Source organism: Paenibacillus sp. OK003 (assembly GCF_900109515.1).
Classification (GTDB): domain Bacteria; phylum Bacillota; class Bacilli; order Paenibacillales; family Paenibacillaceae; genus Paenibacillus; species Paenibacillus marchantiae.
Genome location: NZ_FOBD01000021.1, coordinates 1 through 57,671, shown reverse-complemented (window position 1 = coordinate 57,671; position 57,671 = coordinate 1). Strand labels below are relative to the sequence as shown.

General features: G+C 47.3%; 56 protein-coding genes (1 of these 56 running past the window's edge). 22 read left to right on the top strand and 34 right to left on the bottom strand.

Going from position 1 to position 57,671, the window contains the following annotated elements:
* Both icd and citZ read right to left on the bottom strand, forming a co-directional pair.
* Window positions 1–562, bottom strand: partial view of an NADP-dependent isocitrate dehydrogenase gene (gene icd, locus BMW94_RS25740; RefSeq protein WP_091001614.1) — the beginning only. 731 nt of this gene lie to the left of the window's left edge; the window shows 562 of its 1,293 coding nt (coding positions 1–562); its start codon is at window positions 560–562; the stop codon falls past the left edge of the window.
* A gap of 150 nt (window positions 563–712) precedes the next feature.
* Window positions 713–1,825: a citrate synthase gene (citZ, locus tag BMW94_RS25735; protein WP_076289785.1), complete on the bottom strand. Its 1,113-nt coding sequence runs from the start codon at window positions 1,823–1,825 to the stop codon at window positions 713–715.
* A gap of 486 nt (window positions 1,826–2,311) precedes the next feature.
* On the opposite strand from citZ, the gene ytvI reads away from it, so the two are divergent.
* Window positions 2,312–3,430 carry a sporulation integral membrane protein YtvI gene (ytvI, locus tag BMW94_RS25730; RefSeq protein WP_091001613.1) on the top strand — a complete coding sequence of 373 codons (1,119 nt, stop codon included), beginning with the start codon at window positions 2,312–2,314 and terminating at the stop codon, window positions 3,428–3,430.
* A gap of 110 nt (window positions 3,431–3,540) precedes the next feature.
* Here ytvI and BMW94_RS25725 read toward each other — a convergent pair whose 3' ends face one another.
* The 8 genes from BMW94_RS25725 to BMW94_RS25690 all read right to left on the bottom strand — a co-directional run bounded on the left by BMW94_RS25725 (window position 3,541) and on the right by BMW94_RS25690 (window position 14,077).
* Window positions 3,541–3,942 (bottom strand): FxsA family protein, encoded by a 402-nt coding sequence (locus BMW94_RS25725; RefSeq protein WP_091001612.1) that lies wholly within the window; start codon window positions 3,940–3,942, stop codon window positions 3,541–3,543.
* A 6-nt stretch (window positions 3,943–3,948) separates the two neighbouring features.
* Complete coding sequence (locus BMW94_RS25720) at window positions 3,949–4,455, bottom strand: acyl-CoA thioesterase (protein WP_091001611.1); 507 nt, start codon at window positions 4,453–4,455, stop codon at window positions 3,949–3,951.
* A 129-nt stretch (window positions 4,456–4,584) separates the two neighbouring features.
* Window positions 4,585–6,012, bottom strand: a complete 1,428-nt coding sequence (gene pyk / locus BMW94_RS25715) for a pyruvate kinase (protein ID WP_091001610.1) — start codon at window positions 6,010–6,012, stop codon at window positions 4,585–4,587.
* A 105-nt stretch (window positions 6,013–6,117) separates the two neighbouring features.
* A complete protein-coding gene (locus BMW94_RS25710; protein WP_091001609.1) occupies window positions 6,118–7,149 on the bottom strand; it encodes an acetyl-CoA carboxylase carboxyltransferase subunit alpha in 1,032 nt (343 codons plus the stop codon).
* Window positions 7,150–8,043 (bottom strand): acetyl-CoA carboxylase, carboxyltransferase subunit beta, encoded by an 894-nt coding sequence (gene accD, locus BMW94_RS25705; protein ID WP_091001608.1) that lies wholly within the window; start codon window positions 8,041–8,043, stop codon window positions 7,150–7,152.
* 412 nt (window positions 8,044–8,455) lie between these two features.
* On the bottom strand, window positions 8,456–8,644 hold the full coding sequence (locus BMW94_RS25700) for a hypothetical protein (RefSeq protein ID WP_017689496.1): 189 nt from the start codon (window positions 8,642–8,644) through the stop codon (window positions 8,456–8,458).
* Between the two features lie 285 nt (window positions 8,645–8,929).
* Window positions 8,930–9,421, bottom strand: a complete 492-nt coding sequence (locus tag BMW94_RS25695) for a phosphatidylglycerophosphatase A family protein (RefSeq protein ID WP_024629130.1) — start codon at window positions 9,419–9,421, stop codon at window positions 8,930–8,932.
* Between the two features lie 591 nt (window positions 9,422–10,012).
* Window positions 10,013–14,077: a DNA polymerase III subunit alpha gene (locus BMW94_RS25690; RefSeq protein ID WP_091001607.1), complete on the bottom strand. Its 4,065-nt coding sequence runs from the start codon at window positions 14,075–14,077 to the stop codon at window positions 10,013–10,015.
* A gap of 307 nt (window positions 14,078–14,384) precedes the next feature.
* Here BMW94_RS25690 and BMW94_RS25685 point away from each other — a divergent pair, with 307 nt between their 5' ends.
* The 3 genes from BMW94_RS25685 to BMW94_RS25675 all read left to right on the top strand — a co-directional run bounded on the left by BMW94_RS25685 (window position 14,385) and on the right by BMW94_RS25675 (window position 15,664).
* Window positions 14,385–14,714, top strand: coding sequence for a YtrH family sporulation protein (locus BMW94_RS25685; protein WP_024629128.1), 330 nt, complete (start codon window positions 14,385–14,387; stop codon window positions 14,712–14,714).
* 21 nt (window positions 14,715–14,735) lie between these two features.
* Entirely contained in the window at window positions 14,736–15,224 is a 489-nt protein-coding gene (locus BMW94_RS25680; protein ID WP_091001606.1) for a sporulation membrane protein YtrI, read from the top strand.
* 98 nt (window positions 15,225–15,322) lie between these two features.
* The gene (locus BMW94_RS25675) at window positions 15,323–15,664 is read left to right on the top strand and encodes a YtpI family protein (protein WP_175480853.1); all 342 of its coding nucleotides are present in this window, start codon (window positions 15,323–15,325) and stop codon (window positions 15,662–15,664) included.
* A gap of 166 nt (window positions 15,665–15,830) precedes the next feature.
* Here the strand turns inward: BMW94_RS25675 and BMW94_RS25670 are convergent, their stop codons facing one another.
* From BMW94_RS25670 to BMW94_RS25660, 3 genes are all read right to left on the bottom strand, one after another.
* The gene (locus BMW94_RS25670) at window positions 15,831–17,165 is read right to left on the bottom strand and encodes a DRTGG domain-containing protein (RefSeq protein WP_091001605.1); all 1,335 of its coding nucleotides are present in this window, start codon (window positions 17,163–17,165) and stop codon (window positions 15,831–15,833) included.
* 237 nt (window positions 17,166–17,402) lie between these two features.
* Window positions 17,403–17,687 (bottom strand): hypothetical protein, encoded by a 285-nt coding sequence (locus BMW94_RS25665; RefSeq protein ID WP_090808856.1) that lies wholly within the window; start codon window positions 17,685–17,687, stop codon window positions 17,403–17,405.
* A gap of 104 nt (window positions 17,688–17,791) precedes the next feature.
* On the bottom strand, window positions 17,792–18,139 hold the full coding sequence (locus tag BMW94_RS25660; protein WP_076289793.1) for a YlbF/YmcA family competence regulator: 348 nt from the start codon (window positions 18,137–18,139) through the stop codon (window positions 17,792–17,794).
* Between the two features lie 280 nt (window positions 18,140–18,419).
* On the opposite strand from BMW94_RS25660, the gene BMW94_RS25655 reads away from it, so the two are divergent.
* Genes BMW94_RS25655 through BMW94_RS25635 form a run of 5 tightly spaced genes read left to right on the top strand, consistent with a single transcriptional unit; the run spans window position 18,420 to window position 24,776 of the window.
* Window positions 18,420–19,787 carry a YheC/YheD family endospore coat-associated protein gene (locus tag BMW94_RS25655; protein ID WP_091001604.1) on the top strand — a complete coding sequence of 456 codons (1,368 nt, stop codon included), beginning with the start codon at window positions 18,420–18,422 and terminating at the stop codon, window positions 19,785–19,787.
* A gap of 30 nt (window positions 19,788–19,817) precedes the next feature.
* Complete coding sequence (locus BMW94_RS25650; protein WP_091001603.1) at window positions 19,818–21,008, top strand: YheC/YheD family endospore coat-associated protein; 1,191 nt, start codon at window positions 19,818–19,820, stop codon at window positions 21,006–21,008.
* Between the two features lie 59 nt (window positions 21,009–21,067).
* Complete coding sequence (locus BMW94_RS25645; protein WP_091001602.1) at window positions 21,068–22,441, top strand: YheC/YheD family endospore coat-associated protein; 1,374 nt, start codon at window positions 21,068–21,070, stop codon at window positions 22,439–22,441.
* A complete protein-coding gene (locus BMW94_RS25640) occupies window positions 22,441–23,547 on the top strand; it encodes a YheC/YheD family endospore coat-associated protein (protein ID WP_091001601.1) in 1,107 nt (368 codons plus the stop codon). The genes BMW94_RS25645 and BMW94_RS25640 overlap by 1 nt, the downstream gene beginning before the upstream one ends.
* A gap of 35 nt (window positions 23,548–23,582) precedes the next feature.
* Window positions 23,583–24,776: a YheC/YheD family endospore coat-associated protein gene (locus BMW94_RS25635; RefSeq protein ID WP_091001600.1), complete on the top strand. Its 1,194-nt coding sequence runs from the start codon at window positions 23,583–23,585 to the stop codon at window positions 24,774–24,776.
* A 95-nt stretch (window positions 24,777–24,871) separates the two neighbouring features.
* On the opposite strand, the gene BMW94_RS25630 is transcribed toward BMW94_RS25635, so the two are convergent.
* Window positions 24,872–25,558: an HAD hydrolase-like protein gene (locus BMW94_RS25630; protein WP_091001635.1), complete on the bottom strand. Its 687-nt coding sequence runs from the start codon at window positions 25,556–25,558 to the stop codon at window positions 24,872–24,874.
* Between the two features lie 286 nt (window positions 25,559–25,844).
* Between BMW94_RS25630 and BMW94_RS25625 the strand changes: the two genes are divergently transcribed.
* Window positions 25,845–27,563 carry a methyl-accepting chemotaxis protein gene (locus tag BMW94_RS25625; RefSeq protein ID WP_091001599.1) on the top strand — a complete coding sequence of 573 codons (1,719 nt, stop codon included), beginning with the start codon at window positions 25,845–25,847 and terminating at the stop codon, window positions 27,561–27,563.
* 124 nt (window positions 27,564–27,687) lie between these two features.
* On the opposite strand, the gene BMW94_RS25620 is transcribed toward BMW94_RS25625, so the two are convergent.
* Window positions 27,688–28,659, bottom strand: coding sequence for a Gfo/Idh/MocA family protein (locus tag BMW94_RS25620; protein WP_091001598.1), 972 nt, complete (start codon window positions 28,657–28,659; stop codon window positions 27,688–27,690).
* A 407-nt stretch (window positions 28,660–29,066) separates the two neighbouring features.
* Here BMW94_RS25620 and BMW94_RS25615 point away from each other — a divergent pair, with 407 nt between their 5' ends.
* The 4 genes from BMW94_RS25615 (at window position 29,067) to BMW94_RS25600 (ending at window position 32,662) form a co-directional block, all read left to right on the top strand.
* Complete coding sequence (locus tag BMW94_RS25615; protein ID WP_091001597.1) at window positions 29,067–30,698, top strand: thiamine pyrophosphate-binding protein; 1,632 nt, start codon at window positions 29,067–29,069, stop codon at window positions 30,696–30,698.
* An 11-nt stretch (window positions 30,699–30,709) separates the two neighbouring features.
* Window positions 30,710–31,078: a carboxymuconolactone decarboxylase family protein gene (locus tag BMW94_RS25610; protein ID WP_091001596.1), complete on the top strand. Its 369-nt coding sequence runs from the start codon at window positions 30,710–30,712 to the stop codon at window positions 31,076–31,078.
* Between the two features lie 186 nt (window positions 31,079–31,264).
* The gene (locus tag BMW94_RS25605) at window positions 31,265–31,615 is read left to right on the top strand and encodes a hypothetical protein (RefSeq protein WP_091001595.1); all 351 of its coding nucleotides are present in this window, start codon (window positions 31,265–31,267) and stop codon (window positions 31,613–31,615) included.
* 54 nt (window positions 31,616–31,669) lie between these two features.
* Complete coding sequence (locus BMW94_RS25600) at window positions 31,670–32,662, top strand: 3-oxoacyl-[acyl-carrier-protein] synthase III C-terminal domain-containing protein (RefSeq protein WP_091001594.1); 993 nt, start codon at window positions 31,670–31,672, stop codon at window positions 32,660–32,662.
* A gap of 97 nt (window positions 32,663–32,759) precedes the next feature.
* Here the strand turns inward: BMW94_RS25600 and BMW94_RS25595 are convergent, their stop codons facing one another.
* The 7 genes from BMW94_RS25595 to BMW94_RS25565 form a co-directional block, all read right to left on the bottom strand.
* A complete protein-coding gene (locus BMW94_RS25595) occupies window positions 32,760–33,329 on the bottom strand; it encodes a manganese catalase family protein (RefSeq protein WP_091001593.1) in 570 nt (189 codons plus the stop codon).
* A 92-nt stretch (window positions 33,330–33,421) separates the two neighbouring features.
* A complete protein-coding gene (locus BMW94_RS25590) occupies window positions 33,422–33,697 on the bottom strand; it encodes a spore coat protein CotJB (protein WP_063564297.1) in 276 nt (91 codons plus the stop codon).
* A complete protein-coding gene (locus BMW94_RS25585; RefSeq protein WP_091001592.1) occupies window positions 33,687–33,926 on the bottom strand; it encodes a spore coat associated protein CotJA in 240 nt (79 codons plus the stop codon). The genes BMW94_RS25590 and BMW94_RS25585 overlap by 11 nt, the downstream gene beginning before the upstream one ends.
* A 226-nt stretch (window positions 33,927–34,152) precedes the next feature.
* On the bottom strand, window positions 34,153–35,547 hold the full coding sequence (locus BMW94_RS25580; protein WP_254790365.1) for a hemolysin family protein: 1,395 nt from the start codon (window positions 35,545–35,547) through the stop codon (window positions 34,153–34,155).
* Between the two features lie 46 nt (window positions 35,548–35,593).
* Window positions 35,594–36,730 (bottom strand): radical SAM/CxCxxxxC motif protein YfkAB, encoded by a 1,137-nt coding sequence (gene yfkAB, locus BMW94_RS25575; RefSeq protein ID WP_091001591.1) that lies wholly within the window; start codon window positions 36,728–36,730, stop codon window positions 35,594–35,596.
* Window positions 36,731–36,954: 224 nt separating this feature from the next.
* Window positions 36,955–38,073 carry an HD-GYP domain-containing protein gene (locus BMW94_RS25570; RefSeq protein ID WP_091001590.1) on the bottom strand — a complete coding sequence of 373 codons (1,119 nt, stop codon included), beginning with the start codon at window positions 38,071–38,073 and terminating at the stop codon, window positions 36,955–36,957.
* A 69-nt stretch (window positions 38,074–38,142) separates the two neighbouring features.
* Window positions 38,143–39,573: a bifunctional metallophosphatase/5'-nucleotidase gene (locus BMW94_RS25565; RefSeq protein ID WP_091001589.1), complete on the bottom strand. Its 1,431-nt coding sequence runs from the start codon at window positions 39,571–39,573 to the stop codon at window positions 38,143–38,145.
* 120 nt (window positions 39,574–39,693) lie between these two features.
* Between BMW94_RS25565 and BMW94_RS31185 the strand changes: the two genes are divergently transcribed.
* Together BMW94_RS31185 and BMW94_RS25555 are read left to right on the top strand one after the other, a co-directional pair.
* Window positions 39,694–40,440: a molybdenum cofactor biosynthesis protein gene (locus tag BMW94_RS31185; RefSeq protein ID WP_091001588.1), complete on the top strand. Its 747-nt coding sequence runs from the start codon at window positions 39,694–39,696 to the stop codon at window positions 40,438–40,440.
* 124 nt (window positions 40,441–40,564) lie between these two features.
* Window positions 40,565–41,614 carry an HD-GYP domain-containing protein gene (locus BMW94_RS25555; RefSeq protein WP_091001587.1) on the top strand — a complete coding sequence of 350 codons (1,050 nt, stop codon included), beginning with the start codon at window positions 40,565–40,567 and terminating at the stop codon, window positions 41,612–41,614.
* 134 nt (window positions 41,615–41,748) lie between these two features.
* Here the strand turns inward: BMW94_RS25555 and BMW94_RS30775 are convergent, their stop codons facing one another.
* The 10 genes from BMW94_RS30775 to BMW94_RS25510 all read right to left on the bottom strand — a co-directional run bounded on the left by BMW94_RS30775 (window position 41,749) and on the right by BMW94_RS25510 (window position 51,236).
* The gene (locus tag BMW94_RS30775) at window positions 41,749–41,877 is read right to left on the bottom strand and encodes a YjcZ family sporulation protein (RefSeq protein WP_217648203.1); all 129 of its coding nucleotides are present in this window, start codon (window positions 41,875–41,877) and stop codon (window positions 41,749–41,751) included.
* A 142-nt stretch (window positions 41,878–42,019) separates the two neighbouring features.
* Window positions 42,020–42,739, bottom strand: a complete 720-nt coding sequence (locus BMW94_RS31180) for a M23 family metallopeptidase (RefSeq protein WP_091001586.1) — start codon at window positions 42,737–42,739, stop codon at window positions 42,020–42,022.
* A gap of 203 nt (window positions 42,740–42,942) precedes the next feature.
* Window positions 42,943–44,295 (bottom strand): jacalin-like lectin, encoded by a 1,353-nt coding sequence (locus tag BMW94_RS25545; protein ID WP_091001585.1) that lies wholly within the window; start codon window positions 44,293–44,295, stop codon window positions 42,943–42,945.
* Window positions 44,296–44,532: 237 nt separating this feature from the next.
* The gene (sufB, locus tag BMW94_RS25540; RefSeq protein ID WP_024629097.1) at window positions 44,533–45,930 is read right to left on the bottom strand and encodes a Fe-S cluster assembly protein SufB; all 1,398 of its coding nucleotides are present in this window, start codon (window positions 45,928–45,930) and stop codon (window positions 44,533–44,535) included.
* A 20-nt stretch (window positions 45,931–45,950) separates the two neighbouring features.
* On the bottom strand, window positions 45,951–46,382 hold the full coding sequence (gene sufU, locus BMW94_RS25535; protein WP_063564289.1) for a Fe-S cluster assembly sulfur transfer protein SufU: 432 nt from the start codon (window positions 46,380–46,382) through the stop codon (window positions 45,951–45,953).
* On the bottom strand, window positions 46,372–47,592 hold the full coding sequence (locus tag BMW94_RS25530) for a cysteine desulfurase (RefSeq protein ID WP_091001584.1): 1,221 nt from the start codon (window positions 47,590–47,592) through the stop codon (window positions 46,372–46,374). Before BMW94_RS25530 ends, sufU begins: the two co-directional genes overlap by 11 nt.
* Window positions 47,589–48,893, bottom strand: coding sequence for a Fe-S cluster assembly protein SufD (gene sufD / locus BMW94_RS25525; protein WP_091001583.1), 1,305 nt, complete (start codon window positions 48,891–48,893; stop codon window positions 47,589–47,591). The genes BMW94_RS25530 and sufD overlap by 4 nt, the downstream gene beginning before the upstream one ends.
* Before the next feature lie 24 nt (window positions 48,894–48,917).
* Window positions 48,918–49,700, bottom strand: coding sequence for a Fe-S cluster assembly ATPase SufC (sufC, locus tag BMW94_RS25520; RefSeq protein WP_090895331.1), 783 nt, complete (start codon window positions 49,698–49,700; stop codon window positions 48,918–48,920).
* 371 nt (window positions 49,701–50,071) lie between these two features.
* Window positions 50,072–50,647 (bottom strand): DUF1802 family protein, encoded by a 576-nt coding sequence (locus BMW94_RS25515; protein WP_091001582.1) that lies wholly within the window; start codon window positions 50,645–50,647, stop codon window positions 50,072–50,074.
* A gap of 127 nt (window positions 50,648–50,774) precedes the next feature.
* Window positions 50,775–51,236, bottom strand: a complete 462-nt coding sequence (locus BMW94_RS25510; RefSeq protein WP_053780517.1) for a Dps family protein — start codon at window positions 51,234–51,236, stop codon at window positions 50,775–50,777.
* A gap of 298 nt (window positions 51,237–51,534) precedes the next feature.
* On the opposite strand from BMW94_RS25510, the gene mtnK reads away from it, so the two are divergent.
* The gene (gene mtnK / locus BMW94_RS25505; RefSeq protein ID WP_091001581.1) at window positions 51,535–52,752 is read left to right on the top strand and encodes an S-methyl-5-thioribose kinase; all 1,218 of its coding nucleotides are present in this window, start codon (window positions 51,535–51,537) and stop codon (window positions 52,750–52,752) included.
* Between the two features lie 45 nt (window positions 52,753–52,797).
* Window positions 52,798–53,871, top strand: coding sequence for an S-methyl-5-thioribose-1-phosphate isomerase (gene mtnA, locus BMW94_RS25500; protein WP_091001580.1), 1,074 nt, complete (start codon window positions 52,798–52,800; stop codon window positions 53,869–53,871).
* A 106-nt stretch (window positions 53,872–53,977) separates the two neighbouring features.
* Here mtnA and BMW94_RS25495 read toward each other — a convergent pair whose 3' ends face one another.
* Window positions 53,978–54,280, bottom strand: coding sequence for a YunC family protein (locus BMW94_RS25495; RefSeq protein ID WP_017689545.1), 303 nt, complete (start codon window positions 54,278–54,280; stop codon window positions 53,978–53,980).
* A 231-nt stretch (window positions 54,281–54,511) separates the two neighbouring features.
* On the opposite strand from BMW94_RS25495, the gene BMW94_RS25490 reads away from it, so the two are divergent.
* Window positions 54,512–55,090 (top strand): hypothetical protein, encoded by a 579-nt coding sequence (locus BMW94_RS25490; protein ID WP_091001579.1) that lies wholly within the window; start codon window positions 54,512–54,514, stop codon window positions 55,088–55,090.
* Window positions 55,091–55,234: 144 nt separating this feature from the next.
* Here the strand turns inward: BMW94_RS25490 and BMW94_RS25485 are convergent, their stop codons facing one another.
* Complete coding sequence (locus BMW94_RS25485; RefSeq protein WP_091001578.1) at window positions 55,235–55,621, bottom strand: DUF423 domain-containing protein; 387 nt, start codon at window positions 55,619–55,621, stop codon at window positions 55,235–55,237.
* 280 nt (window positions 55,622–55,901) lie between these two features.
* Between BMW94_RS25485 and BMW94_RS25480 the strand changes: the two genes are divergently transcribed.
* From BMW94_RS25480 to BMW94_RS31395, 3 genes are all read left to right on the top strand, one after another.
* The gene (locus BMW94_RS25480; protein ID WP_091001577.1) at window positions 55,902–56,378 is read left to right on the top strand and encodes a hypothetical protein; all 477 of its coding nucleotides are present in this window, start codon (window positions 55,902–55,904) and stop codon (window positions 56,376–56,378) included.
* Between the two features lie 119 nt (window positions 56,379–56,497).
* Window positions 56,498–57,346, top strand: a complete 849-nt coding sequence (locus tag BMW94_RS25475) for a DegV family protein (protein WP_091001576.1) — start codon at window positions 56,498–56,500, stop codon at window positions 57,344–57,346.
* A gap of 163 nt (window positions 57,347–57,509) precedes the next feature.
* On the top strand, window positions 57,510–57,671 hold a 162-nt coding region (locus BMW94_RS31395), incomplete at its 3' end, for an HTH domain-containing protein (RefSeq protein WP_368086919.1).

Genomic DNA, 57,671 nt, shown 5'->3' with positions numbered 1-57,671 from the left:
GGATTTTGTTTACGCCCATTTCCTGTTGCAGGAACTGGATTACTTTTTTCACTTCTTCGGAACCTTCTGCGTACTCAATACCCGCATAGATATCTTCCGTATTCTCACGGAAAATGACCATGTCTACCAGCTCAGGACGTTTAACCGGAGAAGGTACACCATCGAAGTAGCGAACAGGACGCAAGCAAGTGTACAGATCCAGTTCTTGACGCAGCGCTACGTTCAGGGAACGAATACCGCCGCCGATTGGTGTAGTCAATGGTCCTTTGATCGCTACGATATACTCACGAATGGCTTCCAGTGTATCATTCGGCAGCCACTCACCGTATGTATCGAATGCTTTTTGTCCAGCAAACACTTCATACCATGCGATTTTTTTGTTGCCGTCATATGCTTTTTCAACAGCTGCATCCAATACACGTTTGGAAGCTTTCCAGATGTCACGGCCTGTTCCGTCACCTTCGATAAATGGAATGATCGGGTTATTAGGTACTTGCAGTGTACCGTTATCAATTTGAATTTTTTCGCCTTCAGTTGGGTGAGCAAATTTTTCTAATTTCATTCGTATAATTCCTCCTTGGGTTTCGTAGATGCAGTATGATAACACACCGCTTGTCTTATTGGAGGAAGGGTTATGAACGTGCTGCTAGTATTAGCCAACAGGTTACACCCCTTCACCCCGTCCTTGTTTATTATACTGGTTTTGATGCCATTAGCGAAGTTCAATTGAAACGTACTTCTGATCTGTTGGGCCTGTGTACTCGGCACGTGGACGAATAATACGGTTATCCGCAAGCTGTTCCAGAATATGGGCAGTCCAACCTGATACCCGGCTAATCGCAAAGATCGGTGTAAATAGTACCTCTTCAATACCCAATTGGGTATATACGGAAGCGGAATAGAAATCTACATTTGGTTTCAGACCTTTTTGTCCTGTCACCAGTTCTTCGATCTTCACTGACATTTCATACAGGCGTGTATCGTTGTTCATTTCGCCCAGTTCCTTGGACATCTTTTGCAGATGTTTCGCACGTGGGTCTCCATTTTTGTAGACACGGTGTCCAAAGCCCATGATCTTCTCACGGTTATTCAATTTTTCTTGAATAGCCGCTTCCAGACGATCAGGTGTACCAATCTCATTCAGCATTTTCATAACGGCTTCGTTCGCACCGCCATGCAATGGTCCCTTCAATGCGCCAATCGCAGAAGTTACTCCCGAATAGATGTCAGACAGTGTAGCTACGGTTACACGTGCTGCAAATGTAGAAGCGTTCAACTCATGATCCGCATGCAGGACGAGCGCCTGATCCAGGGCTTTAACAGCGGTCTCGGCTGGTTGTTCTCCAGTCATCATATATAAAAAGTTTTCTGCGATGGAAGCGCCTTCTTTTGGAGCCACAGGTTCTTTGCCCTGACGGATACGGGCTATGGCTGCCACAATGGTTGGCAACTGCGCTTGCAGCTTAACCGCTTTGTTCTCGTTCGCTTCCGCTGTCATCTCGTCAGCCTGCTCATCGTACAGAGCCAGTGCGGATACTGCGGAACGCAGTGCTGCCATGGTACTCATGTTTTTCGGATACAATTGGATTTGTGCAATCAACTCGCTCGGAATCGGCGCGTAATCGCTCAGGCTTTTGCGAAGGGATTTCAGTTCATCCGTAGTTGGCAATTTACCAAACCACAGTAAATAGGCAACTTCTTCAAAGCTTGCATGTTCTGCCAGATCGTCAATATCGTATCCACGGTATGTAAGCACACCGTCTACAATGGAGCTGATCGAAGAGGTTGTTGCAACGATGCCTTCCAGACCTTTGGTAGCTGTCATATTACATCTCTCCTTTAATAAACGAAATCAAGAACCCATCCAGAGTGTCATCTACGTGCTTAAACGCACTCGTCCTTCTTTTGTAACCATTTACATTTTAAAATTAATAAATACCTCAATATCCGGTTTTCATATCTGTCAATCGGCATTTCCTTCTCTCATCATACTGGATTTTGTCGTTTATGTGAACATGATGCGAGGTCATCCGCACATCAAACTTCTTTATCAGACCGATAAAGCATTTTTGAAAACCTTTACAAAAACAAGGTTGACATTTTATTCTTTTTATATAAATCCATGCTATTAATCAAGTTTTTATTGCTATATTTTGTGAACATGAGGCATACTCTAGGCAAAAGAAAAGATATAAATCCACGGCATCCTGGCGTTTCAAATCAGTGTATTTGCTCTATATTAACTAGATAGCTTCCTGTGTTTCCTTCATGGTTTATAGGTAGCTTGAAATGGAATAAGGAGAGTTGATGCTTGGATAGAATCATAATGAAACGTCTGCTGCGCGGCATATGGGTGATTATCGCAACCATACTCATAGCCGTTGCCATATATCTGCTGTTCCCGCTGTTATATCCTTTTGCCATCGCCTGGATTATCGCCTACGCGATGAACCCTCTGGTGAAGCTGCTTCAATACAAGGCCCGATTTCCTCGCTGGCTGGCTGTAACCTTATCACTAATCCTTTATTTCGGGGCCATTGTCGTCGTATTATCCGCTGCGGTAACCCGTATGGTAAAGGAAGTCATTTCACTAACGACGAGCTTCGACCTTCATGTCGATGAGATTAAAGCTACGTTCGTCCGTTGGACCCAGAATGATACGATTCAGAGTTTAATTGGACAGATTAATGAATTTTACAAGGAAAATCCCAACTATCAGGAGACCATTAACAGCAATATTAGCAAAACAACCGAAACGGTAGGTACTGCTGTAACGGATCTGGTCACCGGATTTTTCAACATGATTCTAAACCTGCTCACTTCTCTACCCAATATGGGAGCCGTATTAATCGTGGTTCTGCTCTCCGCTTTTTTTATCAGCAAAAGCTGGAACAGACACAGCATTACCGTATCGGGCTGGGTGCCCTCATCCATTCGCAAACCGATAACCGACATATGGAATGATCTGAAAAAAGCCCTGTTCGGTTATGCACGAGCCCAGTTGATTATGATCTCCATCACCGCATTATTTGTCATGATCGGATTGCTTGTGCTCCAGGTTAAGTCTGCCTTCACGATCGCTTTGCTCATCGGTCTGGTGGATCTGCTTCCTTATCTCGGTGTTGGTCTGGTGATGGTTCCCTGGGCCGCATACCTGCTTATGAACGGGGACCTGTACCTGGGTATTGGCATCAGTATTGTATATCTCATTGTGCTGATTGCCCGCCAAATCATTGAACCCAAAGTGCTGGCCAGCAGTGTCGGCCTGGACCCTCTCGCCACACTGGTTGGCATGTTTGTCGGATTGAAGCTGTTCGGTGTACTCGGTTTGATCATCGGCCCTGTCAGCCTCGTTATCCTTGATGCATTTAATCGAGCGAACGTGTTCCGTGATCTCCGAACATACATTATTAACGGACGTGTCCGGTAAAATCATGAGTTCTGTTTTCTGTCATCCGTATATAAACAAAATTAAAAAGGCACCGCTCATCAGACTGAATCTGGTGGTGGGTGCCTTTCTTTAACTGATGCTGGTATATCCTATTGTTTTGGACCACGGTAAAACTTAATACTTCCAGTTCTCATTTTCTTCTCCAACCAGCCCAGGAAGAATAGACGGTACACTGAACGTGTTACTGGAAACAACAGTGTAAATCCGATCAGATCTGTAATAAAACCCGGAATCAGCAGCAGGAAACCACCGACAAAAATAAATAGTCCATCTACCATTTTCCTTCCGGGCACTTTACCGCGCTCCATCTCGGATTTGGCATCGATAAGTACTTTTCGTCCTTCAAACTGCAACATGGCTATACCGATCAAGGACGTGAGAATCATGAGAAGCAATGTCTTTCCGGCTCCAATCCAGTCACTCATAAGAATGAAACCAAACAGTTCAATCACCGGAATGATTAATAGCAGGGCCCACATCCATCTTCGCATTACGTATTACCCCTTTCCTGAAAGCCACACTTTCTCAAGCGCGCTGTAGAGCTCAGAAGCTGCCTTATCCAGCCTGACTGGCTTCCAGTCCCCATTGACCCATACATGCTGGGTAGAGCCTGTAACCAATCGTTCACCAGGAAGGGACTCCTCAGATGACCATACTCGTTGCCCGTCGCCTATCTGCTCATTAAGGTCTGGAGTCATGCGCCTTATGTCATACTCATAGTTCAGTCGCAGACCACTAAATGCAGCAATACGGGTATAAATGATGATGTCATCATCATAACGGGCAGGTTTATGATATTTCACATCCAGTCCGGTTACCGGAAGCAGTAACCCCTGTTCCTCCATTTTACGATATGTATACCCCATTTGGCGAATCATCTCGGTTCGACCGATTTCAAACCAATTCAAATAGTTCGCGTGATAGACCACACCCATCTGATCACTTTCCTGATAACGCACGCGAAGGCGTGCCGTGTACCAACTGCCATTGCTTTGTTGTTGCATGTTACCGGCCTCCTTCGCTATACCAATTCTTACGTATCCAAGGCAATAAAGTGTCATAAAGATGGAAAAAAAGCAACGGGACGCAAACGCCCCATTGCTTCATTCCTGTTGCTTCTCGTCCAAACTCGATTATGCGTTGTTTGGAATTTGGCTTACTTTGATCAGGTTCGTGGAACCGGAACGACCCAAAGGTACACCTGCTGTAATAACAACAAGGTCTCCTTCTTTTACAAGTCCGGATTTCACGCCGCCTTCAATTGCATTTTCAAACAAATCGTCAGTGGAATCAACAAGTCTTCCTTTAACAGGTGTTACACCCCAAGCCAGTGCAAGACGACGGGAAGTTCTGTCTTCCGTTGTCACCGCGATGATTGGAGATTCTGGACGATATTTAGAAATCATACGTGCTGTATGACCGGATTCAGTCGAAGTAATGATCGCTTTAGCGTTCAGATCTTGAGCTGACAGTGCAACAGATTGGCTGATTGCTTCAGTAACTGTTGTTTGTTGAGCCACACGTTGTTTCAGATAGAGTTCTTGGTAAGGCAGAGCGGATTCTGCTTTTTCGGCAATACGGGACATGGTCAGAACGGATTCAACTGGGTATTTACCCGCAGCTGTTTCACCAGACAACATGATTGCATCTGTACCGTCGAAGATCGCATTAGCCACGTCACTTGCTTCTGCACGTGTTGGACGCGGGTTGCGCTGCATGGAATCCAGCATTTGTGTAGCTGTGATAACCGGTTTGCCTGCAACGTTACATTTTTCGATCATGCGTTTTTGTACCAATGGTACTTCTTCCGCAGGAATCTCAACACCCAGGTCTCCACGAGCAACCATCAGGCCGTCGGACACTTCAAGGATTTCATCCAGGTTGTCCACACCTTGTTGGTTCTCAATTTTGGAGATGATTTGGATATGTCCAGCATTGTGTTTTTCAAGCAATTCACGAATCTCAAGGACGTCGCTTGCTTTACGAACAAATGAAGCCGCGATGAAATCGACACCTTGCTCAATACCAAATACGATATCGTTGGCATCTTTTTCAGTAATACCCGGCAGAGAAATGGCAACGCCCGGAACGTTAACACCTTTTTTGCTTTTGATCGTACCACCGTTAACGATACGGCATTTGATCTCGGTGCCTTGCACTTCCACCACAGTCAGTCCGATCAGACCGTCGTCGATCAGAATTGTAGATCCCGGTTCAACATCACTCGGAAGATCTGCATACGTAATGGAGAGACGTTCTTTGGTGCCCAGAATTTCTTCTGTTGTCAAAGTGATGTACTCGTCTTGAACCAATTCGATTGGCTCCACTTCGAGTTTACCTGTCCGAATTTCCGGTCCTTTGGTGTCCAGCAAGATCGCTACTGTCTTGTTCAGCTCTTCGCATGCTTGGCGAATTGCTGTGATCCGTCCGCCGTGCTCATCGAAATCACCGTGGGAGAAGTTCAAACGGGCCACATTCATACCGGCCATAATCAATTTTTTGGTATTCTCCAATGATTCACTGGATGGACCAATCGTACATACAATCTTTGTTTTGCGCATTTTGGGTTTCCTCCGATTTTAAAGGTCTATCTTTTTATCTCTTTTTCTTTTTCCAACTATTAAATTTACTATACTTTTGCTCATTTGTATAGGAAATTCATCACATCATTCAGCATTTCCCGACAAATTACCCGCTGTATCGACTTCAACAGGCACTTGAGGGACTTCTATCTGCACTTCAGGTTCAAACGTGACTGATCCAATTTTACGGAATTTCTCATACCGATCCTGCTTCAATTGGTCACCACTCCAGCCTTTCATCTCGTCCAGATGACGAACCAAGGCCTCGCTGATCGCAGCCGCAGATTCTTCATAATCCCGATGAGCGCCGCCGCGTGGCTCAGGGATTATTTCTTCAATGACCTCCATCTCCAGAAGGTCTTTGGCCGTTATTTTCATCGCTTCGGCCGCCTGATCTGCCTTGGATGCATCTTTCCAAAGAATGGATGCAGCACCGTTCGGAGAGATCGCAGAGTAAATCGCATGCTCCAGCATCAACACACGATTACCCACAGCCATAGCGAGGGCCCCGCCGCTTCCGCCTTCGCCAATGACCACTATAATAACAGGCACCGAGAGCTTCGCCATTTCCAGCAGGTTACGGGCAATAGCTTCCGATTGACCTCTCTCTTCAGCAGTATTACCCGGATACGCCCCTTTAGTATCAACGAATGTAATAATTGGACGACCAAATTTGTTCGCTTGCTTCATCAACCGCAGCCCTTTTCGGAATCCTTCCGGATGTGCGCTCCCAAAAAAACGGGCGATATTATCCTTCGTATCTTTCCCCCGCTGTTGGCCGATGACCGTTACTGTTTTTCCGTTCAGCTTCGCTAGTCCGCCAACAACCGCAAGATCGTCTCCGAACATGCGGTCGCCGTGCAACTCAATGAAATCGGTAAATATCAACTGGATCAGATCCAGTGCTGTAGGACGCTGCTGATGCCGCGCCAGATGCATTTTCTGGGCAGCCGTTATGCCGGTATAAATCTCTTCTTCGAGTCTATGATAACGTTCTTCCAGGCGGGCAATTTCATCAGTGAAGTCGATGCCTTTTTCCTGTCCAAACTGTACGAGCTCTTCGATCTTTTTGCGCATCTCAACCAGAGGCGCTTCATATGGCAACTCACCCGCCATTTAGACCCCTCCTTTTTCACTATGCATGTCTAGAAGCTTGCCAAGGGTGGCTCGAAGCTCTTTACGATGGACCACCATGTCCAGCTGACCGTGCTGCAAATTAAATTCTGCTGTCTGGAAATCATCAGGCAGTTTCTGACGGATCGTCTGCTCAATGACGATTCTACCAGCGAAGCCAAATACAGCTCCCGGCTCGGCGATGATGATATCACCAAGGCTCGCAAAACTGGCGGAAACCCCACCTGTCGTAGGATCGGTGATGACCGAAATATACAACCCGCCCTGTTCATCCAAACGGGACAAAGCCGCGCTTGTTTTCGCCATTTGCATAAGGCTAAGAATACTCTCTTGCATCCGGGCACCCCCAGATGTGGAGAAAATGATCAAAGGCAAGCGTTTCTCTGTTGCATGCTCAATCGCACGGGTAATTTTCTCTCCTACAACCGAACCCATACTGCCGGTGAAGAAGTCGAAGCTCATGACAGCGACAACCACAGGCAAACCTTCTATGGTTCCCTCACCCGTAATAACAGCTTCCTTCAGTCCTGACTTCAGGCGCTGTTGTTCCAGTTTGTTGCTATATCCAGGGAAGTCAAGCGGATCAACCGATACCATATCAGCGTCATACTCCACAAACCCTTGCTCATCTAGAACCATGGCAATACGTTCCATTGCGTTCAAACGCATATGGTAACCGCAAGCCGGACATACTTTTAGATTTTTTTCCAATTCCTTGCTATATTGAATCGTGCCGCATTTGCTGCACTTGTTCATAAGCCCTTCAGGTATTTCCCGTTTTGGACGTTCTCCAGCTTCCTGACCTTCGCCACGAAGCGCACGCTCGGAAGGTATGGTGGCGTACTTCCGTTTTTTCTGGAATATATCTTTGAACACAACTACACCTCTCCAGCCGTTGATTTAATGGCCGCAACCTGCAGTCCGCTGCATGTAGCAACTTCTTCCGCGCGCTGCGGTAAACCGCTTACGACCCATAAGCTGTAAGCTACCATGGGCCTTGTCCAGCATTCACAACAAAAAATCCGCCGGTATAAGGCAAGGATCAGCGGCTTCTGTCAGCACGATTGATGTTACCTGCAATAACCGAAAGATTGTTGCGCTGATGTTTGAATCTGTCTTGGTAGGGTCTCTGGGAGCAATCTGGTCAGTCCTTGTCCTAACAAAAAAAGAAGGAAGGACAGCAGCATACAATACATGCAAGTCGATTCCTCTTTCCGCTTACGCGGTCAGTCCCTTATGTACCATTGGTACTTCTTCATCTGCCAAGGCACGTCTGATATCGAATGAATCAGGAATGCAGAATCGAATTCAGCACTTCCTGAACCTCTTCCAATTCCCCTGAAGGGACGCGAATCTCAAATTGCTGCTTGGATAAACTGATGGGACGGGTCTGTACCAGAAAACCTTCTTCCGAAAGCTTGGTCTTGATCTTGTCCGCAACCTTTGCTGTCGGTGCAATGTAAATCACCGTCCACATGCCATGTCCGCCCCCTAAGCTAATGTTCAGAGCCCGTATATTGGACTAATGATAACATACCTCACTTTTTTTCTGCAAGGAAGGGTTCGGGACCTTTGGGGAGAAAACGAGATCTAGAGGGACATTTGTCCCGCGAGGATAACCGATATGGTTGATGCAATGTTGCTAGGACTTTCCTTCTCAAAAAGCAATTCCAGGTCGCTCAGGGCAGCAAAAGCCGCCCTGGATGACCATCAATCGAATAAACAAAAGCTAGCAAATGAATGAAAACACAAATGAAGAAAATCAGATATCCGATGGATATTTCTTGGCTTTAATATTTTTGTGAGCAATTCGGGCAGAAGCAGCGGCGGCGAGCCCGGCAACCAGGTCGTCCAGAAAAACATGTATAGCTGGTCCTGCTTCGTTCAGATCATGAATGACACCAATCTTTTCTTTATCCAGATAACCAAAACTGGTTAAACCGATCATACCATATACATGGGTAATGCCAAGAGCAAGAGTCTCGTCCACTCCATACAGGGATTCATCCGCCTCCATAATCGCCTGCAAAGGTTGCGGCAAAAGGCGTTTCTCAGCAAGCTCGTCAAGGGCTATACCTGTGTACAGCGTATATTGCACCTCACGTTTCTGCAGTACTGATTTTACACTGGTGACACAGTCATCCATAGTCAGTTCCGGGTGGTACCCTTTTTGCAGACGATATACAATTTCCGCGATTGCATCAATCTGTACACCCCGCCGGGCCAGCATGGCTTCTACGATTTCATATGACATATCTTGACCTCCCGCATCGCTCCCCCGAGGACCCCCAGGTCCTTCGGTGTTCTCAAGTGTATGCGGCAAACTTCCAAAATGTTCATAAAAAATGCGGAATGCACATCCGCTTTGATCGTCAGCTCATCCTATAAATTATGTAAAAAGATTCACATATTACATGCTTGCATGCGTTCCATATCACTTCGCCTGCATACCTTATGGAATTGGTAAAATAAATACGAAAAACCTGCTCGGCAGTTGGCCGAACAGGTTTCATCATGGGGAATACGAGGGCTGTCCCAAAGTCATGAGCATGGCCTGAGATACCTTTTTAGTTTTATTCGATTCGGACCTAACAAATCCAGCGCACGCTATTAGCTCCAATTTCCACATGTCTGCGGTTTAAGGAATCACAGAGATGTTATTTCGTCATTCTATAGGTCGTGACGAAGTGTTGTACCGGTAAATCCATAGCATAGGTGTCTACTTTCTTGACAGAGGTCCATGAAGTTCGTTAAATTTTGCATTTTACGATCATCCGCCTTTTAAGGCGCGGTAGATTCGTTAGCGCTTTGAATCAAGAAAAACAATCGCTTGCGTGATCGCCTATTATTTTATTTTGACCGTGCCCTTACCCAGCATCTTCTCCATCTCGGAGAACAAAGCGGGCGAAGGTTTAATCCGGTAGGCATCACTCAACGCGAGCAGCTTCTGCTGCTGTTCATAAAAGAGTACCGTCGCCACCGGACCCGAATGCTGCTGAAGCAATTGTTTCAGTCGGGCCAGAAGCTCCGGTTTCTCCGCCTGCGGGGTAATCTTCACGAACACCCGCTGCTCCACCACTCGCGGCCCACGGCTCTGCTCCGTGCCACCAGCGGCCTCAGCGGCCCGGCGAGCCACGGAAGCGGCCCCATTAGCATTGGCCGCCCCAGAGCCACCCGCAGCGCTGTGCGACGCTGCCGGACCCTGACTTCCGCTGCTGCGCTGCGCTCCGGCTCCCGCGCCGCCCGCCTGCCGTGGCGGAGCCGCCGGGCGCGAAGCACTGCCGCTGCCGGGCTTACCGCGCCGTTCGCGGCTGCGCAGCTGCTGTTCCAGTGCCGCCGGTGACAACGGCGCCACTTCCTCAGCCAGCAGCTTGAACCCTTCGTCCTGCTGCTGCACCTTGGCGCGCACGACGAGCAGTTCACCTTTCCCGACATGCTGCTGGCTGCGCCGCCATACTTCGGGAAAGAGAACCACTTCACAGCGTTCGATCTGGTCTTCCAGCTCCATGAACGCCATAGCCTTGCCCTGTTTCGTCGTAATCGACTTCACAGACACGACCATCCCGGCTGCGACGGCCATCGTATCGTCAGCCGCTTCCGTCAGCTCCATAATGCGATCTGCGCCGCTGGATTCAAGCACATCTTCGTAGTCATCCAATGGATGACCAGAGAGATACAAACCTAACAGCTCACGTTCCAGCTCCAACTGCTGACTCCCGGAATAAGGCGGAATTTCGGGATATTCAATCTCCCAGTTCGGCGTTTCGACAAAATCAAACAATTGAATTTGCAGATCCTCGCGTTCCTTGCGCCATTTCAGAGCCGCTTCCACGGTCTCATCCAGCATCGCCAGTAATTGAGCACGGTGCCCAGGCAGTGTATCAAAGGCTCCCGCCTGAATAAGCGATTCAATCACACGTTTGTTGCATACCCGCAAATCGACGCGACGACAAAAATCGAGCAGGCTGTCGAACGGTCTTTCCTGCCGTACAATCATGATACTTTCCATCGCCTGGGTACCTACATTTTTCACCGCAGCCAGACCGAAACGTATCGCCCCGGTTACAGTACCTGCATCAGAGTTCTGATTCGACAATCCATCTTTCTCCTGTACAGCAGATATTTCATGCGGTTCGGAATGCGAGGACTCCTCTTCCCCAGTCCCATGCAAACGTTCTGCTGTAGAAACAGTCACTACGCCCGAATTAATCCGATCCTCGGACTGCTCTGGCATAGCCGTTGCTGCCTGCCACTCGTAGGCACTACCGTCTTCGTCCGGTGTGGGACCCGGGTCATCCGGCAGCGGGGCTTCACCGTACTCCGCTTGTCCCGAATAATGCGCTTCATCATGTACGGCATGTTCCATCGTAGGACTTGCTGTACCGCCCTCACCTTGCTCTCCCCCTAAACGTTGGCTTTCCGTCGCTTGTCCAGCCCCGGTGCTGCGGGATGATGCAAGTACAGGTGTAAACAGAATACCGCTCTCATTCACATCCGGTGGAAGTACTTCAATATCCATGCGACGGCATTCCACAACGTACTCCGCTACTTTGCGGTGACTGCCCATAACGGCTGTTAACATCGATGCCATAAAATGAATGGGATAATGTGCTTTCAGATAAGCCGTCTGGAAAGCAAGCACGCCATACGCAGCGGCATGAGCACGCGGGAAACCGTAGTTGGCAAACTTGACGATCATGTCATAGACCAGGTCTGCCTCCGCTTCACTGTATCCTTGCTTCAGACTGCCCTGAACAAAATGTCCACGTTCGAGATCCAACACTTCCCGTTTCTTCTTGGAAACCGCTCTGCGGAGCAAATCTGCTTCGCCGAGAGAGAAGCCCGCCATCCGGGAAGCAATCTGCATAATTTGTTCCTGATATACAATGATGCCATACGTATCCTTGAGAATGGACTCCAAATCCGCATGGGGATAATCCACTTCGATCTGTCCGTGTTTGCCCTGAATGTATTTGGATATGAACTCCATCGGGCCCGGACGATACAAGGCAAGTACGGAAATAATATCTTCAAATACACTCGGCTTCAGCTCCTTGAGGACACGACGCACTCCTGCCGATTCGAGCTGGAATATACCCATCGTGTCACCTCGACCAAGCATCTCATACGTGAGTGCATCGTCGTCCGGAATATGGCGGAAATCCAGAATTTCGCCATTTTCACCAATCCAGCGCAGACAGCGTTCAATAATTGAAAGGGTACGCAGACCGAGGAAGTCCATTTTGAGCAGTCCGATAGACTCCAGGTTTTCCATGGAATATTGCGTTAAGGCCGTTCCCTCACTGCCCTCCTGAAGCGGAACAGCATCCGTCAGCGGATCACGGGAGATGACAACCCCCGCCGCATGCGTGGAAGCATGACGCGGCATGCCTTCTACCTTCATGGCCATATCGAGCAATTCACGTGTTTTTGGCTTGGTCTCATACAGAGCCTTCAGTTCAGGGGTGGCTTCCATTGCCCGCTGAATGTTAATACCAAGCTGTGCAGGAATCAGCTTCGCTGCCTTGTCCACCTCGCCGTAAGGCACATTGAGTGCACGTCCCACGTCCCGAACGGCTGCACGGGCAGCCATCGTACCAAAGGTAATGATTTGGGCGACATGGGCTTTGCCGTATTTTTCAGCTACATATTCAATGACTTCGTCCCGCCGTTCATCGCTGAAGTCGATATCAATATCCGGCATGGAGATCCGTTCCGGATTCAGAAACCGCTCGAAGAGCAGGTTATACTTCATGGGATCAACGTCTGTAATACGCAAGGTATAGGCAACCAGACTCCCTGCCGACGAGCCACGACCAGGTCCAGTGACAATGCCCTGCTGGTGAGAATACGCGATAAAATCCCATACGATCAGGAAATAATCCGAGAATCCCATACTGTCTATAACCCGGAGCTCATAATCCAGACGCTGTTCAAGTTCGACTCTGAGCTTCGTGTCCGTCCAACGTGAAGATTCACTATAACGCTCTTCCATTCCCTCTTCGCACAACTGACGCAGATAGGCAGACGGACTTTTCCCTTCAGGAAGCGGTCTGTACTCCGGCAAAATGGATTTGCCGAATTCGAGCTGCAACTCACACGACTCCGCGATGCGAGCCGTATTCTCCAGTGCCTCGGGCACATGGGGGAACAAACGCGCCATTTCTTGTTCACTCTTGAGATAAAGCTGATTGGTTCCAATGCGCAGCCGACTCTCGTCATCTACTGTTTTCCCTGTTCCGATGCAGATCAACACATCCTGAAGCTCGGCGTCCTCTTCGGACAGATAGTGCGCATCATTGGTCGCCACCAGTGGAATATCAAGCTCTGCTGCCAGACGGATCAGCTGAGGGTTTACTCTTTTTTGCTCAGATAACCCATGATCCTGCAGCTCCAGATAGAAATCGGCACCAAAAATATGTTTGTAACGCAGCGCCGCACGCTTTGCCTCTTCCTCACGTCCATGAAGCAGATGTTGGGGAACCTCGCCTCCCAGACATGCACTTAAACAGATGATACCCTCGTGATGGGCAGCCAGACTCTCCATATCAATGCGTGGTTTGTAATGGAAGCCTTCCAAATGTCCGATGGAGCATAGTTTCATCAGATTTTGATAACCGGTCATATTTTTGGCTAGTAAAATCAGATGATGGATCGGCTGATCCTTGCGGCTTCCCCGCTCTTTGCGAGACCCGGCAGTCATATAAGCCTCACACCCAATGATCGGCTTTATCCCCCGCTCGACACATGCTTTATAGAAAGGAATTGCACCATACATTACACCGTGGTCGGTCAATGCCAGCGTAGTCATTCCGAGATCCGCGGCTTTATTCACGAGATCCGGTATACGCGCAGCGCCGTCCAGCAAACTGTATTCACTGTGAACGTGCAAATGCACAAAAGAACTCATGTTTTTTTCTTCCTTTCGCTATGGACAGTCGCAGCAACCTTCTTGCATCAGGTTACTGCACTATCTTCTTCTATCCGTATTTTTCATCCTTCGGTTTAGACCGAAAGTCGCTTTCTGTATTCATGCTAAATACTGCTATAAATGAAATGAATGAAAACTAAGGATTCATCCTAATGAAGCGTGTTTTATTATTCTATTTTATCATAACGTTCGGGGGCACGCCCATACAATAGAAGTACAAGCCGCTCCCCCTGTTACGGACCGAAGACAGGAGGTGTGCTGCTGGGTCTGAAAGGGGTGTTGCCGGATGAGCACATTTTTGTCCAAAGCCATTCTTGATTTCTTCATTGCGTTTGGGATCGTGCTGGGCGGCGCGATGATTGGAGGTATAGGAGCGGTGGTCTCTCTCCAGCCTCCGACACAGACAATGCTTGATGTCGCTGGGAAAATTAAAATTTGGGCGCTCGCGGCAGCCGTTGGCGGTACAATCGATCCGATGCGGGTGATCGAAAGCAACGTGCTGGACGGCAACCTGTCTCCGGCAGTCAAACAAATTCTGTATTTGATATCCGCCTTTATGGGCGCCCACATGGGTACTGAACTGGTGAAATGGGTTTGCGGTGGGGGACGGGGTTAGCATGACTCCAGGACAGCGCCCATGAGAGTCCCGCCTTTTTCACGTTACCGCCCGCTTATGCGCATGACTGCTGTCTTTGTTCTGGGAATGATCGCCGGTTGTGTCGTGTACAACGGTGTATTTCACCTGAGTTACAACGAGTTGTGGCTCAATAATCAGGAGTTGCAGCTTCAGCTGCATCAGAATGAGGAGGATATTAAAACGCTGAAAAAATACAGTAAACGCCAAACCGTCATCAAGGAAATTAAGGTCCGTGCAGAAGATTCTGACAAAGGTCCGGACGAGGCCTCCCTAAAAGTGATGTTGCAGAAACTGGGCGATGAACTTGAGGTGCTCCGGGGCCGCGACGTCTTCAATATCGATGAGTACAGCAAAATGACGCGCATCATGCTCAACCAAAAGGTATACACGGTCAGAGAAAAGGAATATACCGTCCAGGTGAAAACGATGCTGGTGATGGAAGGTGTATTACAAGTTTGGGTACAGATTCGGATGCACGTTCCGGCTTAAACAATGGATGACAGCCCCGGAAAAAAACTGCCCTTGCCCTCTGCCTGCATGGTACAATAAGGGCAGTAAATGCTTTCCAGAAAAGGAGCTGCGTCTTTGTGTTCATCGATGTACTCAAATATGCCCTAATCGCCATCTTTGCCCTGGCCATGGTCTGTTCAGCTCTGAACAGCATTCGTTCGCGCCGGACCACTGATCCCATCGCCATAGGTCTTTATCGGTCATGGACCAACATCTGGATGGGCAGCATGCTGATTATTCTTGCCCTCATCCTGATGTTTGTGTTTACCGGTTCTACGCTATCCGTTGTTGTGGAAGCGCTATTTCTGATTATGGGAGCGTATAATTTATTTGCCGGATTGCGTAACCGCAGCTACTATGCTCGCCTTCAGCAGCATGCAGATGGTGGAGCTGGCAAGACATCCGGACAATCTGCCTGATGCATGTAGCCGGATGTCATGGCGCTCTGCCAAAAAGAGAGTACCCTCATCTATCGAACAAGCCTGAACCTCGTTAATTTCGGGGGTACAGTGCGCTATTTCGATAAGAGGATACTCTCTTTTTGTGAACTGATGATATTTTCCGAACGCAGAATTTCTCGCCCTTCTAGGCATGGTCAATGGATTGCAGAGTCATCACCGCTTTGCATACCACATTTCCATCACGGGTTATGACAATATCCATTTTGCAAGTCCGACGACTTGTCTCCAGAATAATGGGACGAACCAAAATCTGATCTTCAATCTGTACCGGACGAACAAAATACGTTGTTACATTATCCACAACATGGTCGTTACCTGTAACGTCCCAGGCGGCACGCCGTCCCGCCTGTGTCATCACATTCAGCAGAACGCCTTCCGAGATGGTACCAAGGTCTGTCGCCATCTGCGGAATGATAAATCCGTGGAAAAACAATTCGTTTTGTTCTCCACGCTCTTCCGCAAACCCGTTCCAGATCAGATGATCAAACGTCTCTCCAAGCTGTGGCTGCTTCTGTGCATCACGCATCGCCTGCAGCACTTCCTTACGGGTGACGGATGCAATCAGTTTACGGTTCCGATCCACAATCGGCAGAAAGTCAATGCCTTCCCACGTCATGATCTGTGCAGCCGAAGCTAGTGAGGTTTGCAGTGACGCTGTGATTGGGCGGCGTACAACACACTTTTCAATACTCTGATCCTCTTTTAACTCGCTCACATCTTTGAGACTTACAATACCGATAACCCGGTTCCATTCATCTACTACCGGGAAGCGGTGCTCTCCCGTTTCAGAAACCAGCAGGTGAAAATCCGCGGCTGAACTGGTCACCTTAAGCACCTGAAGGCGGGGTTTCTGACCGATGATATCCTCTACCAGCATAATCTTTTTCTTAATCAGTCGATCAAAGATCGCACGGTTAATCATTGAAGCCACTGTGAACGTATCATGTCGGGAGGAAATGATGGGCAGACCCAACTCATCAGCCATCACTCTCACTTCACGGCTTGTACCAAAGCCACCTGTAATTAATACACCAGCGCCCTGTTCGAGGGCAAGGGAGTGTGCATTGTCCCGGTTCCCGACAATCAACAGGCTTCCTGCATCAATGTAACGGGCCATAGCCTGCTCTTTCATCGCACCGATCACGTACTTGTGAAGCGGTTTGGCCAGACCGTCACTACCACCCAGCACATGACCTTCGACGATGGTTACTACATCGGCAAAAGTCAGCTGCTCGGTCATGCCGCGAGGTCTTTTCTCGATCCGCACTGTTCCAATTCGTTCCTTGGTCACGACCAGGCCGAAGTTCTCTGCCTCTTTTACCGCACGATATGCTGTCCCTTCACTTACGCCCAGCTCCCGCGCCAGTCCGCGCACCGATATTTTGCTGCCTACCTTCAGTTGTTCAATATGTTGAAGCAATTGTTCGTGCTTCGTCACGTTTTCTTCCTGTCCGTCCATCTGTACCACCCCCGAAGATGCATCTGTACTATTCTGTATCTATTATAACACGACCTTAGGAAAATAACCCCATTCCACGCACCTTTCTCCTAAATAACTTCGATACATTGATCCTGAATAATAGAAACAGCAAATAATGGGTACAAAAAAGACCGGTCCCTTTCATACCAAAGGGAATCCGGTCTTACTTAGACAGATAGAACCATCGCTAACACCATGTCATATGTGATCCAAACCTTATACAGATTTGCTCTGTTCCTGCTTGTCCACCAGTTTCATCTCCCACTGCCGCAGCTTTGCCCGCCGAACAGCTTCCAGTGCACGCTTCTTCTCTTCATCCACACCAAGAATAAAATGCAGATGTGCACCAATGATTAATAAGGAGAACAGCACCCATACGATGCCAAAAATATTAACCCAGTCCATTCCGCCAGCAAAGGAAATCCGCGGCAGCGCAATAACCAGCATCGACAACGCGATAACCAGATAGATCACATGTTTTGCTTTCTTTAACCTTTTCACCATTCACAGCTCCTTCGTTCTTGATCGACTCTATATGTCTAGTCTATGAACGATAAAGAGCTAATATGAGAGGTTCAGGCAAAAAAAACGGGACAAGGTTAGGTTTAGGCTTCAGCGCCACCGTACAGATGACCCAGGCTGTCTGCAATAATTTTGTTCACGTCTTCGATAATGACACTCAGGCGACGTTCAGCGTCAAACAGACGACGGATATTCAGGTTCAGGCTCAGTACTTCGAACAGTTTCTCCATTTTCTCCATCTCGTCCGGTGCAGGCATATCCCCACTCATCATACGTTGTTGCAATTCCATCTGTTGATCACGGAAATTATCCAGCATTGCCTTTGCTTCAGGGTCTGCTTCGATCAGCTTCATCGCAGAAGTAATTTCTTCCACCTCGCTGCTTTCTCTCAGTGCTTTGGCCAAATCATTGGCTTTGTCATAAATGTTCACTATTATTCCTCCTCAAATTGGGTTGTTCTTCTGTTATCCATTCGTATTCATTCGCATTCTCATCGCAACGTTCACCCGTGTTAATACACGTATTTCACTTCCGTCAAACAAAGGTTGCGGAAACATGCCATCCATTACCTGCCGAGCATCAAATACATTTAATCCAAATGGGTCAATCACCAAGGGTTATATGTCCTCATATGATGAAGCACATGCCATGTTCAGATGCCGTTCAACTTCGAGATCAGACATCAAGTTGCCGCCCGGAAGGAGATCCGTGATGTCCACTAAAAAAGTAACGATTCAGGTTACCGGCTCGGGCATCCTGCAGGACGACGTCATCATGCTGGGCGAAGGGGTGCTCAAGGCGCTTAAAATCCCTTCGGGAAGGCCGCTTCAGCTGCAATTCGGCTCTTTCCGCCGTGAGGTCACTGTCATCCCTGTTCCTAGGTATGACGGTCTGCGCATTAATCAGACGGTAGCCAGCAAGACCGGCCTTGTTCCCCGTTCGGTCCTGAGCATATCTTATCGTTCAGCCAGCCGTACGCTCCGCCTTGGACCTTACATCAGTGTATTGGTTAGCCAGGATTACCCCGATCAGCCCGATCGGCCCTTTGGCTCCATCACGATGTTCTGTCAAGAACTGGTGAACGCCTGCCGGAAGCAGGGCGCTTATGTATCCTTTTTCACACCGGAGGATATTGGAGCGGTAACGGGTTATATGAAAGGCTGGGTGTATGATGACGGCTGGAAAAAGACCGTTCTGCCTATAGCAGACGTCGTCAATAACCGGCTGACGTCCCGTAAGCTTGAGAACAAACCTAGCGTACAGCATTTTATGAAAGAAGTAAAATCGCTCTACGGTACACAAACCTTTAACGAAAAGTTTCTGGACAAAAATGAAGTATTCGATGCCTTGAAGTCCATTTCAACGCTGAAGAGAGTGCTGCCCGAATCCCATTTGCTCAAAGCCTCCGCCACACTCAAAACGATGTGCAATCGATATCCGGTTGTCTTTCTGAAGCCGGTTCGCGGGTCGCTTGGCAAAGGTATCATCCGGGTCTCCCGTCAAAACGACGGCAGCTTCCTCACCCTCGCTACAAGCGTTGGGGGGACCCGAAAACAAACGTATGCTTCTCTGGATAAACTGTATGCCAGTCTGTCCGGGAAAATGAAAACAACGCGCTACCAGATCCAACAGGGTCTTTCCCTGATTGATAACAGCGGCAGACCCGTAGATTTCCGTGCGCTTGTGCAAAAAAACCGTACGGGTAAATGGAGTGTCACTTCCATCGTCGCACGTATTGCAGGCGGCAGTCACTATGTATCCAACCTGGCACGTGGTGGAAGTCTCAGCACCGTCAAAGAAGCTGTAGCCAAAACCCAATTGTCCTCATCAGCCAAAGCTTCTGCGTATGCAGGATTGCATACGGCAGCGCTGGATATCGCCAAAGGCATTGAAGGTGCCATCCCCGCCCATTTCGGTGAACTCGGCATCGATCTCGCCTTGGACACCAGCGGAAGAGTCTGGCTGCTTGAAGTGAACTCCAAACCATCTAAGAACGATAATACGCCACTTAGCGAGAGCAAAATCCGGCCTTCGGTCAAAGCGATGCTGGAATACTCCTCCTATCTGGCCGGATTCTGAAGAGTCATCCATTAGAGGAGGTGCAGCGGTATGTTCCTGCAACATCAGACAAACACAGTAGCCATCCTGGTTCGGGCAACAGAAGGCTCGCCTCCTTTCGTGGATGAACTCTTCTGTCGTCGTCTCAGTTTGGAAAGCCATAAATATGGTCTGCATATCATTGTGCTTCCCGTATCGAATGAATCTAACGCATCCCGGCTCACTCAGGGTTATGCATATGATAGAGGACATTGGAGCGTCGTCTCTCTCCCTGCTGTGAACCTGATCATGGATCGTTGTCTGCTGCCGCTCCCCAGAGCGTTCAAACAGCAGCTCCAGGAACTTGTTCCCGCCAGTGGTGGTTATCATCGCCGTTATTGGTCTGGTTCATTGCCTGGTAAATGGAAGGTCCACCGAACCTTATCTGGAGATACAAAACTGCGTACCCTTCTTGCACCTACAGCATTGCTTCAGCCGGGTACCTCGTGGGAGGAATGGCTGAAGCGATGGCCCAAAGGTATTTTCTTCAAACCTGTATCGGGCACCCATGGTAAAGATACGTTTCGCCTTTATTCCAGTGATCCCCCCTCCTCTTGGACTATGGAGGGAAGAAATACACACAATGAATTGATTCAACGTACATTTAATCATCGGCAGGACGTAACTGCCTGGTTGGATTCAAGCAGGGCCGGAAAGAAGATGATGATACAGCCCTATCTGGAGCTGAGTCATCATGGACGACCGTTCGACATTAGGGCCTTGGTGCAAAAAAATGGGCAAGGGCGCTGGTCTCTAACCGGATGTATGGTACGGGAAGGACCGGCTGGCTCACTCACTTCGAATTTGCATGGAGGGGGGAAGGCGTATCCTGTGCATCCTTATCTGTTGGAGCGATACGGAAGCAATCGTACCAACGCTCTTGTGGAGACGATCAGGCAGGCTTCCGCACGCATCCCCACCCTGTTGGAAAACCGCTTCGGCAGGCTGGCCGAACTGGGTCTTGATTTCGGAGCAGATGTTCAGGGTCGCCTCTGGCTGCTTGAAGTGAATTCAAAACCGGGCCGATCCTCATTCGCAGAGGCGGGTGACACACGCATGCACGCCCTGACCTATTCCCGGCCACTTGCCTATGCCCGTTATTTGCTGCAACAACATGTTCTCACGGACGTGATACGTCCAATGAAAATGCCGAATACATCCAGCACAGCTGGCCTGAAACCCATCCCGATTCAAGGCGGCTGAGGCCCGCATGCCCGCTTGCCATGGAGCCGAAGGATCTTTTCAGGATAGGAGGATAAATCATGAGTTTGACCTTTTGCAATCTGCATTTCACACAGCAGCCGGATAAAGTGGTTTATATATCCAACGCATTGATGAAAAGCCTCAATCTATCCGGCAAAAAAACGATACATTTGCGGTTTGGCCGTGACCGGGTGCCCGCAACCATCAAACCCATCAAAAAGGCTGGTAAACATCTCTATCTCGCCTCGGGCATACGCAATCTGATGAACGTTCCGAAACGGGGCAGTATCTATCTCCGCAACCTGCAGAACGATGAAGTCCAACTGGGTCCACTGATTGGCGTGCTGTCTGATGGCCCTTCATCAGGCTCGAATCCGTTTGGCTCCCGTACCGGGTTTATCAAACAACTGCTCCGCGAAGGCAAACGCAAATCTTATATTTATGCGTTCACCCCAAGAGATATTAACTGGCAGAATGAAACGGTATCCGGTTTCTTCCTTAATGACAATGGGAGTTTCAGCCGTAAAACGGTGCCTCTGCCAGACGTCGTATACAACCGGTTGCCTAGCCGCCGCTCGGACTTTTCACCAGCAATCAACCAGTTGCGTGAGCGATTTGTCCGGCGCAAAATCCCGTTCTTTAACTGGAGCTTCTTCAACAAGTCGGACATCTATAAGTTACTTGAGAACGATCCTGCAGCCGGACGATATATTCCTGAATCCATCACTAATCCGACGGTAGAACAGATGAAAGAAATGCTGGAACGCCATCAATTTGTCTATTACAAACCAACAGCGGGAAGTCTGGGCAACGGCATCTACCGCTTGACCTATTCACCCAAACGTGGCTATTTCGCCCGTTATCGCAAAAAAGGCGGCAACGCCCTGCTGCGTTTTGGTTCATTCAACAGCCTCATGCGCATGCTTCAAGGCAGACATGGCAAACAGCTTCGCGGTTATGTTGTACAACAGGGTATCCGGCTTATTGAGATCGACGAATGTCCGATTGATTTCCGCTTTCACATGCATAAGAACGGGAACAATCATTGGGTGGTCGTTGGTATTGGCGCCAAGAAGGCTGGTCGAGGCAGCGTAACCACACATATCAAAAACGGCGGCTCCCTGATGACCCCTGAGCAGGCACTTAGCCGCAACTTTGGCGACCGAGCGGGAGAAGTGCTTCAGCATGCCAAATCCGTCGCTATTACACTGGCCCAGGCGATTGAAACCCAGCACCAGCATCTGATTGGTGAGATTGGCTTTGATCTGGGCATTGATCAGGAGGAACATGTATGGATGTTCGAAGCGAACGCCAAACCAGGGCGCTCCATTTTCCGCCACCCTTCTCTGCGGGTGGAAGGAAAATCGTCGGTGGAGCACATTTTGGAACATTGCCTGTATTTGAGCAAATTCCGGAAGAGAGACGGTATTTGATGAGCCTGCAGGATGATTTCAAACCCGTCATTGCCGTCCTGACCATGCATGATGAGCGAGGGATGTTCAGAGGAAACCATCAAAATTTCCTGGATATTGTGCAGACAGGGGAAAATATGGGTTTTGTGGTGTACGTCGTGACCGTGCGAGATTTGAACGTAAGCGGACCCACCGTAAAAGGATACACGTACAACAATGGGAGTGGAAAATGGACTTCACAGTCCTTCCCTCTTCCCCATGTTCTGTACAATCGGATTCCCAACCGGGAGGACGAACGCAAGCCTTCCGTACAGCGCAAAATTGAGGAGTGCATGCATTCCGGAATTGAACTATATAACCCGTTTTTCTTCAATAAATGGAATTTGTTCGAATGGCTCAAGAAATCTAAGTCTACCCAGCGCCTGATTCCCCATACCAGACGGATGCGAACGGCCTCCACTCTAGGGACGGTGCTGCGATCACATCCCTATCTATACTTGAAACCCGAAAGTGGCAAGGCCGGCAAAGGCATCATGATGCTCAAGTTCCAGGAAAAAGAACGCCTTCCTTACCGGCTTAAAATACAGAGCACCCGAAAGAGCACCACGTACAAAGCGGCAACACTCTCCAAGCTATGGGCAAGAATTCGCAAGGAGACTGGACACACACCCTATATCATGCAACAGGGTATTGAGCTGGCGTCGTCCCGCAAGCGTCCATTCGATCTACGGGTACTTGTGCAGAAAAACGGCAAAGGACAATGGAGCGTAACGGGAGTCGGAGCCCGGCTCGCAGGCTCCAGAAGTATTACGACCCACGTGCCGCGCGGAGGCAGTGTGGAGGACCCAGAGAAATTGCTCACTGATCTCTTCGGGGAAGAAATGTCGAATACACTGATGAAGCGGGTAAAATCCACTTCATTGTTGATTGCGAGACAAGTGGAAAGAGGCTCAGGGCATACCCTGGGTGAAATGTCCATGGATCTGGGCGTTGACGATATGGGCGAGATTTGGTTCTTCGAAGCGAATGCGAAGCCGATGAAGTTCGATGAACCGCAGATTCGGCGGAGGTCATTAGAACGTATTTTTCAGTACAGCGCCTACCTTGCCCGTCAGTCTAAACGATGATGAACAGGAATAACAGCTAAAGAAGGTGATTGTTTGTGTCCTCACCTGTTCTGGGCATTATGACGTTGTACTTAAATGAACATCGCGCTCTGGAAGAACGGAGCATATACCGCAGAATGATCCTTGAAGGGCGCAAGCGGGGACTCGATATTTATGTGTTCACACCTGCCGATGTACATCCAGGAGGCAAACAGATTGAGGCCATGGTCTTTCATTCGGAAAAAGGCTGGTCCCGGGAATGGCGTTCATTCCCGGATATCATCTTCGACCGCTGCCGCATACAGCGCAATCGCAGATTTCAGCAATTGCTTTCCTTTCGGCAAAAGTATGGTCACTTGCTCTTTCTCAACCGTCCGTTGCGTAATAAGTGGACCATCCATCAGACACTCTCCGCGAAGACAGCCTTTCGCGAGCATTTGCCCGACACTCTTCTGTATCAGGATATGTCCGACGTCAACAAAATGCTGAAGGCCTCCTCGCTGATCTATCTGAAGCCCATTAATGGAACCGGAGGGCGCGGAATTCTACGCATAGAGCGTAGCAGCGAGGCCAATACGGTTCTTGTCCAAGGACGGGACCAGAAGCGCCGGATCATCACCCCGCGCAAAGTCCATCTATCACGACTGGGTTCACTGCTCCAGAACTGGAATATGAAAGACAAATACCTTGTGCAGCAGGGTATTCAACTCCAGCTTCCGAACGGCCGTGTTCATGATTATCGAATGCTGGTTCAGAAGAACGGTGAAGGACAGTGGGAATTAACTGGATGTGCAGGACGGATGGGCGCGAAGAAAAGTGTTACCTCCAATCTGCATGGCGGTGGTCAGGCCGTAGCGATGCACAAACTGATGAAACAATGGATCACGGATGAGAAGCAGCGAGTAGAAATTAACGCAACGGCCGAAAAATTCGGAATTGATGTAGCCACGTTTCTGGAAAATACCTATGGAAACTTGTGTGAACTCGCTCTGGATTTGGCGATCGACAAAAGCGGGCACATCTATCTGCTTGAAGTGAATCCAAAACCTGCGCGTGAAGTGTTCGCCCGCATTGGTGAGAAAGATATTTATTCCAAGGCAATCACCCAACCACTGGAGTACGCCTTGTGGGTGTATCGCAACCATGCGAATGCAACTCATCCGCCTCGTGGAGTAAAGGTAACTAAACCGGTCAAACGCGTAAAAGGTAAATCTCCCATCCTTAAAAGGACCAGAAAATCCCGGTCGTGACCGTCAGGCTAACTGGGTAAAGAACCGAATGCTCCTTGAACCAAAAAAACCTACCGCTCCAGCGTCCGAATGGACTTGGGGTGGTAGGTTTTATTCTACTCGGCTTCCCGATACAACCGAAGCAGTTCCGTAAAATCAGAGATCAGTACATCTGATCCTGCCAGTTCTTCATCCCGACCGAACCCTGCATAGGCACAGCCGATAACGGTCTGGTTGTTCATTTTGCCTGCTTCCACATCCGAAGAGCGATCCCCTACCATCCATGCATCCTGAATCCGATGCTTCTCAAGCAGGATCTGAACCAAGTTAACTTTGGAAGGGGTCTTGTACTGTCCTGCACTATACACGCCTTCAAAGAGCGGCATGATCTCATGGGCAAAGGCCACGCCTTTGACATAGTCCTCCAGCCCGTTGCTGGCGACAAATAACCGTACGCCCTGTTCTTTCAACGCTTCCAGCGTCTCTTTTACTTGTGGGTACAGCTGCGAGCTTCCCCCATCCAGCCCTTCAATCTCCAACTGAAGCAGCAGCTCGTCTGCACGTCGATGGGCCGCAACTGAAGCTTCGGGCATAACCACTTTCCATATATCTTCTAACAACATTCCCAGGCTTCCCAGCATTCGTTCTTCAGGAGGAGTCTCTCCTTCAAAATACCCTTCGGCCCGCAATGTATCAAACAGCTGATGATAGGCTGGCAACAACAGAGTTTCCGTCTGAAACAACGTACCATCCATATCAAAAATCATTGCTTCCGGTTTACGCAATACCGTCTCTTTTGTCATGTCCAATGTTCCTTTCGGATTGGGATATGTATTCGGAATCGTTCCCCTTCCATGATAAACATAAACGTTTCGCAGTGTAAACCGCGCAATGTAAAACATCTGTATCTTCAACGTCATACAATATCCACAAACGTTATACATAAATTAATCAAACTATGTACATTCAAACTTTCTTTAAGTATAATACTGAAATTAGTTCTTTAGACACCACACCTAAAGGACTAAACTAGCTATCATTCAAGTTTTTTCGACAAATACATATACCCCAAGGAGAGGGATCACAAACATGAAAAAGCACAGGACCTTCAAAATTTTTTATAAGATTGGCTTTGGCTATTTGCTCGTACTCGCGGTACTAGCTGGCTCTATTTTATTAATTCAGAACAGCATCAGCCAGTTGCAGCGAGAACTTGACTTTCTGGTGGATCATGATATGAAGGTACATGATCTCACCTATGAGATCGAAAATATGATGGTGAACATGGAGACAGGACAACGAGGCTATGTAATTACAGGACAAGAAAACTACCTGGACCCTTATAACACAGGCGTTCAACAGAAGAATGTACTCAAGGATCAACTGGCAGTGCTTGTCTCGGATAACCCGTCACAGCAGGCACTTCTTGAAGAAATTTCAACTAAAATGGATGACTGGATTCAAGTCGCTGGCGAGCCGGTTATTGCACTTCGAAAAGCGAATGATATAGAGGCAATCCGGCAATTTTTTGCGGAAGACCCCGGCAAGAAGGATATGGATGAGATTCGTGGTCTCTTGAATACATTTCGCACCAATGAGCTGACGTTGACTGAAAATCGCACTGAAGCGCTGAAGCAAAAGAACAAAATTTTGAACTGGGAACTGTACGGAGCGCTTATCGGTGTGGCCTTGATCTCGATCTTTGCAGCCCTGATTCTATCCCGTTCCATTGTTAAAAACATTCGTACAGTAATCCGCGCGCTGAATGACATAGGCTCCTCCAATGGCGATCTGACACTGCGCATTGCCACACCGATGAAGGATGAAACGCGGGAACTTGCGGAGGCAGCCAATATGATGCTCCTTGGTTTGCAGCAGATGATGCTGGACGTGCAAAGCAACGCTACCACCCTGAATGCCGCATCTGACCGGCTGGATAAAGGCGTGTCCGACAGTCATCTGGCTGGAAAAGAGGTTGCCGCAGCCATGGAACGTGTGGCCGAAGGCGCAGATGAGCAGGTTGCTCTTACTCAAACCATGGTCGCTGCGATGGAACAATCCCTGACCGGACTCAACCGGGTTGCCGGCTCCGCATCGGAGGCTGCTGAACGCGCTGTACGCACAGAGTCCATTGCACTCGATGGACAGCAGCGAATTAATAATGCGGTTGGCAAAATGGGGACCATCGAACAATCCTTCCTGTCTGTTCAGGGAGCCATTCATGAAATATCCAAAATGTCCGATCAGGTCATCAACATTGCCGATTCCATGTCAGGCATTGCAAGACAAACGAATCTGCTCGCGCTTAATGCCGGAATTGAAGCGGCGCGTGCAGGGGAGAATGGACGCGGATTCGCTGTAGTCGCTGGAGAAATTCGGAATCTGGCAGATCAAAGCGCCACCTCTGCCAAAGAAATTACAAGCATTCTGGAGACGGTCGTAGCTGGTATACAGAGCACCGTTCATGAAGTCGAAGGCAGTACACAGCATGTCAGCGAAGGCTTGCAAACGATTGAAGATGCGGGCCAAGCCTTTGCGAATATTACGTTGCACATTCAAGATCTCAGCGCTGAGATGCTGGATGTATCCGCTGTGGTTGAAGAGCTCACCTCAGGCAGTGAAGCGGTAATGACATCCATTAACGAAGTATCTGCCGTTGTAGAGGACACCGCATCTGCCACGGAGGAAGTATCGGCTATGACCGAGGAGCAGCTTGCGTCCTTACAGGAAATGGCGGAAACGTCCAAGCAATTGAACGATATGTCAGATGCGCTCGATCAATTGGTTAACCGCTTTAAGCTGTCTTGACCCTATGGATCAGATCCGAATAACACAAAGAAGCAGAGCCTGCTCCATGAGGATCTGCTTCTTTTTTTGTATAAGGAAAGAAAATTTAACATGACTCCGCTTCTAGCTTAGTACTTCTCTGGGATCAGGATTGATCCGGATTACGAAGTGCTTCCAGGACAACCTGAGCCTGATAGCCATCGTTGAAGTCGTATATTTTGGCAGGCTCGCCTTGAATACGGGCAATAACATGTTTAAGTACAGGCAGCTGGCTTAAGGATTCATCAACTTCAACGGGAACAAGCGGCCCTCCGATGCGTCCACTCCATAGTTGATCCCAGTTTTCCAAAGCAATGGACCCTTCTGTACCGTAAACCACCATAGATACACGCTCTTCACCTGCAAAATGAGCAATCCCATTTAAATGAATTCGGGTTCCATCCTTCAGCTCCATGGCAGCCTGAACTTCATGTTCACATTCACCTGTATTTTCAGGAAATTGAACCTGACTGTGAATCACCCGGATAGCACCAAACACATTTTGGATCATATGAATCCAGTGGATTCCCACTTCAAGAATAAATCCGCCCTGCTCGCGGCTGGTAATCCAGGCATTTTGCTGCCAGGCTCGTGGCCACTGAGGAAATTGCAGAATCAGATCGATTTTGCGAATCTCGCCAATTGTTTCCTGACGGATCAACTCCTGCAACTTCACTACAGATGGTTCATGCGGCATGGAGAAATGGATTGCGTGTACTACACCGGCCTTCTCGGCTGCCTCCAGCATTGCTTTGGCTTCCTCCACGCTGTTTGCCAGTGGCTTCTCACAGAATACATGAATCTTGCGCTTTAGTGCCTCCATAACGACAGGGTAATGATATTTAGGCGGAACTGCAATGTACAGCAAATTAACCGGATGTGTATCGAGCAATTGCTTGAAATCCGTATACGTCTTCGTCTCAGGATGAGATGAAGCAAATGATGTCAAATTTTCCTCACTGGAGTCGCACACCGCTACAATTTCTACTTTTTCGGATAGTTCTGCCTGTGTTGTCTGATGTATCATATGTATTCCCATTTTGCCCAGTCCAATTACGGCCATTTTTATCGTTTTCATTCAACTCACTCCCATCAAATTTCAGTATAACAGAAAGCTTAACATTGCCAATCCTTGAACGGATGGGAAATGGAAAGCACAAGATCCTAATTTAACCTACATAAAATAAATCCATCACATTCTATTATAATTTACATTTTATTTCATAAATTATGTTTATAGGTAATTTTCAGCAGGAATATATGACCAATTTATTTCCTCATATGGGACAGGACATTAAGCGTTTCCAACCTAAGAATCAGGAATTTATACTCATAAAATGAGTTGACAAAAAACCACAAAAAAAGCTACTCTTCCTATTAACAAGGATTTATTTCCTTTTACAACCTTAGACAACGACATACACTCCAAAAATGGAACTTGACCTGTGGGTCCAAAAACCTATTTTGTGAAGCGAGGTGTCCCGCATGAGAACAGTTGCGGACTATTTGGCAGAAGCTCTGCGTAATTTAGGCGTTACTCATGTCTTTGGTATTATCGGAAAATCCATCTGTCCTGCTGTCCTGAAAATGGTCGATTACGGTTTGGAATTCATTCCAGGTCGTCATGAATCCAGTTCAGGATTTGCCGCATCGGGTTATGCCCTCCAAACAGGGAAACTGGGTGTGGCCTTCGCTACTTCTGGTCCGGGCGGAACCAACTTGCTCACCGCCGCAGCCCATGCCAAAGCCAATAACTTGCCTGTCCTGTTTATTACCGGTCATCAATCCATTCAGGAATTGGGGTTTCCGCAATGTCAGGATTCCTCTTCCTACTTAGCCGATCTGGCGGAGATGTTCCGTCCTGCGACACTGTTCAGCAAGCTGGTGGAGCGCGGCGATCATTTCAGCACCATTTTGAATCATGCCCTTTCCATTGCACTCGGTCCCAACAAAGGACCCGTCCATCTCTGTCTTCCGTTTGATGTACAAACCGAACAGCTCGCTGACTTCCGGGTTGTCATCCCGGAGCCTGAACCCCTGATTAGCGTATCCAACCTGAATCGTATCCTCCCCTTACTTCAACAGTCCAGTCATCCTTTAATTATTGCAGGCAAAGGTGTCAATCGTGCTAGAGCTCATGTTGAATTGCTCCATTTTGCCGAACATTTTAATATTCCTGTCATCACTTCTCCTGGAGGAAAAGGTGCCATCGCCTGGGATCATCCCCTATACCATGGGCCTTGCGGTGTTGGCGGCGTCCCACATGCAGATGAACTGCTCAATCAAAGTGATCTCTATATCGTACTCGGTTCACGTCTCAGTGATATGACAATTTGTAATTTGAAGCCTGAAAACCACCCTGCACATCTGATTCAATTCGACGCTGATCCTACATTCGTTGGTAAAATACTTCACGCACAAACCTTACATATCACCGGCGATTTGAAGGATAATCTGCAGTTTTTGCTCGGTACACTGACAGAACAACCTGCTGTTCCATCAGAGACGACAACTGTGGATTACACCGTACCTCTACCTGATCTTCCGAACCTGTCCCTGGCTTCTGTCCTGGAAGAAATGAGTGAACTGCTTCCATATGATCATAAGCTGTTTGTGGATGATGGCAGTCATGGTTTTCATGCGGTTCAACGATATAAAGTCAAGAAACCCGGCAGCTTTGTATTTGACGCCTACTTTGCCTGCATGGGCAATGCCATTGGTATGGCTATTGGGGCAAAGACTGCTGCACCGGAAGAAACAATTCTATGCATTACCGGTGACGGGTGCTTCATGATGCTTGGAACCGAAATTAACACCGCTGTATGCAATAATCTGCCAGTCATCTTCATCGTCGTAAACAATAAACAGCTGGATATGGCACTAAAAGGCATGGAAAAAACAACAGGCCGAATCGATGGCACCTTGTACGAGGTTCCCGTGGATGCGGCAAAGTTTGCCGCATCGCTTGGTGCGGTTGCTTTTCGGGCAGAAACACGGGCCGAATTCACCTCGGCTCTCCAGACCGCGCAGCAGCTGAATCAGGTTACCGTCATTGAGCTTCTTACCGATCGCGACGAAATTCCACCCACGGCTCACCGTACCGTGACTTTGAACTAGGAGGAACATAGATGAGTGAACAAGTGACTCAAGGATTGGAGCGTTTTGCAAAGCTTTCCGGTGAATATGGCGCAAAAGCACTGACACCGATTAAGGATCAGTTCCCAGAGCTCGCCGAGTTTATCATGGGAACGGCTTACGGGGATATTTTTCAGCGTACAACCATTACCGATCAATGGAAGGAAGTTGCGATTATTTCCTCACTGATTTCCATGGGACAATATGAGCAGCTGGGAGTTCATTATGCAATGGCACTCAGCGTCGGTGTAACCGTGGATCAGCTCAAAGGAATTCTGCTGCATCTGGCACCGTGTGTTGGTGCTCCACGGATCATCAGTGCATTTAATATATTGCTCGCTACACTGGATGAAATCCAATAATTCAATCTTCTACATTTTTATACACGATTCGACTTTTTTATTGATCTTATTACATCTCTACCTTTATAATATGGTTAAATTATCCTTCCAATCCGCCTACATCTCAGATGCAGTCAACGAGGGCCTCAAGGCCTATGTCTTGGTTAGCGGGATAGCCTTAACTCATTTAAAGGAGAGAGAACAATCATGGGAAGTTTTATACTGAATACTGACGTTCCGAACAAGGTGTTAAACATTGAACTGGAGGGCTCTTTCTCTCAAGAAGACGGTTTACGTTCCATTTCGGCATATCAGGACACGATCGGTTCGATTAACACCAAGGAGTATCAGCTTAACATTGATTGCAAAAAGTTGAATGTTACCGCTCCAGAAATTGTGCCTCTTCTCGAGGGCTGCCTGCAGATGTTCAAAAAAGATGAATATAAAAAAGTGGTGTTGACGCTTGAGAATAATGCCATTCTGAAAATGCAGCTGTCCCGTCTCGGACGGTCTGTCGGACTGGATAATCTTGAGATCATCTCCACGGTTACGACCTAATTAACCAGGCGGACAAGCTGAGGGTTCACCCATCCGCTCAGGAGGAGAATGAAGATGACTGGAATTCGTATTGTAGATATCGATATCTATCATCCAACGAACAAGGTGGACAATGACTTTTACATTGAACATTTTGATGCAAGAGGTGTAGATATTCGGGGATTGTTAAAGGCACTTGGGCGTGATACACGTTACAAAATTGACAACGATGATGAAAACTCACTAAGCATGGCCTTTGAGGCCGCCAGTAATCTGCTCGAAAAGACCGGACTCACTGGTGCCGATATCGATCTGATTGCTTATGCAAGTCAAACGCCGGAATACATCTTTCCTACGAATTCCTTAATGATTCATCGCCTGATTAACGGGGCATCCCATACGATCTGCATTGACAGCAATGCCAACTGTGCGGGTATGACCGCAGCCTTTGAACAAGTTAGCCGCCAGATGCTGGCCAATCCCAGAATTCGTCGGGCTTTGATTATCGGCTCGGATTACATCGCTCCTCACGCCAGTCCAGACGATCCTGTATACTTCGCAAACTTTGGGGACGCAGCAGCGGCTGTCCTTATTGAACGGGACGAGCAGGCTGTCGGTTTTATTGACTCGATCTATCAGACCGATACCTGTGTATATGGCAATTCCCTCTTCCCGGCACAAGGTCTTGCAAAACTGGGCCAAACCGGCGTTGACGCAGGTGCCTTTCATGTAAAATTCATACCGTTTGATGATTCCATCTGTGTAGGTGCTGCCTCTGAATCGATTCGCACGTTGCTGAGTCGTAACGAGATCGGAGCAGACGAGATCAAAGCCGCTTGTTTCTCCCAATTATCCATTAGCAATATACGTGCTGTATCCGAGAACATTGGCATCAGCGAAGATATTGCCGTCTACATCGGAGACGAGTTCGGGTACACCTCAACCAGCAGTCCGTTTATTGCATTGCATCGAGCCATCACATCCGGCCAAATTCAGCGTGGGGATAAAGTGCTGTTCTGGACCGTCGGCGCTGGGTGGCAAAATGTTGCCATGGTCGTTGAATACTGAGAGCTTGGTACGCTAAATCCAAAAAAAGCAGGGCAGAACCCTTTTAATCTAAAAAAAGGGTTGCCTTGCTTTTTTATTATTTTATATGTTGTCCTCTTCAGAAAATCTTCTTCGTCTCCCGATCATCCTTCAGAATCTCTACGGCCTCACGAAAACGCAAGGAATGCACAATCTCCCGTTCCCTCAGAAACTTGAGACTGTCCTGTAGATCCACGTCATCCGTCAGATCGATCAACCACTGATATGTAGCCCGAGCCTTCTCTTCCGCTGCAATATCCTCGTACAAATCCGCGATAGGATCTCCCTTCGAGGCAATATAGGCTGCTGTAAATGGTACACCCGAAGAATTCGTATAGAACAACGCAGAATCACGCTGTGCATAGTTTGGCCCAAGACCTGCTTCTTCCAGCTGCTGCACCGATGCATCCTTCGTTAACTTGTAGATCATGGTGGCAATCATCTCGAGATGAGCAAATTCCTCCGTGCCTATATCATTCAACAGCCCGATAATCTTGTCCGGAATCGTATACCGCTGGTTCAAATACCGTAGAGCTGCCGCCAGTTCTCCATCTGCGCCTCCATACTGTTCCGCCAGCAATTTCGCCATATGAGGATCACATTTGCTGACCCGAACGGGATATTGCAATTTTTTCTCATACACCCACATGCAGACACCTCCTTTTTGAATTCAAATCCAACCTGTTACGATCCTCGAGCTCCCGGCCTGGAATGACTGCAAGGAAACCCGAGGCTGTTATTTCACACTTGCCAAGGCCATGGTGTTTGGGACCATTCCCACGGATACTTGGAGAACGCATGCCCAAAGTTCATCAACGGTCCGTACAATTGTTGAAACTCATGTGCTACCCTCATCCGCTCCTGGCTGAATTTGTTGTATTGCTCAATGCTCTGATAGTCGCCCGGGTGGGTGTCCAGATACAGATTCAGCTCAACCAATACAAAATCCAGGGCCTGAAGTTCTTCCAGCAACTCATAGTATTTTGCATCACAGGCTTTGGGCGCTTCAGGTTCCATCTGATTCCACCTTCCTTCCCTTCGAGCTCGCAGGTGTATAAGGACTGTATAAAGCAGGCCACAACGTTCCAATTCTTAGGGCTTCTGCGGGACTGTACTGCGGCCAGCCCATCGGCTGAAATGGGATAAATAATTGCGGAGGAACCAGGTACGTCCGAATCGTCTTCGGTGGACATGGATCAAACGGCCCCACAAAAGGGGCGTAAGCACGAAGCTGCGGATCTGTCACAGAACAACGCCTCCTTCATCACTGATTTGGTACATTCTACATCGCAACATTACAAGCTTTCATTTCCCGTCTCTATAACCATATGTCGTTGTCCCCAAGTTCATCCCATATTTAATGAAACGCAAAAAAAGACCCTCGAACGACTCACCCCGCTGGGCAGTCTCCGAAGGTCACTTCAATGGATATGGCGGCCTTATGCATCGATGGTTAATTCATTCATCCATACTCAGTCCCTGTTACGTTCACGATCATTACTCTGCATCGAACCTGGTTCCTGTTCTAACATTTCCACCTTATCGTCTTCAGCAGCAGGTCGCTTATATACCTTCACTCGAGTAATTCGGAGACGGGTTGATTCTTCCACTTCAAATACATAACCGTTTTGCTCTCGTGTTTTGCCTTTGACCGCACTACCTTCCAATTCCTTGAACAGCCAGCCGCCAATCGTATCGACTTCCTCATCCTCGATGACAGCTCCCGTCCATTCATGGACCTCTTCAATCAGGGAACGACCATCGATGGAAAAGGCTTCTCCACTGCGCTCCATATGCGGACGTTCGTCCTCGAACTCATCATACAGATCACCAACGATCTCTTCCAAAATCTCTTCAGCAGTCAGCAGGCCGGCTGTGCCGCCATATTCGTCAACCACCAGTGTCATCTGGGAGTGCTTTTTCTGCATCAGACGAAGTACATGACTGATCTCCATGGATTCAGGAACATTCAGAATTGGTCGAACAAGCGCAGCCAGATCATGCTGCTGGTCTGGTTCTGCCAGAAGCAGATCGGTAATGTGGATAAATCCGATAATTTCATCCTTATCCTCAACAGCCACAGGGTAACGGGAATGCTTTGTTGCATTAATGATTTTCAGGTTTTCTTCCAGCGACATATGAGTGTACAGACAGTCCATATCCGTACGTGGCAGCATAATTTCACGTGCCAGCATATCCGAGAAATCAAAGATGTTATCCATCAGTTTAATTTCATCCTTATCGATGACACCACTCTTGGCGCTTTGCTTCATCAAAATGCGAAGCTCATCTTCCGAATGGGCCTCCCCTTCGCTGGCGGGTTCAATGCCTGCCAAACGCAGCAGTGCATTGGCTGATGCATTCAGTACCCAGATGAATGGGAAGAAAATTTTATAAAATAACAGCAACGGTGCCGATAGCAGCAAAGCCACTCCGTCTGTTTTTTGAATCGCCAGAGATTTGGGCGCAAGCTCACCCAGCACAATGTGCAGGAACGTAATGATACAGAAACCGATGATGACCGATACCGTGGATATCAGTCCTGTATCCGCTACACCAAGCTTGAACATCAGAGGCTCGACCAGCAATTCGGAAATGGCCGGTTCACCGAGCCAACCTAGCCCCAGCGATGTCAGCGTGATTCCGAACTGGGTTGCCGATAGATAGGCATCCAATTTACCGTTCACCTTCAGTGCATAACCAGCCAACTTATTCCCTTCACTCTGTAATTGAGTGAGGCGTGTTTGTCTAACTTTGACCAGAGAAAACTCCGCTGCGACAAATACGCCATTCAAAAATACGAGCAGAAACACACAGACCAGATTAAATATCAACTGCCCGAGATGAAATTCGGTATGAATACCCAAGTGGAAACTCCCCTTTTTGATCTATTTCAGGAATACACCTGGAATATCAACGTGTAATTGCTTTTCTCGATTTGAAATCCACACCTTTATAATACATATCTGCCACCAGCAGATTTGGACCGCAGCAAGAAGCAGCATCACAATGACAGTTCACTGTCTGATTCAAAGGATGTTCCGCCGACCACTCATGGAATACGTCATCCAGCTTCCGATCACGAATGTTGCCAAACGCCGGGATGTCGGCAAAATCGGTAACATACACGTTCCCGGTGAACATGTTCACGTTAACGCGGTTACGACCATCGGGATCATTACGAACCGTCACTTTAGGCTCGCTATACAGGCGGTTGATCAGTTCGCGATCCTGCTCTGCTGCACTGCATGCAAAGAACGGAAGTGTACCAAACAGCATCCACATATCCTTGTCACGCACATCCAACAAACGATGAATAGCCGCTCTCATATGATCAAGGGAAAGCACTGGCAGGGCAGAAGCAAAATTCGAATTGTACATCGGATGCACTTCATGACGGACACAGCCCATCTCACGGATCAACTGATGAATGCCATCAAGCTTGTCATGGGTACGGAAATTAATCATGGACTCCGCAGAGATAAACATGCCCGCTTCACTGAGCTTACGGGAATTTTCAATCATTTTCTCATACATCTTCACCGCGACTTCCCGCTTTACAGGTCTACCACTGTTGGCAAACCCGACTTGGTGAAAGTCATCAGCATTCAGATAATTGAATGAGATATGCATCACGTCCAGATAAGGCAAAAGTTGCTCGTACCGACGGTAATCCAGCGTCAGATTGGAGTTGATCTGGGAACGAATGCCCCGTTCCTTGGCATATTTGAGGAGCGGAATGATCATTTCATCCACGGTCTTCTGGCTGAAGCTCGGCTCACCACCCGTCAGACTGATCGTCTGAAGGTGCTCAACCTCATCCAGCCTTTTAAGCATCAAAGGCAACGGAAGCGCAGGTGCCTCGCGCATCGTTAACATATCTCCTACCGCACAATGCTCACAGCGCATATTGCACAGATGAGTCACGGTCATTTCTACACTGGTCAGCACATGGCGTCCATATGTACGTAAAGAGCCGATCGGATCCCAAGGATCATTAGTCGGCGATAAAGGCATCGGTTCTACCGATCCTGAGTTTAGCATGGTCATTGTTCTTCACCTTATTCCTTTTATTAACCTAAAAAGTTTTATTTACAACATACCCCGTATTCATCTTTTTGGAGTTATCTTTAATCATAGCACAATTTCCTGTGCTCTGGCATGAGCATGCTCTGTCCATTACATGACAAAAAACGCCCACGTAACATCGGGACAGTTCGGCCCTGATATTACGATATGAGCGTTGAACCGTTCTCCATTGGACGTTCAGGATATCAAAATAATTCGCCACGCGCTGAAGCTGGCGTAGCATCTTCCACACCTTCAACACCTGTAATCATCACAGACAACGCTGTAGTCAGATCGATCTCATAGGGTGCACTTAATGTCTGTCCGTCTGCATCCTTGATAACACGAATGCGTGGTCGTTGCGGAATGCGCGAATGGATGTCTGCAACAACCCCGACCTCCCCTGTACTCAGCGTGACGGAAATACCTAAGGGATAAATGGCTACACAATCACGGAATTTCTCCAGCATTCGCTGTTCATATAGTGTCCCAGAACCCGTGTATAATACTTCCACAGCTTGATGTGGCAGCAAGGCTTGGTTATATACCCGATTGGTTGTCATCGCATCATACGAATCGGCAAGAGCCAACCATTTGGCATACTCATGAATCTCTTTGTCTTTCAAACCAAAAGGATAGCCGCTGCCATCAATTCGTTCATGGTGTTGTAATGCGCAATGGGCAGCCAGGAGCGGTATACCCGGTTCGTCTTTGAGAATACGATGTCCATATGTAGTATGCTGCTGTATGATTTTAAATTCCTCATCACTCAGCCTGGAGGGCTTGTGCAGAATTTCTGGGGCAATCTGTGTTTTTCCAATATCATGTAACAAGGCACCCAGACCAATCTCCATTAATTGCGGACGGGTATAACCCGATGCCACTCCAAGAACCAGGGTGTACACACATACATTGAGAGAATGATTATACAGGTCAAAATCACTGGTGTTCATATTCATCAGCATAATCATCGCTTCCTTCTGACTGCCAATGTCCTCCAGAATGGTATTCATTAACCCGCTAAGTGCTTTTCCGAAGTGTGGGATTCGGCTTTTGGTTTTGAGACCTGACATACTCTGAAACTGTTGTTTGATCTCGACCAGCGCTCTACGCCTGGTCTCTTCCTGCAGCATATCCGGAATGATGATACCCTCAGTTGCTGCATCCGAAATATACACATATCCAATTCCCAGGTCCTTCAGACGTCCAATCAACCGACTGGTCAGCTCCACTCCCTCACTGAGCAGAACCAAACCCTCTTCACTATAAATTCGTTTCCCCAGCTTCATGCCAGGCTGCAATAGGTTTATATGTACTAAACGCACAGCCTATCCTCTCCCGCTCCGTAGATGTAATTTCCACTAGCCGCCGCTACAGCAGAAGGCAAGTACTTGTTAGATTTCATGCCAACGGGATCGCAGGCTGTCATCCAGCGCCCCTGGCCTTTTTAATTCCGTTTCGAGCAGGTCACGTATGAATTCAGGAAGTCGATACGATGTATCCGTTCCAAGAGCAAGAGACGGATAACCTACGTTAAATGTAAACATGTCGAGTGTTCCTACCACATATTCATGTTCATCACGAATCGGCTCGCCCTCAATATATATGCCACGGATTTTCTCGTATGGAGGTGAATCCGGGTCATACTCCACATCAATCCCATCCATACACAACGTTCCTAAAATATCCCCGCGAAATCCAAATCCGATAATCGGTTTACGCGAAAACTCTGACAACAGGGACTGCTCCAGAGCCTCACGAATCTGAATTCCATTCAAGCATATTGTACAGGCATTAATGGGAGATGGACATAGCGAATGTAACATTCCCTTTGTAATATTCCCCTGAGGAAGATCTCCAAGAAGCTGCCCGGCGTTAACAAGAGAGAACTGCGCCCCAGTGAACTGACGAACAGCCTGGGCAAGCAATGACGCAAAGGGAGACTCATGATCGTAATCAATGGTTAGCGTCCTGTCCGTAATAACGGCTGTTTGACCAAGTGCACGCTCAGCTTCCGTCCGGTGTGTGTCTATAGCCAGCGATACGCTTTCTTCGAGCAACATGTTCTGGACCGGAACACAGCCGCTGCTTACCAGTGTAAGTTCGTTCGCTTCATTTTCCCGCTCCAGTACCACCTTACCGAGCCACTGACCAAACTTGCCTGCCGCTCCAAGCACCGTCTGACCAATGATTAATGGTTCTTCCAGTACATGATGTGTATGTCCGCCCAAAATGACATCGATGCCCTGAATCTGTTCAGCCAATCTGCGATCTGTTGAAAGCCCCAGATGGGATAGGATAATGACTACATCCACCTGAGGACGCAAAGCTTCAACCTGCTCACGCAGCGTATCTACCGGGTCCAATACATCCCAGCCCAACAATTCATAAAAAGCGGTAAAGGGTGCTGTAGCACCAAGCAGACCGATGCGAAATGGCCCCTTCTCCAGAATGAGAGAGGATTTCATCCAAACTGGTGGCAGGCCCGTAGCCTGGTCCACAACATTTCCACATACAACAGGACACAGAAGTCCAGAATAAGACTGTGCCAGTTGTTCGGGTGTAAATGTTAGTCCTTCGTTGTTCCCAATCGTTATCGCATCATAAGCGGTCAGATTAATAACATCCACGTTGGCCGCCCCCAGGGTACCTTCCGTCTCAACTGCCATCCGGTCCATATGATCTCCGATATCCACTACCAGAAATTCTCCAGCCTGTTCCTTCTCGTGTCCGATCATGGCGGCGATGGAGCTCATAGAGCCAAAATGACTATGGATGTCATTGGTGTGTAGAATCGTTAACGTTTGCGCCTTCTTGGTGCTCATCACACCGCCTCCCTCTTATCGTCTATAACGTACATTCCTCTAATGGATAAGCATAACATTTTCCGCGTCGTTATGATATATTTATAGGGTTTAGAGATTAAAAAGAGGTGAGTTATTTCCATGAAATTAACAATTCAACTATTTGCAGGCATCGCTGAACGTCTGGGCACATCCCTACTTGAATATGAGTACCCTGGAACTAATCCTACTCCTATGCAATTAAAAGAAAAACTGGGCCTGGCTTACCCTGAAGCGGCTGCTCAAATACGTGTTTCTTTTTTGGCAGTAAACCAGCAGTATGCTTCTGCCGATATTATAATCAAGGCTCAGGATGAACTCGCCTTAATTCCCCCTGTGTCGGGAGGAGATGGTACGAATTTGACTGGTGGCGAACATAGGTCTTCTTATCCTGAGCATCGCACGGATGACGGATTGTTCCTTATCACCCAGTCCCCCTTATCCGTGGAAGCTACAACGGCGCTCGTCATCACGGCAAACCATGGCGCTGCCCTCACCTTTGTTGGCACCACCCGTGAAATGACCGGACAGCAACGAACGGTCCATCTCGAATACGAGGCCTATATACCTATGGCGCTTTCTCAGATGTCAGCGATCGGTAGTGAAATCAATGAACGCTGGCCAGGCGTAAAATGTGCGATTAGTCACCGGATTGGGAAGGTAGACGTAGAGGAGATCAGCGTTGTTATTGCCGTGTCCTCTCCTCATCGCAGTGACTGTTATGATGCAAGCCGCTATGCGATCGAAAGACTCAAACAGAACGTCCCCATCTGGAAAAAAGAAATATGGGAAGATGGTTCCGAGTGGAAAGGTCATCAACTAGGACCCTGGAACCCCACAGACAACTAAATAACTAGTCTTTCGACCTGTTAAACAGGTGACGAAATTAGTAAATAAGTCGTTGTCAACCCATTTTTTTCTTGTTATTATAATCATATGTGTCGATATTAGTCGAGGAAAAGGTGGTTTATACGTGAGAGTGCATGTTACTGATCTTAAAACTGGCGACCTGTTAAAAAATGATGTGTACAACAGTTCGGGTCTCCATATGCTGATGAAAGGTTCCACACTCAGCGACGATGATATTGCCAAGCTGCTGCAGCATGGAATCGATTACGCAGATGTAGAGCATACAACATCTGACCTACACTCTGATGCACAAACCTTACCTTCCGATCAAACCCTTCTGTTAACTAACCTGTTTAACGATACGATCAAAGGTACAGAATCTCTGTTTGGACAAGCGATGGAGAAGGGTTTTATTGATGAGACTCAGGTCGATGAGATTTTGATTACCCTAACGGGCCAGCTTGAAAAACAAAAGGATGTTGTCTCCTTGCTGCTGATGCTTGACGGGGATAACGACTACACCTACAACCATTCCTTACAAGTCGGAATGCTCGCTTTTTATATCGCAGGCTGGATGGGATATAACCCTGAGGATTGTCTAACCGTAGCCAAAGCAGGATATCTTCACGATATCGGCAAATCCAAGATTCCTTCTGAAATGTTACATAAGCCGGGCAAGTTAACACCCGAAGAATTCGAAGAAATGAAGAAACATACGTTATATGGTTATGAGATTGTCAAAGAATCCACTCAGGACGAGATCCTTGCAACCGTTGCCCTTCAGCATCATGAGCGCGAAGATGGAAGCGGCTACCCCTACGGACTGAAAGGCGACGAGATTCATCCATTTGCCCGTATAACGGCTGTAGCTGATGTGTACAGCGCCATGACGACCAATCGGGTGTATCAGACTAAGCAAGAGCTTATCTCCGTGCTATGCGAATTGTACAGCCTGAGCTTCGGTCAGTTGAACGCTGAAGTCACGCAGGAACTCATCAAACATATGCTACCCAACTTTATTGGCAAAAGGGTTCTGCTCACGACCGGCGAAACCGGTCTGATTGTTTTGAACAACCCTGCGGATTATTTCCGCCCACTCGTTCAGACCTCTACAGCCTTCATCGATTTAGCGAGGGAAAGAGATGTAGCTATCGTTGAAATTTATATCCAGTAAGCATTAGCATCTAGGTATGCGCAGCAGCAGTTAGAGTAACCCAAATTTAAGAGAACATCTTATACGTTGGTATGTACGTGAAAAAAGGGAGCCATTGAGGCTTCCCTTTTGTATTCCATTTCGTTCATATCAGATTAAACGTAGAATGCTTTAGTGATGATGACCAACAGAATAAACAGTACCAAGATCGCACCCGTGTTTGTGAATGGGTTGTATCCTATGCCGCCTACGTTGCCACCACAGCCGTATCCAACTTCGCTCATGTGATTGCCTCCTCTTCATCAGGTATACCCTAACATATGACGTTTGCGTTTGAATGAACCGGGCGAACTGGCAACATTCAATAAATGGTTGTCTGCCTGCTTTTGAGTAAAACAAGCTTCACGTATAATCCTGATCTATTAATTAACTTGATGAATTGGAAGATACCTTGATCCCCTTCTCCTTGCGATACATGATGACAAGCAATCTCCAAAAATCATAACTGCCTGTATCGTTCATTATATATGGTTGGTAATAAAGATAAGCTTCCTCAGCCCAGGACGGACAAGCCATACTGGAACTGTTTTTCTGCTGCTGGATCCAGGCCGACTGCGATTTCAGCATCTTCTCCATTGCTGTTAACCGCTCTCTTTCCTCCGTCGTCATTGGCTTCCCCTCCTGTTCTTCAACCGTTGAACTATATTCAGATTGCAAGTAGATCCCTGGATCAACAACACCATTCTCACTAGCTGTATATCCATACAAAGGGGTGCTTGTTTTGCGTACCTCATAATGCACATGCGGACCCGTGCTTTCACCCGTGCTCCCCTGGTTGCCAAGAAGCTGCCCTTGTTTCACTTGCTGTCCAACTTTTACTGCAATTCGGGAAAGGTGAGCATAACAATGCAAGTAGCCCCTGTGATCCTGTACCGCCACCGTAAGCCCGTAACCGCCGAATCCTGAGCCTGTTGCACCTTCCGCAGCAAAACGTACAGTTCCTTCCATAAATGCATGTATGGGGCCATTCCATGGCTCTGTGACGAGATCGATTCCACGATGAAATGTATGTCCGCCAGAAATAGGATGAATACGGTAGCCAAATGAACTCGTAATCCGATATCCCTTAAATGGATTTATGCTCATGCATTCACATCCTTTTCTATCATTAGATGCTTAAATCTAGTAAATGGCTTGTGCTATTGATCTTATTTTATTACAAAAAAGAACCGCTCAGAATGTTATTGGTCCCAACCCTGCGGTCTTTTCCAATAATGTATATTCCAAGCGGTGTTATAGATTATAGACCAGTTACAATAAATCTGCTCTCTATCGTTCTAAACGCAAGATTAAGGTTGGACACGCTTATAAATAACTCCAAGCTGATCAATCTCCTGGTCGGCTCTTCCATAAAACCCGGCGATATACCATCCCGCAGGGGCGTTCAAAATGATCTGCTCTGAAGTTTTCTGACCCCCTGCAATTTTATTGCCAAGATTGGTGGATAACTCCACGTAAAAGATTCGTTTATCTCCATTTCGTGTACCCTGACCAATCGTCGCCTGAGTTAAGTACTCTCCATCTGCCAGATTCAGTGTGGCTGTGTTCGATTTGCCGCCATGAGTCAGATCTGTTCCGTCTTTGTACAAGGTTGAAATGCCGTCTACACGATTACCTGAGTTGAGCACAACGGAGGCAGGTCTGGCATCAGGAATATGATTCAGATCATTAAAACCAGTCCCTCCTGATCCGCCAATCGTTGAACTAAGTTCGTACTGAGCAGATGTACTGTATACGAATTCTGCTGTGATCGGATAATGATCAGAGAGCTGTTTTCCATTCGGGTCAACAAACGTTTGGTCTTCCAAGCGGTAGCTCGCTGCATTAAGAGACAAAGCTTTGCTTCCGCGATACAAAATTTTATCCACAATCTCATAGTTCGGGCCATTTAAATTCGTTGTATCCATAAGTGCTTCACCATCAGCGGGAATATTTCCACCCCGGATCAAATCGATCCACGGATCTCTTAGTCCATTTTCAGACATGAGAAGCTCGATATTGTCCGCCGCACGGGTATACCGTGTATTGGTATCTCCAAATACGATGACCGCGTTACCATCCGAATGTTCTTTTATGTAATTGGAGAGTTGTTTAATATTATCTCGTCTTGCCTCAAGCGACTTATCATCGCTGCCCGCGTCCGCATGCAAATTGTACACGTCCACCTTCACCTGAGGAGCAATCTCATAAGTTGCTGCTGTAAATCCTTTAGGTGTCAGTTCATCACTTCCATTGTCAAAGATACCGGATCTCTTATCCCAGGTAATACGCTTCAAATCGCGGAATGCATACCTGGATAAGCTGTTCAATCCACTGCCAAAACCCGCAACCCCGCTTGTTTTGGTCAAATACGACAAGGTTACTTGGGATATCAGATCCTGGTGATAATTAAAATCCTCTTGTACATTAACGATGTCATAGTCGTTTAATTTGGGGGAGATCTGAACGGTGTACTCCCCAGGATTAGAGCTGGATACAAGATCCGGAAGACCACCTACATTATAACTAAGGATGTTAAAAGACCCAGTTACTGTTTCCCCTGCTGCTGCACTTACTGTTGATGAAAATAGTGGCAAACTGCTGAAAGTAACAAGTGCAGATAATAACAGGGCTGCCCCCCTCTTGGCCAATTGCTGTCTCATTATGTTATCCCTCCTCATATTTATATCTATTCAAATATATGTAACATTTATTAACAGAAGAATAACTCTGGTCTAGTCCTATGTTTAATTAGATCCTCTTGGATGGATAAAAAAAGATCGAGGGATATCTCCCTCGATCTCTTTTGCTTCAATACACGATCACCTGAAACGAAGTCGGCATAACATCAGCACGCTCCATATTCCAAGGTTCCGAAAAGCCTAGGCTATTACGGCAGATTAACCGATACTGCCTTCCATTTCAAACTTGATCAATCTGTTCATCTCTACCGCATATTCCATCGGCAATTCCTTCGTGAATGGTTCAATGAAGCCCATGATGATCATCTGTGTAGCTTCTGCATCAGTCAAACCACGGCTCATCAGGTAGAAGAGCTGATCCTCGGACACTTTGGATACCGTAGCTTCATGCTCCAGCATGATGTTATCATTCATGATTTCATTGTAAGGAATTGTATCGGATGTGGACTCATTATCCAGAATGAGTGTATCACATTTGATATTGGATTTTGCACCTTCCGCTTGGCGACCAAAGGAAGCCAGACCACGGTAGGTTACTTTACCACCATGTTTACTGATCGACTTGGATACAATCGTTGATGTTGTATCTGGAGCCAAGTGAATCATTTTCGCGCCTGCATCCTGATGCTGATTTTTACCAGCTACAGCGATAGACAGAACCGAACCTTTAGCTCCGCGGCCTTTCAGTACAACTGCTGGATATTTCATCGTCAGTTTGGAACCGATGTTGCCATCGACCCATTCCATCGTTGCATTTTCTTCAGCAACCGCACGTTTAGTAACCAGGTTGTAGATGTTTGGTGCCCAGTTTTGAATTGTTGTGTAACGAACACGGGCATTTTTCTTACAGATGATCTCAACGACCGCACTGTGCAGTGAGTTCGTGCTGTAGATTGGAGCTGTACAGCCCTCTACATAGTGAACGAAGCTGTCTTCGTCCGCAATGATGAGTGTACGCTCGAATTGTCCCATATTTTCGGAGTTAATCCGGAAATAGGCTTGCAGAGGCACTTCACATTTTACGCCTTTAGGCACGTAGATGAAGCTTCCTCCGGACCAAACGGCACTGTTCAATGCAGCGAATTTGTTATCTGCTGGTGGAATAACGGTTGCGAAATATTCACGCAGGATTTCCGGATGCTCTCTAAGTGCAGTATCCGTATCCATGAAGATTACGCCCTGATCTTCCAATTCTTTTTGCATGTTGTGGTATACAACCTCGGACTCATACTGAGCTGATACACCTGCGAGGAACTTTTGCTCCGCTTCAGGGATACCCAGTTTATCAAAAGTTTCCTTGATTTCGGAAGGAACCTCTTCCCATGTTTTTCCTTGCTTGTCAGAAGCACGAACATAATACTGAATTTCATTGAAATCCAACCCGTCTAGATCTCCGCCCCATTTCGGCATCGGCATCTTTTCGAATTGTTTCAGGGATTTCAAACGGAATTCCAACATCCATTCCGGTTCGTTCTTGATTTTGGAAATCTCCGTAACGACTTCTGCAGTCAGACCTTTACCGGTTTGAAAGATGGATTTGTGTTCGTCACGAAAACCATATTTATACTCTTCCATTTCTGGTGCTTTTTTAGCCATCTTGCTCTACCTCCCTATCGTTATTGTACATTGTCTTCTTCGTCAATTCCTTTGCGTAGTGCATTCCAGGCCAATGTGGCACATTTGATGCGTGCAGGGAACTTGTTCACACCGGATAGGGCTTCGAGATCTTCATAATCGTCGAAATCGACTTCTTCCCCTTTCATCAGTGAGGAAAAACGGTTAGCCATGTCGAGTGCCTGATCCATCGTTTTGCCTTTGACTGCCTCGGTCATCATTGATGCCGAGGACATGCTGATGGAACAACCTTCCCCCGTATACTTGGCTTCCTGAACGATTCCGTCTTTCAGTAAAAGTTGCAGTGAAATCCGGTCGCCGCACGTTGGATTGTTCAAATTCACCGTGACAGCTTCATTATCAAACGTTCCGCGGTTCCGCGGGTTTTTGTAGTGGTCCATTATGACACGCCGGTACAGATCATCAAGTTGCATCGCCAAAATACTCCTTTGTCTGGATTAAGGCGCTGACAAGCCGGTCCACATCTTGTTCGTTATTGTATAGATAGAAACTGGCACGAGCTGTTGAACTGACTTCCAGCCAGCGCATCAGCGGTTGGCAGCAGTGGTGTCCGGCACGAATGGCTACGCCACTTGCATCCAGCACAGTTGCCACATCATGCGGGTGTACATCACCGAGGTTAAATGTAACCACTCCGACATGACGCTTGGCTGGTCCATAAATGGTCAGTCCATCAATCTCGGCCATACGTTCCGTTGCATAAGCTGCCAGCACACTTTCATGATGAGCAATCTCATCCATGCCAATCTGCTCCAGGAAATCAATGGCTGCACCCAATCCTACCGCACCTGCGATAATCGGAGTGCCACCTTCGAATTTCCAAGGAAGCTCTTTCCAATTGGACTCGTAGAGACCCACATCATCAATCATTTCACCGCCGAACTCAACCGGCTCCATGGACTCCAGCAGCGCCTTTTTGCCGTAAAGTGCACCGATCCCGGTTGGTCCGCACATTTTATGGCCGGATAATGCGTAGAAATCACAGTCTAGATCCTGCACATCCACCTTCATGTGCGGTGTGCTCTGTGCGCCATCCACAACGATGACAGCACCTTTGCGGTGTGCAATTTCAGCGATTTGTTTTACCGGATGAACAACACCCATAACATTGGATACATACGCGATTGCTACAATTTTAGTATTGTTCGTAATCGTCTTATCCACGTCAGCCAAATCAATGTTGCCATCCGGCTGTAGCGGAATGTATTTCAATGTCGCTCCCGTTTCCTTGGCTACCTGCTGCCATGGAATCAGATTGCTATGGTGCTCCATCTGCGTAATAACAATCTCATCGCCTTCTTTGCAGACTGAGCGTCCGTAGGACGAAGCCACCAAATTCAAAGCGGTCGTTGTCCCACGGGTGAAAATAATCTCCTGTGTGCGCCGTGCATTGATAAACTTGGCAACCTTCTCACGTGCGCCTTCATAAGCATCCGTTGCACGACTTCCAAGCGTATGAACACCACGATGCACATTGGAGTTCTCATATTCATAATAATGTTTAATCGCTTCGATTACAGCCAGCGGCTTCTGGGAAGTCGCTGCGTTATCTAGGTATACGAGCGGGTGTCCGTTGATTTCCTGGTGGAGGATCGGGAACTGCTCGCGGATAGCCGGGTTCATTGTCCCAGTTTCCGTTCGATGAGAGACTGCAATTGGGTACGCAGTGCTTCCAGAGGAATATCCGCCACCACCGGAGCCAGGAAGCCGTAAATGATCAGGCGTTCCGCATCCTTACGGTTAATCCCGCGCGACATCAAGTAATGAATTTGCTCCACATTGACTTGACCTACAGAAGCCGCGTGACCAGCTGTTACATCATCCTCATCAATGAGAAGGATTGGGTTGGCGTCTCCACGTGCTTTCGGGCTCAGCATCAGTACTTTCTCTGTTTGCTGTCCGTCCGCTTTAGTAGCGCCTTTCTCAATCTTCGTGATTCCGTTAATGATTGCAGAAGCCTCTTCACGCATAACTGCACGTGTAATCATCTGACTTGGCGTGTTTTTGCCGAAGTGACGAGCTTCTGTTGTGTAGTTCAGTTTTTGGGAACCGGAACCTACTGCGATAACTTTGGAATCGGAGCTTGAGCCGTTCCCTTTAAGAACCGTCATCGTGTTGCTTGCAGTATCACCATTGTTCATCTCACCAACGATCCACTCAATCGAACCGTCATTCTCCACCACTGCACGGCGGAAAGATACGTCAGTAACACTTGTGCTCAGTTGATGAACTGATGCGAAGCGAACTTTGGCACCAGCTTTCACGAATACTTCCACAACACCGTTATGGAATACAGGTGAAGACAGTTCGCCAGATACGTAGTTATCCACATAAGTAACGGAGCTATTGGACTCAGCAACGACAAGCACGTGCGGTGCAAACGTTGCAGTAGCATCATCTGTGAGCAGTACCGCTTGCAGCGGAACTTCAATCTCTACGTTTTTCGGAACATAAAGGAATACCCCGCCGTTCCAAAGTGCTGCATGCAGTGCTGCAAGAGAATGCTCATCTGCTTTTACAGCCGTATTCAGATATGGTTTTACCAGATCGCTATGTTCGCGAACCGCTGTAGCAAGATCCGTGAAGATCACTCCTTTTGCTGCAAGATCAGCAGACAACTTGGAGTATACCGTACCGGAATTACGCTGGATAACCAGACTGCCTTCCGCTTGGTCCTTAACCAGATCTTTAATGGAAGCTGGTACTTCCTCAAGGGAAGCAATCGCTTCACTAGCTTTATATGTTCCGTACTCGCTGACATTCCAGCGTTCGATTTTTTGTTTTTCCAGTTTAGGAAGCGCAAGCCCACTTGCTAGCTTAAGGGCTTCGAGCCGCTGCTCGGTCAACCAGCCGGGTTCATTGTTGCTTTCCGACAAGGCGCGAAGCGCTTCAGATTCAACCGGAAGAATTGTTTGTGTAGTCATTGATTATCCTCCTCCGTTTTGTCTTTACGCTTCTTGACCTACAGTTTCGTCTGTAATTCCCAGCTCTTCCTTAACCCAGTCATATCCTTCAGCTTCCAGACGGTGAGCCAGTTCTGGTCCGCCGGACTTCACGATACGACCTTGCATCATTACGTGCACGTAGTCAGGAGTAATGTAGTTCAACAGGCGTTGATAGTGAGTGATAATCAGGAATCCGCGATCTTCGCTCTTCATTGCGTTTACACCGTTTGCCACGATTTTCAGAGCATCGATATCCAGACCGGAGTCAATTTCATCGAGTACTACGATCTTTGGATCAAGCAGCATCATTTGCAAAATTTCATTACGTTTTTTCTCACCACCGGAGAAACCTTCGTTCAGGTAACGGTGAGCAAACTCAGGATTCATGTCGAGTTCTTTCATTTTACCTTCCATTTGGCGAATGAACTTGATCAAAGAGATCTCGTTGCCTTCACCACGACGTGCATTGATTGCGCTACGCAGGAAGTCAGAATTCGTTACACCAGCAATTTCACTCGGGTATTGCATAGCCAGGAACAGACCTGCACGAGCACGCTCGTCTACAGCCATATCCAGTACATCTTCACCATCAAGTGTAATCGTACCTTCTGTTACTTCATATTTAGGGTGCCCCATAAGTGCAGAAGCCAGAGTTGATTTACCAGTTCCGTTCGGACCCATGATTGCGTGGATTTCTCCACCCTTCATTTCCAGGTTGATGCCTTTCAGGATTTCCTTACCTTCGATCGTCGCTTTCAGACCTTCAATGACGAAATTCGTAGCCATGTGTATTGTTTCCCTCCATTGATTAAATTGATGTTTACTGTCGAAAACGAAAAAGCACCTATTAATATCTGAACAGGGCTTCCCCTGAATTTCTCCTGTACTCCAATCTCCAAAGCAAGAATCACTTTAGAATAATTCTAAACTGATTCTCAATGATTATCAAGTCATTTCCTAAGAACTCTTGTCCCTTACAGGAAACATTATTCTATCTGATTCTATAATAAAAGCAAGATTGAATCAAATGACAAAACTTCTTCGTCATAAATAGACAGTGAGAAAAATCACAGGGATTCAATCTTTTATCCAATCTGCTCCTCTCAACCGAAAAAGGACCTATCCATATCATGGACAAGTCCTTCCGATAAATAACATTACATTTTGAGCATCTCGTTAATCTTCTGTACCTGTTCGTCAAAATCCGCAACGTCCAGCACCGGCGTCATTTCGCGCGGCACCGGACCATTCGGAATGGAAATCCAAGAACGGCATCCGTTGTATTCAGGTAATACGGGAATCTCCATCGGTTCCTTCAAACGGTACACTCGGAGTATCAATACGTGGAGTGGATCTTTGCGTTTCCACTTTAGGCGATCTTCGGCAAAATCCGCAGTCCACATATGAAAGTCAAGAAGTCGATCCAGCATCTCCTGATTTCTGATCTCCAAATCCTGTGTCACTTCAGCATATGCTGTGAGACGGATCGTCGAAGCTTCAGGCACCCATTCGGCCAGTGATTCCTCAACATAGAAATGATCAGAGGACTTTATCAGTTCTTTACGCTGATGTTCATAAGTCGGATACAGATAGAACGCTGGACTTTTCAACTCAAAACGTCGGGTTTCCTCCACAATCCCGCCTTTGCGCATCACCATAATCTGGCGACCCGTTTCCAGCGCTTTGATTGCGGAGGCCCATTCTTTTAATGCCGGTATCGTTGTGCCTATCATAAAGTTCTCCTCCCGAAGTCAGTCTTGGCAGCAGTATAGACGCTCGGCGTCGTCCTGGCAACGTGAAAGATCGGTTAGAGTAACTGTATGGTTTATAAGCCAACAAACTCGATAAATGCGGATGGAATTAGCCCAAGAAAGAGCGAAGCATCCACATATGTTTCTCCAAATCAGCCTTGAAGCCTGTCAGCATATCGGATGTTGGTTGATCTTCAGCAGCGTCAGCCACTTCAATACCTTCCTGGTACTCGTTCGACAATGTAGCAAAATCCTCGATCAGATTCTGTACCATTGTGTTGGCATCTTCGCCACCAGCTGCTTCTTGAATGGAGGACAGCTCAAGATATTCTTTCATCGTAGCCGCTGGGCTCCCTTTGAGGGTAAGAATACGTTCAGCGATTTCATCCATTTGTACAGTCACTTCATTGTAGAATTCTTCGAATTTCACGTGCAGTGTGAAAAAGTTAGGTCCTTTTACATACCAGTGATAGTTATGAATTTTAACATACAGGACGTTCAGGTTCGCCACCTGACGATTAAGTACTTGTTCCACCGATTTTGCTTGATCTGTTTTGTTTTTTGTAGCCATCTTAATCCCATCCTTTTATTATAAAATTAGTCTGACATTCACGATAAGCAGGTTATCCTGCCGTAAATGACAGAGATTTAACAGTTCGGCACCACCAGTGGTGGGGAGCCTTGTCGGCGGTATTTCTGTCAACCGTCCGGCCTATTTGTTTTTACCCGTACACCGGAAGTTCGAAACAAGTCCAGTATGGGCTGTCTCAAAAAAAGGGTACAAAAGCACAGTTATTTCCGATATACTGACATATACCAAGCAAAGAAGTGGGTTTTCCTGTTTCTTCATATATATGGAGGTGGCATTCTTGTCCCAATATCGCCCTTTAACACCCCAGGATGCAATCGAACTGGCCAAAACATTACCGGGTCCGTTTGCGGCAGATGCGAATCTGGAATGTCGTGAGATCGGTGACGGCAATCTGAATTTGGTCTTCCATATCACGGATCAGAACTCCGATAAAAGTATCATTATCAAACAAGCTCTTCCTTATGCGAAAGTGGTCGGAGAATCATGGCCATTGTCTCTGGTACGTGCCAGAATTGAACGGGAAATCCTGCAGGAAGAGTATCGTTTATGTCCGGGAATGGTGCCTGAAGTGTACCATTATGATGATGATCTCGCCTTAACCGTGATGGAGGATTTGAGCGATCATGTGATTATGCGTAAAGGCCTCATCGATGGCGGAACATATCCTCTTTTTGCGGAACATATCGGGGAGTTCATGGCGAGAACATTGTTTTTCACATCAGATCTTGGCATGAACCAGCAATTGAAGAAGGAGAAACAGGGCAGATTCGTCAATCCGGATCAATGTAAAATAACCGAGGATCTGATCTTTGATGAACCGTATCGCATTGCGGAGAAAAATAATTATGAGGTTGCCATTGAAGATGAAGCAGAAGCACTTCGCACAGATGGAGAACTTCATCTTGAAGTAGCTTTGCTGCGCGAGAAATTTCTCACCCATGGTCAAGCTCTACTTCATGGTGATTTGCATACAGGCAGTATTTTTGTCACACCTGAATCCACGAAAGTCATTGATCCCGAATTTGCCTATTTCGGCCCAATGGGATTCGATGTAGGAGCCGTGCTTGCCAATCTGCTTCTACATTACGCCTCGCTGCCAGGTCGAATTCAGGATCAAATGGCTCTTCATGAGCGTGAAACGGTTTTGCTGGATATGGTTCGTGACGTATGGACTGAATTCGAATCCCGCTTCCGGGGTCTGTGGACTTCCGACCTGATTGATCCTATGGCTAAGGCGCCTGGATACCAAGATCTTTATGTTCAACAATTATTCAGAGATTCTGCTGGCTTTGCTGGCGCGAAAATGGTTCGCCGTATTGTTGGACTTGCGCATGTCGCAGATATCGATACGATTGAAGATGCAACACAACGTGAACGTGCCCAGCGCAAAGCGTTGGCAATCGGTAAAGCACTTATCAAGCGTAATCGCAATCTGAATACCATTGGTGAACTTCTAGATACAGTAGCTACTGCGGTTACTTCTATTAAAGCCTGACTCAAAGAATGCATATGACTTAACTCAAGGAACGGAGGAACATCCATGACAACCCCTGAACATCAGCCTCTGTCCTCCCTTATATGGAAACAGGACAAGCTTGAAATGCTTGACCAGCGTTTGCTGCCTGAAACGATTCTTATGCTGAAACTATACACGCCCGAAGAGGTATGGGAATCCATCCACTCGATGAAAGTACGCGGTGCTCCGGCGATCGGGATTGCTGCTGCATTCGGCGTCGTACTAGGTGCCAAAGCATATGACGGACTTGCCATACAAGGCTGGCTGGATCACGTAAAATCCATCTGTGCTCATCTTGCGACTTCCCGTCCAACGGCCGTGAACCTGTTCTGGGCGCTGGATCGTATGATGCAAAAAGCCAGTGACCTTGCTGAATCCGGTGCAAGCATTGAAGTTAGCAATGCTGCTCTTGAAGCGGAAGCTCTCTTGATTCAGAAAGAAGACGAAGAAGTTTGTCGCCTTATCGGTGAAAATGCTCTTCCTTTGTTCGCAGACGGTATGGGTGTACTTACCCACTGTAATGCAGGCGGACTTGCGACCGCAAAATACGGAACGGCGACTGCACCGATGTACCTCGCTCACGAGCGTGGCATCAACCTGAAAGTATTTGCAGACGAAACGCGTCCTGTCCTTCAGGGTGCACGCCTTACGGCCTTCGAGCTTCAGCAAGCCGGTATTGACGTTACTCTGATCTGCGACAACATGGCAGGCATGGTCATGTCCAAAGGCTGGATTCAGGCCGTTATCGTGGGTACAGACCGCGTCGCTGCCAATGGGGATGTAGCTAACAAAATCGGAACGTACAGCGTAGCGGTCCTTGCCAAAGCGCACAACATTCCTTTCTATGTAGCCAGCCCGCTGTCCACCATAGACCTGTCTACGCCATCCGGAGATCTCATTCCGATTGAGGAACGTGCTGCGGAGGAAGTAACCGAAGGTTTTGGCAAACGTACGGCACCACAAGGTGTGAAAGTATTCAACCCGGCGTTTGACGTCACACCTAACGAATATGTAACCGCCATTATTACAGAAAAAGGTGTCGTTCGCGCTCCTTTCAAAGAGAATCTGGCTGCCTTGTTCGCCAAGGATGAAGCTTAATTAGTGGAAGCATATTTTATCGTTTGAAATCGGATGGGTATATGTAAATTAAAGAGAGGGCTTCCAAGTAGGGGAGCCCTCTCTTTAATTGTTGATTATTCGGGGATTAGATCATCTTGAGCAATGCTTCTACACCCGTCATGCCAACCGTAATGCCCATAGCCTCGGCTTCCGTGGTCACCGACTCCATAGGTGCATGCAGCAGCTGTTCCAATGTGCGCACGCCAACCGCCCGAGCTGCAATAATTTTGCGATCCCCAAGCTTCTCATTAAGTAATCCCACATCCAGTGCTCCGCACATGATATATCCTTTGGATGTATTAATCGTCAGTAATGTCGTTTTGGGCAGCTTTACCTCTACCCCGACCAACACATGCTCTCCAACCACAATCGGCTCCATCGTCACCATAATTTCCCGATACACCTCCTCTTCCACAGGTCACGATAATTGTATGCCTCATTCTGGATAGCGGTGTGGACACCTGCGGAAAAGGATTGGAAAGACATATGGTTTTACTTGAATTAGACTAAGTGATTTGCTCATTTTCTATGTCTCCAGCACTATGATTATTGCCTTTTTAATGATATAGTGTATTGAAGCATGTTTTTGCTGACATATCTTTTAACGGGGCTGGGATCAATGAAAGAAACCTTATCCAACGAAGAAGAAATCGGCTTTTTATTCAATGTCGATATTCTTATTAAGAGCCGCTCGAATGCATTGGCACTGCAGTCCCTGTTGGAGTTCATAAACAAAGAGGAACAAATTGCGGACTTCCGGATTCAATCCGGCATAGAGCTTGGCAAAATTATTGAAGTGACACTGCAGTCCAAAAAGGACTCATTCGCCTTTCTTCATAAAGAAAGAAAAAAATCACAATCCAATGCAAAACAAAAAAGCTCATCACCAAATCAAGCGACGGCTTCAACCGTTCCAGTCACACCACAGAGTGAAATTGAAACACCTGCTTCCCAGAAAGCTCCTTCAACCGAAGCGCCCAACATTACCAACGCAAATTCATTCGATGTATGGATTGATACCCTGATCAAAGAAAACCGTCTTACTCGGATCGTTGTGAACAACAAAAATGGCAGACATCAGAGCATTCCATGCCGCATTTTGAATTTTGATCGGGACAACAGCATTGTAAGCGTCTACCATGTGGATGAAAAACAAGTGTATACGTTCCGAACCAATGAAATTGATGAGTTTCTTTAACTCAATGAACATTCAAACAAAAAGCAACTTACGGGGGAATTCCATAACTTTTCCCATGCAAGTTGCTTTTTTAGCTATTCATTCCTGTAACAATGAGCTGGTACATCTTAGTTAGCCTTAGCTATGCCCAGCCATTGTAAATCATCATGAGCGATCTCTTCCCCGCTGCCACACGTCTATGGCTAATAACAACCATCCGACAATAAAGGCTACCCCACCGATCGGCGTGATGGCTCCCAATATTTTAATACCTGAAATACTCAATACATACAGACTGCCCGAGAATATGATAATTCCGATAAACAGCAGGCGTGCTGCCCACTTGAGCTTGGTGGACGGTCCAAGTTGACCCGCTGTAAGACCAATAATCAGCAGTGCAATTGCATGTATCATGTGGTACTGCACTCCAGTTTCATATACGGCTATGGCGTCTGCACCAATTTTTTCCTTGAGCATATGTGCACCAAACGCACCAATAGCTACCGAAAGCATTGTCAGTACAGCACCAAGCATCATCCATTTCCGTTGCATTTGCCTTCTCTCCCTTAATTCATCTCTCAACTATCCATTTTAGCGAATCCTTGCAGTGTTTACCAGCCAGCTACGATGCGGAAGGCATTCATATGTCTGGTTATATATACTTTGCTTCGCTTTTGCCTCAAAATCGACGAAAACTGGCGTGAAACCTTGATTTTTATCGATTTTTATGGAAAAGTAAAAAGGAATGCCTTCATTCTCTTGATTAGAATCATAATACCCGGATAAGGTTAATTACACTCATGACCACGATTAAGGGAGGGATAAACCATTTATGGATAATCAAAATAACCAGAATAACAATAATCCTTATCAATCCAGTTCCGGCACGAATTATTCAGATCCCAATCATGACAACCTGTTTACACCTTCCCCCTCCGCCCTTGAAGATCCATCCATGGGTCGATTGAAGCATTCCGGGCCTGGTATTGCAAGTTTTGTGATTGGATTGGTCTCAATCATTGGTTACATGCTGACTTTTTTTATTGCCACAATGGCTATAAACAGTTCAATTGGCGTTATAGCCACACCGATCCAAGTGGAGGAGATTGCATTACATCCAGCAGTTGTTCTGGCTTCTCTCGCTGTTCTTGTTTGTCTGGTTCTTAATCTGGCTGGAATCATTCTCGGCGTGATTGGGCTTGTTCTCAAAAATCGAAAAAAAGTCTTCGCTATCATTGGAACCATTCTCAGTGGAGCCATGATTCTGACGTTTGCAGGGCTTATCATTGCAGGTATCTATATGATGTAAAAGCGTATATCGCTTGACATTCATTCCTCAAAAATGATAATAAAATAACACTGATTCATCTCAACATGATCCATATGATCTATTCTATTGCCAAATTTTCGTATCCAAAGGAGATTGACATGTCACGAATCAAAATTTTCACGGACAGCACAAGTGATCTGGCCCCAGCATGGATCCAGCAGCACGATATCGGTATCATCTCTTTATATGTCGTGTTCGGTGAGGAATCACTGAAGGACGGTGCTGAAATTAAGCCGGAGCAGCTCTATGAACGTGTAAGCAGGGATGGGCGTCTGCCCAAAACAGCAGCACCTTCACCTGCTGATTTCATGACGGCATTTCAACCTTACATCGAACAAGGGTATGATATCTTATATATCAGCTTGTCCTCTGAACTATCGTCAACCTACCAAAATGCAAAATTGGCCAGTTCCGAATTTCCGGAAGGTCGCATCTCTGTTGTTGATTCTCTGAATCTTTCTTCCGGAATTGGCCTGATGGTCATGAAGGCAGTTCATGCAGCTGAAAAAGGACAGAGCCTGACAGAGATTACACATCTCGTTGAAGCCATCAAACCGAATGTGAGAACTGAGTTTGTCATCGATACGTTGGAGTATCTGTACAAAGGTGGGCGCTGCTCCGGCATGCAAAACCTGATTGGCAGTCTGCTAAAAATCCGCCCCGTCATTCGGGTAGCCGATGGCAAGATGTCTCCTGCCTACAAAGTCCGTGGCAAACGGGAAAAGGCGCTGGAACAAATGCTGCAAAACACACTTAACCGTAAGGAACAGATCGATCGCGATCTCGTTATCGTCGTGCATACTATGGCCGAGGAAGACGCGCTTGATTTGCAAAAGTCTCTGCAGGAGCAGACTGGAGCACGAGTGGAATTAACTACGGCTGGTTGCGTTATATGTAGTCATTGTGGTCCCAAAACGATCGGTATCATTTACAACACGATTTTATAAAAAGGCCTCTCACCACTCAGCATGTTTCTTTAATAGTTAGTATCACGCCTGCTGAAACATCAAAGTTCAAGCCAGAAAGGGCATTCCAAGCTACCGTAGTAAAATGTACCCTATAAGATAGACACTTTAAAAAAGGTCATCTTGTAGGGGCTTTTTGTGTACAATGAATAAAAAACGAGCGGTGGTCAAGCAGATGTCAAAAAAATACTTTACAACTCAAGAGCAAGATCAGTTAAGAAGAAATCCCTATGTGAAAAATGTCAGCGCTAAAGCTATTACGTACACGGATGCGTTCAAAGAACGATTTATTCAAGAATACAGTCAG

What these genes read in the sequence shown, in the direction of transcription:
- citZ (WP_076289785.1), bottom strand. Translation starts at nt 1,825, where the DNA reads ATGACAGCTACCAAAGGTCTGGAAGGCATCGTTGCAACAACCTCTTCG.
- BMW94_RS25725 (WP_091001612.1), bottom strand. Translation starts at nt 3,942, where the DNA reads ATGCGAAGATGGATGTGGGCCCTGCTATTAATCATTCCGGTGATTGAA.
- BMW94_RS25720 (WP_091001611.1), bottom strand. Translation starts at nt 4,455, where the DNA reads ATGCAACAACAAAGCAATGGCAGTTGGTACACGGCACGCCTTCGCGTG.
- pyk (WP_091001610.1), bottom strand. Translation starts at nt 6,012, where the DNA reads ATGCGCAAAACAAAGATTGTATGTACGATTGGTCCATCCAGTGAATCA.
- BMW94_RS25710 (WP_091001609.1), bottom strand. Translation starts at nt 7,149, where the DNA reads ATGGCGGGTGAGTTGCCATATGAAGCGCCTCTGGTTGAGATGCGCAAA.
- BMW94_RS25700 (WP_017689496.1), bottom strand. Translation starts at nt 8,644, where the DNA reads ATGTGGACGGTGATTTACATTGCACCGACAGCAAAGGTTGCGGACAAG.
- BMW94_RS25695 (WP_024629130.1), bottom strand. Translation starts at nt 9,421, where the DNA reads ATGTCATATGAAATCGTAGAAGCCATGCTGGCCCGGCGGGGTGTACAG.
- BMW94_RS25690 (WP_091001607.1), bottom strand. Translation starts at nt 14,077, where the DNA reads ATGAGTTCTTTTGTGCATTTGCACGTTCACAGTGAATACAGTTTGCTG.
- BMW94_RS25685 (WP_024629128.1), top strand. Translation starts at nt 14,385, where the DNA reads ATGAGCACATTTTTGTCCAAAGCCATTCTTGATTTCTTCATTGCGTTT.
- BMW94_RS25680 (WP_091001606.1), top strand. Translation starts at nt 14,736, where the DNA reads ATGAGAGTCCCGCCTTTTTCACGTTACCGCCCGCTTATGCGCATGACT.
- BMW94_RS25670 (WP_091001605.1), bottom strand. Translation starts at nt 17,165, where the DNA reads ATGGACGGACAGGAAGAAAACGTGACGAAGCACGAACAATTGCTTCAA.
- BMW94_RS25655 (WP_091001604.1), top strand. Translation starts at nt 18,420, where the DNA reads ATGTCCACTAAAAAAGTAACGATTCAGGTTACCGGCTCGGGCATCCTG.
- BMW94_RS25650 (WP_091001603.1), top strand. Translation starts at nt 19,818, where the DNA reads ATGTTCCTGCAACATCAGACAAACACAGTAGCCATCCTGGTTCGGGCA.
- BMW94_RS25645 (WP_091001602.1), top strand. Translation starts at nt 21,068, where the DNA reads ATGAGTTTGACCTTTTGCAATCTGCATTTCACACAGCAGCCGGATAAA.
- BMW94_RS25640 (WP_091001601.1), top strand. Translation starts at nt 22,441, where the DNA reads ATGAGCCTGCAGGATGATTTCAAACCCGTCATTGCCGTCCTGACCATG.
- BMW94_RS25630 (WP_091001635.1), bottom strand. Translation starts at nt 25,558, where the DNA reads ATGACAAAAGAGACGGTATTGCGTAAACCGGAAGCAATGATTTTTGAT.
- BMW94_RS25625 (WP_091001599.1), top strand. Translation starts at nt 25,845, where the DNA reads ATGAAAAAGCACAGGACCTTCAAAATTTTTTATAAGATTGGCTTTGGC.
- BMW94_RS25620 (WP_091001598.1), bottom strand. Translation starts at nt 28,659, where the DNA reads ATGAAAACGATAAAAATGGCCGTAATTGGACTGGGCAAAATGGGAATA.
- BMW94_RS25615 (WP_091001597.1), top strand. Translation starts at nt 29,067, where the DNA reads ATGAGAACAGTTGCGGACTATTTGGCAGAAGCTCTGCGTAATTTAGGC.
- BMW94_RS25610 (WP_091001596.1), top strand. Translation starts at nt 30,710, where the DNA reads ATGAGTGAACAAGTGACTCAAGGATTGGAGCGTTTTGCAAAGCTTTCC.
- BMW94_RS25605 (WP_091001595.1), top strand. Translation starts at nt 31,265, where the DNA reads ATGGGAAGTTTTATACTGAATACTGACGTTCCGAACAAGGTGTTAAAC.
- BMW94_RS25600 (WP_091001594.1), top strand. Translation starts at nt 31,670, where the DNA reads ATGACTGGAATTCGTATTGTAGATATCGATATCTATCATCCAACGAAC.
- BMW94_RS25595 (WP_091001593.1), bottom strand. Translation starts at nt 33,329, where the DNA reads ATGTGGGTGTATGAGAAAAAATTGCAATATCCCGTTCGGGTCAGCAAA.
- BMW94_RS25590 (WP_063564297.1), bottom strand. Translation starts at nt 33,697, where the DNA reads ATGGAACCTGAAGCGCCCAAAGCCTGTGATGCAAAATACTATGAGTTG.
- yfkAB (WP_091001591.1), bottom strand. Translation starts at nt 36,730, where the DNA reads ATGACCATGCTAAACTCAGGATCGGTAGAACCGATGCCTTTATCGCCG.
- BMW94_RS25565 (WP_091001589.1), bottom strand. Translation starts at nt 39,573, where the DNA reads ATGAGCACCAAGAAGGCGCAAACGTTAACGATTCTACACACCAATGAC.
- BMW94_RS31185 (WP_091001588.1), top strand. Translation starts at nt 39,694, where the DNA reads ATGAAATTAACAATTCAACTATTTGCAGGCATCGCTGAACGTCTGGGC.
- BMW94_RS30775 (WP_217648203.1), bottom strand. Translation starts at nt 41,877, where the DNA reads ATGAGCGAAGTTGGATACGGCTGTGGTGGCAACGTAGGCGGCATAGGA.
- BMW94_RS31180 (WP_091001586.1), bottom strand. Translation starts at nt 42,739, where the DNA reads ATGAGCATAAATCCATTTAAGGGATATCGGATTACGAGTTCATTTGGC.
- BMW94_RS25545 (WP_091001585.1), bottom strand. Translation starts at nt 44,295, where the DNA reads ATGAGACAGCAATTGGCCAAGAGGGGGGCAGCCCTGTTATTATCTGCA.
- sufB (WP_024629097.1), bottom strand. Translation starts at nt 45,930, where the DNA reads ATGGCTAAAAAAGCACCAGAAATGGAAGAGTATAAATATGGTTTTCGT.
- sufU (WP_063564289.1), bottom strand. Translation starts at nt 46,382, where the DNA reads ATGCAACTTGATGATCTGTACCGGCGTGTCATAATGGACCACTACAAA.
- BMW94_RS25530 (WP_091001584.1), bottom strand. Translation starts at nt 47,592, where the DNA reads ATGAACCCGGCTATCCGCGAGCAGTTCCCGATCCTCCACCAGGAAATC.
- sufD (WP_091001583.1), bottom strand. Translation starts at nt 48,893, where the DNA reads ATGACTACACAAACAATTCTTCCGGTTGAATCTGAAGCGCTTCGCGCC.
- sufC (WP_090895331.1), bottom strand. Translation starts at nt 49,700, where the DNA reads ATGGCTACGAATTTCGTCATTGAAGGTCTGAAAGCGACGATCGAAGGT.
- BMW94_RS25515 (WP_091001582.1), bottom strand. Translation starts at nt 50,647, where the DNA reads ATGATAGGCACAACGATACCGGCATTAAAAGAATGGGCCTCCGCAATC.
- BMW94_RS25510 (WP_053780517.1), bottom strand. Translation starts at nt 51,236, where the DNA reads ATGGCTACAAAAAACAAAACAGATCAAGCAAAATCGGTGGAACAAGTA.
- mtnA (WP_091001580.1), top strand. Translation starts at nt 52,798, where the DNA reads ATGACAACCCCTGAACATCAGCCTCTGTCCTCCCTTATATGGAAACAG.
- BMW94_RS25495 (WP_017689545.1), bottom strand. Translation starts at nt 54,280, where the DNA reads ATGGTGACGATGGAGCCGATTGTGGTTGGAGAGCATGTGTTGGTCGGG.
- BMW94_RS25490 (WP_091001579.1), top strand. Translation starts at nt 54,512, where the DNA reads ATGAAAGAAACCTTATCCAACGAAGAAGAAATCGGCTTTTTATTCAAT.
- BMW94_RS25485 (WP_091001578.1), bottom strand. Translation starts at nt 55,621, where the DNA reads ATGCAACGGAAATGGATGATGCTTGGTGCTGTACTGACAATGCTTTCG.
- BMW94_RS25480 (WP_091001577.1), top strand. Translation starts at nt 55,902, where the DNA reads ATGGATAATCAAAATAACCAGAATAACAATAATCCTTATCAATCCAGT.
- BMW94_RS25475 (WP_091001576.1), top strand. Translation starts at nt 56,498, where the DNA reads ATGTCACGAATCAAAATTTTCACGGACAGCACAAGTGATCTGGCCCCA.